The organism is Rhodococcus sp. 05-2255-1e, from assembly GCF_002259025.1.
Lineage (GTDB): Bacteria > Actinomycetota > Actinomycetes > Mycobacteriales > Mycobacteriaceae > Rhodococcoides > Rhodococcoides fascians.
This window is the reverse complement of record NZ_NOZE01000013.1, coordinates 1-57260: the sequence shown is the minus strand read 5'-3', so window position 1 is coordinate 57260 and position 57260 is coordinate 1. Positions and strand designations below refer to the sequence as shown.

Annotated in this window: 54 protein-coding genes (1 of these 54 running past the window's edge); 30 read left to right on the top strand and 24 right to left on the bottom strand. The window is 65.1% G+C overall.

From position 1 onward, the window contains the following. Nucleotides 1-306, bottom strand: partial view of a hypothetical protein gene (locus tag CH262_RS10405; RefSeq protein ID WP_094717559.1) — the 5' portion only. The gene continues 171 nt to the left of window position 1, outside the view; only the first 306 of its 477 coding nucleotides appear in the window; it begins with the start codon at nucleotides 304-306; the stop codon falls past the left edge of the window. 126 nt (nucleotides 307-432) lie between these two features. Between CH262_RS10405 and thyX the strand changes: the two genes are divergently transcribed. The 3 genes from thyX (at nucleotide 433) to CH262_RS10390 (ending at nucleotide 4079) form a co-directional block, all read left to right on the top strand. Beyond that, on the top strand, nucleotides 433-1212 hold the full coding sequence (gene thyX, locus CH262_RS10400) for an FAD-dependent thymidylate synthase (RefSeq protein ID WP_228139203.1): 780 nt from the start codon (nucleotides 433-435) through the stop codon (nucleotides 1210-1212). A 99-nt stretch (nucleotides 1213-1311) separates the two neighbouring features. Next, nucleotides 1312-2220 (top strand): 4-hydroxy-tetrahydrodipicolinate synthase, encoded by a 909-nt coding sequence (gene dapA / locus CH262_RS10395; protein WP_027496818.1) that lies wholly within the window; start codon nucleotides 1312-1314, stop codon nucleotides 2218-2220. 107 nt (nucleotides 2221-2327) lie between these two features. Further along, the gene (locus CH262_RS10390; protein ID WP_032391499.1) at nucleotides 2328-4079 is read left to right on the top strand and encodes a ribonuclease J; all 1752 of its coding nucleotides are present in this window, start codon (nucleotides 2328-2330) and stop codon (nucleotides 4077-4079) included. A 3-nt stretch (nucleotides 4080-4082) separates the two neighbouring features. Here the strand turns inward: CH262_RS10390 and CH262_RS10385 are convergent, their stop codons facing one another. Continuing rightward, nucleotides 4083-4862, bottom strand: coding sequence for a sulfite exporter TauE/SafE family protein (locus tag CH262_RS10385; protein ID WP_032366467.1), 780 nt, complete (start codon nucleotides 4860-4862; stop codon nucleotides 4083-4085). 79 nt (nucleotides 4863-4941) lie between these two features. Here CH262_RS10385 and CH262_RS10380 point away from each other — a divergent pair, with 79 nt between their 5' ends. Next, complete coding sequence (locus tag CH262_RS10380; protein WP_027496821.1) at nucleotides 4942-5565, top strand: TIGR03085 family metal-binding protein; 624 nt, start codon at nucleotides 4942-4944, stop codon at nucleotides 5563-5565. Between the two features lie 68 nt (nucleotides 5566-5633). Then, nucleotides 5634-8324, top strand: a complete 2691-nt coding sequence (locus tag CH262_RS10370) for a DNA translocase FtsK (protein WP_179274960.1) — start codon at nucleotides 5634-5636, stop codon at nucleotides 8322-8324. Nucleotides 8325-8410: 86 nt separating this feature from the next. On the opposite strand, the gene CH262_RS10365 is transcribed toward CH262_RS10370, so the two are convergent. Together CH262_RS10365 and CH262_RS10360 are read right to left on the bottom strand one after the other, a co-directional pair. Further along, nucleotides 8411-8695, bottom strand: coding sequence for a YciI family protein (locus CH262_RS10365; protein WP_027496823.1), 285 nt, complete (start codon nucleotides 8693-8695; stop codon nucleotides 8411-8413). A gap of 41 nt (nucleotides 8696-8736) precedes the next feature. Further along, on the bottom strand, nucleotides 8737-9324 hold the full coding sequence (locus tag CH262_RS10360; protein WP_237606192.1) for an amino-acid N-acetyltransferase: 588 nt from the start codon (nucleotides 9322-9324) through the stop codon (nucleotides 8737-8739). Nucleotides 9325-9434: 110 nt separating this feature from the next. On the opposite strand from CH262_RS10360, the gene pgsA reads away from it, so the two are divergent. The 5 genes from pgsA to CH262_RS27545 all read left to right on the top strand — a co-directional run bounded on the left by pgsA (nucleotide 9435) and on the right by CH262_RS27545 (nucleotide 12823). Beyond that, on the top strand, nucleotides 9435-10121 hold the full coding sequence (gene pgsA, locus CH262_RS10355) for a CDP-diacylglycerol--glycerol-3-phosphate 3-phosphatidyltransferase (protein WP_373453776.1): 687 nt from the start codon (nucleotides 9435-9437) through the stop codon (nucleotides 10119-10121). 219 nt (nucleotides 10122-10340) lie between these two features. Then, nucleotides 10341-10682, top strand: a complete 342-nt coding sequence (locus CH262_RS10350) for a helix-turn-helix domain-containing protein (RefSeq protein WP_094717557.1) — start codon at nucleotides 10341-10343, stop codon at nucleotides 10680-10682. A gap of 144 nt (nucleotides 10683-10826) precedes the next feature. Then, nucleotides 10827-11636, top strand: coding sequence for a PspA/IM30 family protein (locus CH262_RS10345; protein WP_027496827.1), 810 nt, complete (start codon nucleotides 10827-10829; stop codon nucleotides 11634-11636). Between the two features lie 45 nt (nucleotides 11637-11681). After that, nucleotides 11682-12551, top strand: coding sequence for a phage shock envelope stress response protein PspM (gene pspM, locus CH262_RS10340; protein WP_230591204.1), 870 nt, complete (start codon nucleotides 11682-11684; stop codon nucleotides 12549-12551). Nucleotides 12552-12649: 98 nt separating this feature from the next. Continuing rightward, nucleotides 12650-12823: a hypothetical protein gene (locus CH262_RS27545; protein WP_027496829.1), complete on the top strand. Its 174-nt coding sequence runs from the start codon at nucleotides 12650-12652 to the stop codon at nucleotides 12821-12823. 12 nt (nucleotides 12824-12835) lie between these two features. Here CH262_RS27545 and CH262_RS10335 read toward each other — a convergent pair whose 3' ends face one another. Next, nucleotides 12836-13732, bottom strand: coding sequence for a diacylglycerol kinase (locus CH262_RS10335; RefSeq protein ID WP_094717556.1), 897 nt, complete (start codon nucleotides 13730-13732; stop codon nucleotides 12836-12838). 238 nt (nucleotides 13733-13970) lie between these two features. Between CH262_RS10335 and CH262_RS10330 the strand changes: the two genes are divergently transcribed. The 5 genes from CH262_RS10330 to CH262_RS10310 all read left to right on the top strand — a co-directional run bounded on the left by CH262_RS10330 (nucleotide 13971) and on the right by CH262_RS10310 (nucleotide 17817). Further along, on the top strand, nucleotides 13971-14582 hold the full coding sequence (locus tag CH262_RS10330) for a TetR/AcrR family transcriptional regulator (RefSeq protein ID WP_094717725.1): 612 nt from the start codon (nucleotides 13971-13973) through the stop codon (nucleotides 14580-14582). Between the two features lie 65 nt (nucleotides 14583-14647). Next, nucleotides 14648-15820 carry a glycosyltransferase gene (locus CH262_RS10325; RefSeq protein WP_094717724.1) on the top strand — a complete coding sequence of 391 codons (1173 nt, stop codon included), beginning with the start codon at nucleotides 14648-14650 and terminating at the stop codon, nucleotides 15818-15820. A 10-nt stretch (nucleotides 15821-15830) separates the two neighbouring features. Further along, nucleotides 15831-16022: a DUF3046 domain-containing protein gene (locus CH262_RS10320; protein ID WP_027496833.1), complete on the top strand. Its 192-nt coding sequence runs from the start codon at nucleotides 15831-15833 to the stop codon at nucleotides 16020-16022. A gap of 193 nt (nucleotides 16023-16215) precedes the next feature. Beyond that, nucleotides 16216-17253, top strand: a complete 1038-nt coding sequence (gene recA, locus CH262_RS10315) for a recombinase RecA (RefSeq protein WP_027496834.1) — start codon at nucleotides 16216-16218, stop codon at nucleotides 17251-17253. 12 nt (nucleotides 17254-17265) lie between these two features. Next, complete coding sequence (locus CH262_RS10310) at nucleotides 17266-17817, top strand: regulatory protein RecX (RefSeq protein WP_094717555.1); 552 nt, start codon at nucleotides 17266-17268, stop codon at nucleotides 17815-17817. A gap of 96 nt (nucleotides 17818-17913) precedes the next feature. On the opposite strand, the gene CH262_RS10305 is transcribed toward CH262_RS10310, so the two are convergent. The 4 genes from CH262_RS10305 to CH262_RS10290 all read right to left on the bottom strand — a co-directional run bounded on the left by CH262_RS10305 (nucleotide 17914) and on the right by CH262_RS10290 (nucleotide 21171). Beyond that, entirely contained in the window at nucleotides 17914-18786 is an 873-nt protein-coding gene (locus CH262_RS10305; protein WP_027496836.1) for an amino acid ABC transporter permease, read from the bottom strand. Continuing rightward, complete coding sequence (locus CH262_RS10300; protein ID WP_027496837.1) at nucleotides 18786-19463, bottom strand: amino acid ABC transporter permease; 678 nt, start codon at nucleotides 19461-19463, stop codon at nucleotides 18786-18788. The genes CH262_RS10305 and CH262_RS10300 overlap by 1 nt, the downstream gene beginning before the upstream one ends. Before the next feature lie 96 nt (nucleotides 19464-19559). Next, the gene (locus CH262_RS10295; RefSeq protein WP_027496838.1) at nucleotides 19560-20390 is read right to left on the bottom strand and encodes a glutamate ABC transporter substrate-binding protein; all 831 of its coding nucleotides are present in this window, start codon (nucleotides 20388-20390) and stop codon (nucleotides 19560-19562) included. Between the two features lie 52 nt (nucleotides 20391-20442). Then, entirely contained in the window at nucleotides 20443-21171 is a 729-nt protein-coding gene (locus tag CH262_RS10290; RefSeq protein ID WP_174557262.1) for an amino acid ABC transporter ATP-binding protein, read from the bottom strand. Nucleotides 21172-21420: 249 nt separating this feature from the next. On the opposite strand from CH262_RS10290, the gene miaB reads away from it, so the two are divergent. Both miaB and CH262_RS10280 read left to right on the top strand, forming a co-directional pair. Further along, entirely contained in the window at nucleotides 21421-22971 is a 1551-nt protein-coding gene (gene miaB, locus CH262_RS10285; protein WP_080732084.1) for a tRNA (N6-isopentenyl adenosine(37)-C2)-methylthiotransferase MiaB, read from the top strand. Beyond that, nucleotides 22968-23555, top strand: coding sequence for an Rv2732c family membrane protein (locus CH262_RS10280; protein ID WP_027496841.1), 588 nt, complete (start codon nucleotides 22968-22970; stop codon nucleotides 23553-23555). The genes miaB and CH262_RS10280 overlap by 4 nt, the downstream gene beginning before the upstream one ends. 26 nt (nucleotides 23556-23581) lie before the next feature. Here the strand turns inward: CH262_RS10280 and CH262_RS10275 are convergent, their stop codons facing one another. Continuing rightward, the gene (locus tag CH262_RS10275; protein ID WP_256988754.1) at nucleotides 23582-25054 is read right to left on the bottom strand and encodes a DUF349 domain-containing protein; all 1473 of its coding nucleotides are present in this window, start codon (nucleotides 25052-25054) and stop codon (nucleotides 23582-23584) included. 152 nt (nucleotides 25055-25206) lie between these two features. Here CH262_RS10275 and CH262_RS10270 point away from each other — a divergent pair, with 152 nt between their 5' ends. The 5 genes from CH262_RS10270 (at nucleotide 25207) to CH262_RS10250 (ending at nucleotide 30472) form a co-directional block, all read left to right on the top strand. After that, nucleotides 25207-25929: a class III extradiol dioxygenase subunit B-like domain-containing protein gene (locus tag CH262_RS10270; RefSeq protein WP_032387280.1), complete on the top strand. Its 723-nt coding sequence runs from the start codon at nucleotides 25207-25209 to the stop codon at nucleotides 25927-25929. Then, entirely contained in the window at nucleotides 25922-26863 is a 942-nt protein-coding gene (gene miaA, locus CH262_RS10265) for a tRNA (adenosine(37)-N6)-dimethylallyltransferase MiaA (RefSeq protein WP_045841802.1), read from the top strand. The genes CH262_RS10270 and miaA overlap by 8 nt, the downstream gene beginning before the upstream one ends. Before the next feature lie 24 nt (nucleotides 26864-26887). Then, on the top strand, nucleotides 26888-27757 hold the full coding sequence (gene dapF, locus CH262_RS10260) for a diaminopimelate epimerase (protein ID WP_094717554.1): 870 nt from the start codon (nucleotides 26888-26890) through the stop codon (nucleotides 27755-27757). 184 nt (nucleotides 27758-27941) lie between these two features. Next, entirely contained in the window at nucleotides 27942-29363 is a 1422-nt protein-coding gene (gene hflX, locus CH262_RS10255) for a GTPase HflX (protein ID WP_256988777.1), read from the top strand. Between the two features lie 5 nt (nucleotides 29364-29368). After that, nucleotides 29369-30472 carry a hypothetical protein gene (locus CH262_RS10250; protein WP_094717552.1) on the top strand — a complete coding sequence of 368 codons (1104 nt, stop codon included), beginning with the start codon at nucleotides 29369-29371 and terminating at the stop codon, nucleotides 30470-30472. On the opposite strand, the gene CH262_RS10245 is transcribed toward CH262_RS10250, so the two are convergent. Genes CH262_RS10245 through CH262_RS10230 form a run of 4 tightly spaced genes read right to left on the bottom strand, consistent with a single transcriptional unit; the run spans nucleotide 30469 to nucleotide 34607 of the window. Next, nucleotides 30469-30726, bottom strand: coding sequence for an HPr family phosphocarrier protein (locus CH262_RS10245; RefSeq protein ID WP_027496848.1), 258 nt, complete (start codon nucleotides 30724-30726; stop codon nucleotides 30469-30471). The genes CH262_RS10250 and CH262_RS10245 overlap by 4 nt on opposite strands. 43 nt (nucleotides 30727-30769) lie before the next feature. Then, nucleotides 30770-32824 carry a PTS fructose transporter subunit IIABC gene (locus CH262_RS10240; RefSeq protein WP_094717551.1) on the bottom strand — a complete coding sequence of 685 codons (2055 nt, stop codon included), beginning with the start codon at nucleotides 32822-32824 and terminating at the stop codon, nucleotides 30770-30772. 8 nt (nucleotides 32825-32832) lie between these two features. Then, on the bottom strand, nucleotides 32833-33843 hold the full coding sequence (locus tag CH262_RS10235; protein WP_032383682.1) for a 1-phosphofructokinase family hexose kinase: 1011 nt from the start codon (nucleotides 33841-33843) through the stop codon (nucleotides 32833-32835). Continuing rightward, nucleotides 33840-34607, bottom strand: a complete 768-nt coding sequence (locus CH262_RS10230) for a DeoR/GlpR family DNA-binding transcription regulator (protein ID WP_094717550.1) — start codon at nucleotides 34605-34607, stop codon at nucleotides 33840-33842. Before CH262_RS10230 ends, CH262_RS10235 begins: the two co-directional genes overlap by 4 nt. Nucleotides 34608-34849: 242 nt before the next feature. On the opposite strand from CH262_RS10230, the gene ptsP reads away from it, so the two are divergent. From ptsP to CH262_RS10215, 3 genes are all read left to right on the top strand, one after another. Next, nucleotides 34850-36517, top strand: a complete 1668-nt coding sequence (gene ptsP, locus CH262_RS10225; RefSeq protein WP_094717722.1) for a phosphoenolpyruvate--protein phosphotransferase — start codon at nucleotides 34850-34852, stop codon at nucleotides 36515-36517. Between the two features lie 20 nt (nucleotides 36518-36537). Continuing rightward, nucleotides 36538-37809, top strand: a complete 1272-nt coding sequence (locus tag CH262_RS10220; RefSeq protein ID WP_032400221.1) for a uracil-xanthine permease family protein — start codon at nucleotides 36538-36540, stop codon at nucleotides 37807-37809. Between the two features lie 153 nt (nucleotides 37810-37962). Then, the gene (locus tag CH262_RS10215) at nucleotides 37963-39105 is read left to right on the top strand and encodes an acyl-CoA dehydrogenase family protein (protein WP_094717721.1); all 1143 of its coding nucleotides are present in this window, start codon (nucleotides 37963-37965) and stop codon (nucleotides 39103-39105) included. Nucleotides 39106-39184: 79 nt separating this feature from the next. Here CH262_RS10215 and lexA read toward each other — a convergent pair whose 3' ends face one another. After that, nucleotides 39185-39868 carry a transcriptional repressor LexA gene (gene lexA, locus CH262_RS10210; protein WP_027496855.1) on the bottom strand — a complete coding sequence of 228 codons (684 nt, stop codon included), beginning with the start codon at nucleotides 39866-39868 and terminating at the stop codon, nucleotides 39185-39187. Nucleotides 39869-40267: 399 nt separating this feature from the next. Here lexA and CH262_RS10205 point away from each other — a divergent pair, with 399 nt between their 5' ends. Together CH262_RS10205 and nrdR are read left to right on the top strand one after the other, a co-directional pair. Further along, nucleotides 40268-40657: a hypothetical protein gene (locus CH262_RS10205; RefSeq protein ID WP_032383680.1), complete on the top strand. Its 390-nt coding sequence runs from the start codon at nucleotides 40268-40270 to the stop codon at nucleotides 40655-40657. 99 nt (nucleotides 40658-40756) lie between these two features. Then, entirely contained in the window at nucleotides 40757-41221 is a 465-nt protein-coding gene (gene nrdR / locus CH262_RS10200; RefSeq protein ID WP_094717549.1) for a transcriptional regulator NrdR, read from the top strand. Nucleotides 41222-41233: 12 nt separating this feature from the next. Here the strand turns inward: nrdR and hrpA are convergent, their stop codons facing one another. Next, the gene (gene hrpA, locus CH262_RS10195) at nucleotides 41234-45130 is read right to left on the bottom strand and encodes an ATP-dependent RNA helicase HrpA (protein WP_094717548.1); all 3897 of its coding nucleotides are present in this window, start codon (nucleotides 45128-45130) and stop codon (nucleotides 41234-41236) included. A gap of 97 nt (nucleotides 45131-45227) precedes the next feature. On the opposite strand from hrpA, the gene CH262_RS10190 reads away from it, so the two are divergent. Further along, entirely contained in the window at nucleotides 45228-46487 is a 1260-nt protein-coding gene (locus CH262_RS10190) for an aminotransferase family protein (protein ID WP_094717547.1), read from the top strand. On the opposite strand, the gene CH262_RS10185 is transcribed toward CH262_RS10190, so the two are convergent. Beyond that, nucleotides 46471-46701, bottom strand: a complete 231-nt coding sequence (locus CH262_RS10185; protein WP_027496860.1) for a hypothetical protein — start codon at nucleotides 46699-46701, stop codon at nucleotides 46471-46473. The two genes, CH262_RS10190 and CH262_RS10185, sit on opposite strands and share 17 nt — an antisense overlap. Nucleotides 46702-46738: 37 nt before the next feature. On the opposite strand from CH262_RS10185, the gene CH262_RS10180 reads away from it, so the two are divergent. Next, a complete protein-coding gene (locus tag CH262_RS10180) occupies nucleotides 46739-47413 on the top strand; it encodes a hypothetical protein (RefSeq protein ID WP_094717546.1) in 675 nt (224 codons plus the stop codon). On the opposite strand, the gene CH262_RS10175 is transcribed toward CH262_RS10180, so the two are convergent. The 7 genes from CH262_RS10175 to sthA form a co-directional block, all read right to left on the bottom strand. Continuing rightward, entirely contained in the window at nucleotides 47403-48077 is a 675-nt protein-coding gene (locus CH262_RS10175) for a PhzF family phenazine biosynthesis protein (RefSeq protein ID WP_094717545.1), read from the bottom strand. The two genes, CH262_RS10180 and CH262_RS10175, sit on opposite strands and share 11 nt — an antisense overlap. 96 nt (nucleotides 48078-48173) lie before the next feature. After that, nucleotides 48174-48713: a carboxymuconolactone decarboxylase family protein gene (locus CH262_RS10170; protein WP_027496863.1), complete on the bottom strand. Its 540-nt coding sequence runs from the start codon at nucleotides 48711-48713 to the stop codon at nucleotides 48174-48176. A 1-nt stretch (nucleotide 48714) separates the two neighbouring features. Continuing rightward, entirely contained in the window at nucleotides 48715-49302 is a 588-nt protein-coding gene (locus CH262_RS10165; RefSeq protein ID WP_032366622.1) for a peroxiredoxin, read from the bottom strand. Between the two features lie 456 nt (nucleotides 49303-49758). Next, nucleotides 49759-52275, bottom strand: coding sequence for a DEAD/DEAH box helicase (locus CH262_RS10160; RefSeq protein WP_094717544.1), 2517 nt, complete (start codon nucleotides 52273-52275; stop codon nucleotides 49759-49761). A gap of 65 nt (nucleotides 52276-52340) precedes the next feature. After that, complete coding sequence (locus CH262_RS10155; RefSeq protein WP_027496867.1) at nucleotides 52341-53381, bottom strand: alpha/beta fold hydrolase; 1041 nt, start codon at nucleotides 53379-53381, stop codon at nucleotides 52341-52343. A gap of 225 nt (nucleotides 53382-53606) precedes the next feature. Beyond that, complete coding sequence (locus CH262_RS10150) at nucleotides 53607-54551, bottom strand: proteasome assembly chaperone family protein (protein WP_027496868.1); 945 nt, start codon at nucleotides 54549-54551, stop codon at nucleotides 53607-53609. A gap of 181 nt (nucleotides 54552-54732) precedes the next feature. Next, nucleotides 54733-56148 (bottom strand): Si-specific NAD(P)(+) transhydrogenase, encoded by a 1416-nt coding sequence (gene sthA / locus CH262_RS10145; protein WP_094717543.1) that lies wholly within the window; start codon nucleotides 56146-56148, stop codon nucleotides 54733-54735. A gap of 164 nt (nucleotides 56149-56312) precedes the next feature. Between sthA and CH262_RS10140 the strand changes: the two genes are divergently transcribed. After that, nucleotides 56313-57260 (top strand): S-(hydroxymethyl)mycothiol dehydrogenase (locus tag CH262_RS10140; RefSeq protein WP_094717720.1); only part of this gene is annotated, 948 nt, incomplete at its 3' end.

The window sequence follows — 57260 nt, the reverse complement described above, 5'->3', positions numbered from 1 at the left end:
GTCCATGGTCGGATACTCCTCGGCAACAGGCTCTTTGGGCTCGCCGTCGTGGTCCGATGTCGAATCGTTGCGTCGAACGTCTGCGTGTGCCTGCCCACCGTCCAGGCGGACGACCACGGTTCGATCGTCCAGTTCGTTCGACACCTCGGCCGCGAAGTCAGACAGGGCGGTCAGCAGCATCAACCGCGCCGACGCTTCCGCGGTCTTGCCGAGGGCCTCGGCTGTCTGCCTGGTGTGTTCATCGCCCAACGCCGCCGCGGCCATCAAATCGGTGCGCAGCGTGTCGGTGTATTGGCTCAGTTCCATGACGCCAGTGTGACGTCACAAGAGGCGTCAGTCAAGGCGTCAGGTGATGTCAGGTCGACGTCATGACGGCATCAGCGGTGGCGTCGTGCGCGGCAGGGTGCGGTCGTCGCCGTTTAGGGTTGGGCGGTGTCGTCAGAAATCAGAGGTCGAGCTGCGCCTCGAACAGTCGCGCTGAACGTGCAGTTGGTGGCCCGAACCGAGTTCGTCCCACCCGCCGACATCCCGTGGGAGACCGACGCGGACGGTGGCCAGGCGTTGGTGGAATTCGCAGGCAGAGCGTGTTACCAGAGTTGGTCGAAACCGAACCCTCGCACTGCGACCAATGCGTCGTATCTGCGCCATCTGCTCGACGTCGGACACCTGTCGGTGCTCGAGCACGCGAGCGTGAGCTTCTACATCACCGGTATCTCCCGGTCGTGCACACACGAGTTGATTCGGCATCGACATTTCTCTTACTCGCAGTTGTCGCAGCGCTTCGTGCCCGAACACGATGCCAACGTGGTGCTTCCGCCGGCAGTGGAGGGCGATCCCGAGCTCGAGGCCCTGTTCGCGTCGGCGACAGAGGCGAGTCGGGCCGCGTACAGCGAGTTGCTCGCTGCCCTCGACGGCAAACTGGAGTCGGTCACCAATGCTGCCTTGCGGGGCAAGCAGGCGCGGCAGGCCGCGAGATCGGTTCTGCCGAACGCGACCGAGACACGCGTGGTGGTGAGTGGTAACTATCGCGCCTGGCGGCATTTCGTGTCGATGCGGGCCTCGGAGCACGCGGACGTCGAAATTCGCCGCGTCGCCGTCGAATGTCTGCGTAAGCTCGTGGACGTGGCACCCGACGTGTTCGGCGACTTCGAGATCACGACCCAGCCGGACGGAACGGAAGTCGCACGCAGCCCCTTCGTCACCGAGGTCTAGGAATCGCGTTCGAGGCTCGAACGGACCGGCGCGGACCACCGGTGTCAGCGGGGAGTCCCGCTGCGTAGGAGTGGGTAAAGCACCGGGTAATCTGCTGCCATGACCTACGGTGACGCCGCTCCTTCCGTTGCGCCTGTGTTCGGTACGGTGCTCACCGCAATGGTGACCCCGTTCACGGCCGACGGGAAGTTGGATATCGACGCAGGCGTTCGGCTCGCGCATCATCTCGTCGAACAGGGAAACGACGGGCTGGTGCTGGCCGGGACGACGGGTGAGTCGCCCACCACCACCGAGAACGAGAAGCTCGAGCTGTTGCGCGCCGTGATCGCGGCTGTCGGACATCGGGCTCGAATCATCGCCGGGGCCGGGAGCAACGACACCGCACACAGCGTCGAACTGGCCCGTGATGCCGCTCGCGCCGGTGCGCACGGACTGCTCGTGGTCACCCCGTACTACTCCAGGCCACCGCAGGCGGGCCTCTACGCCCACTTCACTGCGGTCGCCAACGCCACCGATCTGCCAGTGATGCTCTACGACATTCCGCCTCGATCGGTCGTCCCCATCGAGACCGAAACGCTGCGTCGGCTCGCCGAGCACCCCCGCATTCTTGCCGTCAAAGATGCGAAGGGCGATCTCAACGCCGGTGCCGAGCTGATCGCGTCGACCGGTCTGCAGTTCTACTCGGGAGACGACCCGCTGAACCTGCCCTGGCTCTCGGTCGGCGCCACCGGGTTCGTCAGCGTCATCGGGCACCTCGTTCCGGCCCGTCTGCGCGAACTCCACACCGCATTCATGATGGGCGACATCGCCCGCGCCCAAGCGATCAACGTCAGCCTCATCCCGGTCATCCGGTCGGTGGCACGCCTCGGCGGCGTCAGCGCATCGAAGGCAGGCCTGCGCCTCATCGGACTCGATGTCGGCGAACCACGACTTCCCCAGGTGCCACCGAGCATCGATCACATCGAATTGCTCGCAGCCGAGCTGCGGGCGGCAGGAGTTCTTGTATGACACGACCTAACAGATCGCGCGGACGCGCAACCCGAAACGCCGGACCGCCGTCCGAGCGTCCCGTTCCCAAGCAGGGCCAACCTTCGGGTGCCCGCCAGGGCAAGCCGATGGTGCAGAATTCCGCTCGGACGCAGCGTCCCGACAAGCGTCGTGAGTTCGACCCGACCGAGCGTCTCGGCACACCGCCGAAGGCTCCGTTCAAGGGCCTACGAGTGGTCGCGCTCGGCGGAATCGGCGAAATCGGTCGCAACATGACCGTCTTCGAGCATCAGGGCAAGATGCTGATCATCGACTGTGGCGTCCTGTTCCCCGAGGACCAGCAGCCGGGCGTCGACCTGATCCTGCCCGACTTCAGGCACATCGAGAACCGCATGGCCGACGTCGAGGCGGTGGTACTGACGCACGGTCACGAGGACCACATCGGCGCAGTCCCGTTCTTGCTTCGACTGCGTCCCGACCTGCCCGTCGTCGGATCGAAGTTCACCCTCGCGCTGGTCGCGGCCAAGTGTCGTGAGCACCGGCTGCGGCCGAATCTCGTCGAGGTGATCGAGGGTCAACACACACAGCACGGGCCGTTCGACTGCGAGTACTTCGCGGTGAATCACTCCATTCCCGACGCCCTCGCGATCGCCATCAGAACCGACGCCGGTCTGGTGCTGCATACCGGAGACATCAAGCTCGATCAGCTGCCGCTCGACGGTCGTCTGACCGACCTGGCCGGTTTCTCACGGCTCGGTGACGAGGGCGTGGACCTCTTCCTGGTCGACTCCACCAATGCGGAGGTGCCCGGATTCGTCACGCCGGAACGGGAGATCGGCGGAGTGCTCGACACCGTCATCGGCAAGGCGAAGCAGCGCGTCATCGTCGCGTCGTTCGCCAGTCACGTGCACCGCATCCAGCAGGTCATCGACGTGGCCGAGCGGTACAACCGCCGAGTGGCATTCGTCGGTCGTTCCATGGTGCGCAACATGCAGATCGCCCAGGATCTCGGCTACCTGCGGGTGCCCGACGGCCTCGAGGTGAATGTCGATACCGCCGCGACGCTCCCGGACGACCGGTTGGTGCTCATCTCCACCGGTTCGCAGGGCGAGCCGTTGTCGGCGCTGTCCAGGATGGCTCGCGGCGAGCACCGTCAGATCAACGTCAAGGCCAACGATCTCGTGGTGCTGGCGTCGTCGCTGATCCCGGGCAACGAGAACTCCGTGTTCGCAGTGGTCAACGGCCTCGCCAAGCGTGGCGCGACCGTCGTGACGCAGCAGAACGCGAAGGTGCACGTCTCGGGTCACGCATCGGCAGGCGAATTGCTGTACCTCTACAACGCAGTGCGGCCGACCAACGCCATGCCGGTACACGGCGAGTGGCGTCACCTGCGGGCCAATGCCGCTCTGGCAAAGGCGACCGGTGTATCCGAGGACCGGATCGTGCTCGCCGAGGACGGCGTCGTTGTCGACATGGTCGACGGGCTCGCCGAGATCGTCGGGCAGGTCCCGGTCGGTCACGTCTACGTCGACGGCCTGTCGGTTGGCGATGTCGGAGATTCGACGCTGTCGGATCGTCTGGTGCTCGGCGAGGGCGGCTTCATCGCGATCAGCGTTGCCGTCGATTCGGCCACCGGCCGTGCAGTGACCGCACCCGAGGTGTCCGGTCGCGGATTCTCCGACGACCCGGCGGCCCTGAAAGAGGCCGGCCAGCTGGTGGAGGCCGAGCTGCAGCGGCTGGCCTCGGACGGAGTGTCCGATACCCACCGGATCGCTCAGGCCGTCCGCCGCGTCGTGGGCCGGTGGGTAGCGGACAAGTATCGGCGTAAGCCGATGATCGTTCCGACGATCATCGCGGTCAAGCCGCAACCGCATTCCTAGAGTTCAGACGAGCAGTCGCCACAGGCCGATGAGGCCGAGGACGACGATGGCACCGCGCAGGGCCGCCGGCGACAGCCGGCGGCCGTAGCGTGCTCCCACCGCTCCGCCGATGAGGGAGCCGACCGCGATCAGACCGGCGGCCTGCCAGCTGATGTCGTCGAATCGAAAAATCGTGAAAGCAACTGCTGCAACGACATTCACCACCAGCGAGAGCAAGTTCTTGGCAGCGTTCATGCGCTGCATGGATTCGGGGAGCAGTGCGCCCATCACTCCGATGAGCAGGATTCCTTGTGCTGCAGTGAAATAGCCCCCGTAGATGCCGACCAGCAGAGTGCCGACGGTGACCAGCGCCATGCGGCCGCGGCCGATGTGGCCGGCCGCCTTGCCGGCCGCCTCGGACCGACGTTTGGCCCAGGCCTGGATCTTCGGTTGTGCGACAACGAGAATCAATGCACCGATGAGCAACACCGGAACGACAGAGGCGAATACTTTTTCGGGCAGATGCAACAGCAGCCACGCGCCACCGAGTGCGCCGAAGAAAGAGGCGGGAAGCTGCCAACGCAGTCGGTGCCATTGCCCGCGAAGTTCCCGGCGATACCCCCAGGTACCCGATACGCTTCCCGCCACCAGTCCGATGGCGTTGGACATCGTGGCGACCACCGGGGGATAGCCGAACGCGACCAGGGTGGGGAACGTGATCAACGTGCCCGAACCGACGACGGCGTTGATTGCACCGGCCCCGAGGCCGGCGAGCAGGATGACGAGAATTTCCGATACCGGCACTGTTGGGAGGTTACCCAGACGAAGGAGTCGGTCTCCCGGCAGGATGCCGCTCCTTCGGTGTAGCCGTAGCCTGAAGTACGTGAGCCTTGCCCAGGATGAACGTTCCCAGCTTGTCAGAACCCTTCTCGACGTCGGTCCCGATGCGCCGACACTGTGCGGTGAGTGGACTGCTGCCGATCTGGCCGCGCACCTCGTCGTTCGCGAACGGCGGCTCGATGCGTCGCCGGGTATCTTTCTCGGTCCGTTGTCCGGATACACGGAGCGGGTCCAGCGTTCCGTTGCGAATCGACCGTTCGCGTCGGTGGTCGAGGACGTTCGGACCGGGCCGCCGATGTGGTCGCCGTTCGCCCTGCTGGATCCGCTGATCAACCTCGGTGAGATGTTCGTGCATCACGAGGATCTGCGCCGCGCGGAAGGGAACTGGACCCGACGGGTTCTGCCCAGCGCGGTCGAGTCCCGACTGTGGCCCCAGGTGCGGTTGATCGGACGAGCAGGGCACCGCTCGGCACCGGTTCCGGTGCATGTCCGCACCCCGGACGGCCGACAGGCCACCTTCAAGGGTGGCTCGGGCCCGGGTGTGACGGTGGTGGGGGAACCCTCCGAACTCCTTCTCTATGCGTTCGGTCGGGACCAGGTAGAGGTCGTGTACGAAGGTTCTGCCAACGATGTCGCCGCCGTGAAGGCGCTCGATCTGAGTTTCTGACGCACATCCGTCGTTGTTACTGGTGTTGCGGATGGTTTCGACGGGGCTGTTGCGACTAGCCTGGGGGCATGGCAGGAAAGACCAGCACCTCCACCGCCAGGGCCGGATCCAGCGGATCCGGCTCCTCGCGCGCGTCCGGTACCTCTCGTAAGTCCGGTACCGGCCGCACGGCTCGAACCGTCACGACACCGAAGAAGCCCACCGCACCGCGCAACCCGGCGACCACGCGGGCAAGCGCATCGTCCCGCGGTAAGGCACCCGCGAGAGGTGCGGCGTCGCGGCGGCCCCCCACGAAGAAGAAGTCCCGCGGTGCGCTCGACGCGATCGGTCGCGGAATCGCGTCCACATGGTCGATGGCGGCACGAGGTGTCGGTGCCACCACACGCACCGTCAGCAAGGCCGCGGACATCGAGCACGGTCACCGACGTGACGGCATCGCCCTCGGGCTCATCGCCGTCAGCGTCGTCGTCGCCGCAAGCGTGTGGTTCAGTGCCGGCGGCCCGGTCGGTGAGTGGATCGAGGTAGGGATCCGTGCCGTCATCGGCGACGCCGGCTACGTCGCACCCGTGCTGGGGGTCGTGATCGCCGTCGTGCTGATGCGTTCCGAGCCTCGCCCCGAGGTCAGACCACGCCTGGTTCTGGGCTCGATACTGCTGGGCTTGCCCGTTCTCGGGCTCTGGCACATGGCGGCGGGGTCACCGACCGACGCCACCGGTCGGTCCGAAGGAGCGGGCTTCGTCGGCTACGTTGCGGGCGGACCCATCGCCGACGGCCTGACGGTGTGGCTCGCCGTACCATTGCTGCTGCTCGCCGGCCTGTTCGGCGTGCTGCTGCTCACCGGCACCACGGTACGAGACGTACCGGACCGGATGCGGGCACTGTTCGGTACCGACAGTCGAGGCGACGAATACGACGAGTACGACCCGGCCGATTTCGGTTCGGAATTCGGCGACGAGGGCTACGGCGACTACGACTCGAACTTCGACGCCAACGGATACCCGGTGCACGGCACCACCGACCCGTACGACAACTACCCGACCGAGGAGTACATCCCGGTCGTCAAGCCATCACGCGCTCGCAAGACCCCGGCACCGGCACCGGAGGCCCCCACCGAGGTCATGACGCCTGCCGCGGCCGCGCCGGTCCCGGTGCCCGAGCCTGCCGCGCCCCCACGGCCGAAGCCCAAGCCGATCGTCAAGGCCGCCGAACCCAAGCCGGCTGCCGACGACGACAAGATCGTCGTCGATCGCGTCGTCGACGGCGACTACACGCTGCCGTCGTTGTCGCTGCTCATCGACGGCGATCCGCCCAAGACGCGCAGCCAGGCGAACGACGCAATGATCGAGGCCATCTCCGAGGTACTCGAGCAGTTCAAGATCGACGCTGCGGTCACCGGATTCACCCGCGGACCGACGGTCACCCGCTACGAGGTGGAGCTCGGACCGGGCGTCAAGGTCGAGAAGATCACAGCGCTGGCTCGCAACATCGCCTACGCGGTCGCGACCGACAACGTGCGATTGCTCGCCCCGATCCCCGGCAAGTCCGCCGTCGGTATCGAGGTGCCGAACTCGGATCGCGAGATGGTCCGCCTGGCCGATGTGCTGACCGCCCCGTCGACACGCAAGGATCACCACCCTCTGGTGATCGGCCTCGGCAAGGACATCGAAGGCGATTTCGTCAGTGCCAACCTGGCGAAGATGCCGCACCTGCTGGTGGCGGGATCCACCGGTTCGGGTAAATCGAGCTTCGTGAACTCGATGCTCGTGTCGCTGCTGGCACGTGCGACACCCGACGAGGTCCGGATGATCCTGATCGACCCGAAGATGGTCGAGTTGACGCCGTACGAGGGCATCCCGCATCTCATCACGCCGATCATCACGCAGCCGAAGAAAGCTGCCGCGGCCCTGGCCTGGCTCGTCGAGGAGATGGAGCAGCGCTACCAGGACATGCAGATCAACAAGGTCCGGCACATCGACGACTTCAACAAGAAGGTGCGGTCCGGCGAAATCACCGCACCGTTGGGCAGCGAACGCGTTTACCGGCCGTACCCCTACATCCTGGCCATCGTCGACGAGCTTGCCGACCTGATGATGACTGCTCCTCGCGACGTCGAGGAAGCGATCGTGCGCATCACCCAGAAGGCGCGCGCCGCAGGTATCCACCTGGTACTCGCCACGCAGCGTCCGTCCGTCGACGTCGTCACCGGTCTGATCAAGACCAACGTGCCCTCACGTCTGGCATTCGCCACGTCGTCGTTGACCGACTCGCGAGTCATCCTCGATCAGCCCGGAGCCGAAAAACTGATCGGCATGGGCGACGCCCTGTTCCTGCCGATGGGTGCGGGCAAGCCGACGCGTCTGCAGGGTGCGTTCATCACGGACGAGGAAATCTCGGCCGTCGTCGACTTCGCCAAGAATCAGGCCGAGCCCGAGTACAACGACACCGTCACCGCCGCGAAGGTCTCGGACAAGAAGGACGTCGACCCCGACATCGGTGACGACCTCGACGTGCTGCTGCAAGCCGTCGAACTCGTCGTCACCAGCCAGTTCGGTTCCACGTCGATGCTGCAACGCAAGCTACGGGTCGGATTCGCCAAGGCAGGACGACTGATGGACCTCATGGAGAACCGCGGCGTCGTGGGTCCGAGCGAGGGCTCGAAAGCCCGCGAAGTACTCGTCAAGCCCGACGAACTCGACGGACTGCTGTGGTCCATCAAGGGCGGGGACCCGGACGAGCAGCCGGCGTCCGAGGAGTTCTGACGGGCCCTGCACCTGCGTGAATGGACCATTGCAGCCGTCTGGGCGGTGCAATGGTCCATTCACGCAGAACGGGTGGGCGAGCAGACTCAGGCTGTGAACGCGCCCATCACCGGTGTCCATTCGTGGAAGTCTGCCGACTCGATGAGGTTCTCGACCGCGAAGGGATCCTGGGCGAACAGTGATTCCACGGATGCGGCGTCCGGGCCGTCCACGAGCAGCAGAGCGCCGCTGTCGTCGGCGAACGGGCCACTGGAGACGAGCGTCTTCTTCTCCAACAAGTCGGCCAGCCACGCCCGGTGTGCGGCGCGATGGGTGTCGCGGCCCTCGGTGGTCGTGGGGGAGTACGTGTAAGTGACGGCGATCAGGGGCATGGAGCTCACTTCCGGATTCGAGGGGTGTCCGGAGAATTCTGTCAGAGCGAAAGCAGCATGCGCGTGTTGCCCAATGTGTTCGGCTTGACGTAGCTCAGGTCGAGAAACTCTGCGACGCCGGTGTCGTAGGACCGGCACATCTCCGCGTACACCTCGGCGGTGACGGGCGTTCCCTCGATTTCGGAGAAGCCGTGCCGGGCGAAGAAATCCACTTCGAAGGTCAGCACGAACACCTTCTGCAGCGCCAGCTCGCGTGCCACCTCGATGAGTTTGGCGACAATCAGGTGGCCGGCTCCGTGCCCCTTGGCTGCGGGGTCGACTGCCACCGTGCGTACCTCACCCAGGTCTGCCCAGAGCACGTGCAGAGCTCCGCATCCGATGACGTCGCCTGCGCGCTCGGCAATCCAGAACTCCTGCACTGCCTCGTACAGCGTCACCAGGTTCTTCTCGAGCAGGATTCGGCCCGCGTAGATGTCGATCAGCCGCTTGATCTCGGGAATGTCGGAGGTTCGGGCTCGACGCACGACCAGGGTGGCGTCGCCGATGGACGTGCCGTCCACGGTGTCGGAATACTCGTCGGATTCGGGATCGGCAGTGTCGCGACTCGCCCGATTCGGCCCAGAAGTCATGTGGTGAACAGTAGTCACCGATGCAACCGATAAACTTTCCGTGTGTCGTTCAGCGAGCAGTGTCCCCGTCTCGACGGGTCGGTGCTGCCCGAACGCCGACACACCATCGAATGTTCGGTCCGCGGCCGAGAAGCGGCTTCGTGACCGGCCCGACAGCGCCGGGCCACGGTGTTCCATCCGGCGGTGCCTCGCGCAGTGCGGGGCTGCCGCACGGCAACGCTGCTCCGGGCGGATCGGACGCCGTCCCGCTGCTCAACATCGCCAACGTGCTGACCGTGCTGCGCATCGCTCTGGTTCCGGTCTTTCTTGCGGCACTGTTCGTCGGAGACGGTCACGACACCTCGTGGCGGTTGGCGGCGACGGCGATCTTCGCCGCAGCGGCCATCACCGACCGGATCGACGGCCAACTCGCCCGCAAGTACGGACTCGTCACCGATTTCGGGAAGATGGCCGACCCCATCGCCGACAAGGCGCTGATCGGCGCTGCCCTTGTCGGGCTGTCGATGTTGGGCGATCTGTCCTGGTGGGTGACGGCGATCATCGGGGTACGCGAAATAGGCATCACCGCGGTCCGTTTCGCCGTCATTCGTCACGGAGTCATTCCGGCCGGTCGTGGCGGCAAGGTCAAGACACTGGTCCAGACATTCGCGATCGGCGTGTATCTGTGTCCGCTGCCCAGCGCAGTCGATCCAGTGGCGGTGGCGCTGATGGCTCTGGCGGTTCTGCTGACTGTGTACACCGGCCTGGACTACGTGGTTCAGGCGATTCGGTTGCGCCGGGGTGTGTCCTCGGTGTGAGTGCATTCGACGGGCGTCCACGTGGCGATGCGGGAAGTTACAGTTCCGACAGCCGTGTCGGAGCCCCTTCGGCGCGTGTCGGAGGCGACGGACATATAGGGTCGGGAACCAATCGGGCCGGCTGGGACGTTGACCCTACGACGGCTCCGAACGAACGATACGAACGTGGTCGTCTCGACGGCACAGTCGTCGGCAACAGCACCAACGAGGAGGAGCGAGATGGCGCTGCTATTGCGTGAAGCACTCGGCGACAGTTTGCGGCGTACTCGCGTCGCACAGAGCCGCACCCTGCGTGAAGTCTCGAACACCGCGCGCGTGAGCCTCGGCTACCTCTCCGAGGTGGAGCGTGGTCGTAAGGAAGCGTCGAGCGAACTGCTCGCAGCGATCTGCGATGCTCTCGCCGTTCCTCTCTCCGACGTGATGAGCGACGTGAGTATCACGCTGTCGGATGCATCCACCGTTGCTGCCCGTGCCGAGGAATCGGCTGTGGCCACCCGCATCGACGGAGATACACGAGTCGTGATTCCGGCACCTGCTGCCAGAGCTCTCGCCGCCGCCTAAGATCGAACGAGTAGCCGAAGTCGGCTGCCGGCCCCACCGAATCACCCGAACATCACTGCACTGACAGGTTCATTTCGGTCACTGCGACAGCAGCCGACCCGTACGCGGCCACCGCGGCGCAACAGATGGAGGCAGGACCACCCCATGGCTAATCCTTTCGTCAAGGCCTGGAAATACATGATGGCGCTCTTCAATTCCAAGATCGACGAGAAGGCCGACCCCAAGGTTCAGATTCAGCAGGCGATCGAAGACGCCCAGCGGCAGCACCAGGCGCTGTCGCAGCAGGCGGCGTCCGTCATCGGCAATCAGCGTCAGCTCGAGATGAAGCTCAGCAGGCAGCTGGACGAGGTCGAGAAGCTCAACGCCAACGCTCGTCAGGCCGTGACGCTGGCCGATCAGGCCGCCACTGCAGGTGACGTCGAGAAGGCCACGCAGTACACCAACGCGGCCGAGGCGTTCGCGGCTCAGCTCGTGACTGCCGAGCAGAGCGTCGAGGACCTCAAGGTTCTGCACGACCAGTCTCTGCAGGCTGCTACACAGGCCAAGAAAGCCGTCGAGCAGAACGCGATGGCCCTGCAATCGAAGGTCGCCGAGCGCACCAAACTGCTCAGCCAGCTCGAGCAGGCGAAGATGCAGGAGAAGGTCAGCGAATCGCTGCGCTCGATGGACAGCACGTTGTCGGCACCGGGAAACACCCCGAGTCTCGATGCGGTGCGCGACAAGATCGAGCGTCGTTACGCAGACGCGCTCGGTTCCGCCGAGCTCGCTCAGAACTCCGTGTCCGGACGCATGCTCGAGGTTCAGCAGGCATCTGTGCAGATGGCCGGTCACAGCCGGCTCGAGCAGATCCGTGCCTCCATGGCCGGTGACTCCCTGCCCACGGGTAATTCCGCCGCCAAGCCGTCGATCGCCAAGGCCCCGGACGCAACGCCCGAGCCGCCGGCACAGGCGTGATCGACCGAACGCGAAGTTCGTTCGAGTAGACAGTAGTTCCGACGCATGAGCAACAAGAATCACGAACCCGGCCGGTCGCGTAAGCGGCCGGCCGTTTCGCTGGACAGGGAGACGGTGACAGCCGCCGTTGCCGAATCCGGAGCGGTGGTCCGGTCTCTGGCCGAGACAGCGCGGGCCGCAGGAACCTCACTGCTCGATGCCGCCGGCCGTCGTAAGGATCCACGTGCCAAGCACCTGAAGAAGATTCGACGGGCTCGCCGGCGAAGTATCAGGTTCGGGGCCGCGTCGACGACCACTGCGGTGAGTACTGCGGGGATCGCAGCCTTGTCGGCTCCGGAATGGACTCTGTTCGTCGGTGGTGGTTCTGCCGCGCTCTTGGCCGTTCCTGCTGTGTACGCCTTCGGTCGTTTGCGGCGACTGCGAGGTCAACCGGTTCCGGTGGGACTGCCCGGCAGGCGTTCGTTACCGCAGCGTGGATCTGCCGCCTTCGAGCCGATGTCACGATTGGCGGGCGCAGAGCAGAGTCTGTTCGAGCTGCTCGGAATTCTGGCGCGATCGGGCACCATCGCCGCCGAGGACGTCGAAGAGATGATCGGCGTTGCCTCGGATGCGGTGAGGGGCTTGGAAGGTGTTGCCGTCGATATTGCGGCCCTCGAACGTGCGGGAGCGGCAAGCGCATCGACACGCACGCATCTACGGCCCGGAATCGAGGCTGCAGCAAGCGATCTCGCTGCCGGAGTGGACCAGTACGAGGATCTCGTCGCCGCTGCAGCCCGGATGACCGGACCGGCCGGGTCCACGTCGAAGAACGTGGTGGAATCTCATCGCCGAGAATTGTTGTCTGCCACCGATCGACTGCAAGGGTGGGCCGACGCGCTCACCGAACTCGACGAAATCCGGTCACGACACCGGTGAGAAGATCAGGGTTCACCCCGATGTGTTCGCCGTGATCGGCTGCCAGTATCGACATAACGCGATACGACCCGGTGCGCGTCACACGGTAGGAGCCGTTCATGTTCTGGAAGATTCTCGGATTCATCGTTCTCGTCTGGATCGCACTTGCCTTGCTGGGCAGCATCATCAAGGGCTTGTTCTGGTTGGTCGTGGCCGGGGCCATCGTCTTCGGGCTGGTGTGGCTGTACAAGGCCATCTCCTCCGGTCACGACCGTTCGTCGCTGAAATACTGACTGCCGACCGCGTTACGTGCGCAGTGGGGAATCCGCTCCGACGAACACTCGCAACGCACGCGGCACGCATTCGATCGTGACGGGTAATTCTGCGATGCGTTCGCCGTCTGCGTACGCCACCATGTCGTCGCAGCGCACGGTCACGTTCCGGGCGCTGTAGACCTCGACCTCCGGAAGGTCGACGTGGGCACCCCGATACAACGTCGGCGACAGCGCAAGCAGTCGCGTTCGACTCACATCCCGGACGACAGTGATGGCGAACAGCCCGTCGTCCACTCGTGCGGTCGGGCAGATGGCCATGCCGCCGCCGTAGCTGCTGCCATTTCCGACGGCGACGAGAACGGCATCCAGGTGCAGCTCGGCGTCATCCAATTCTATTGTGTACGAAAGTGTTCGGAGAGCAGCCAACTGCAATATCATGGCCGCGTTGTACCGCACCGGGCCGGCAAGCCACTGCAGGCGGCCGGCGCGCTCGGTGACCAGTGAATCGAAGCCACTCGACAGGACCGTACCGAACCAGCGCGTCCCGACCCTACCGAGATCTATCGACCTCACGACTCCGTCGACCACGAGATCCGCTGCGCGGGTGGGATCGTCGAGGGGGACCCCGAGCGTCCGGGCCAAATCGTTGCCTGTGCCCGCAGGAATCAGTCCGAGCGGAGTGTCGGTTCCCGCGATCACCTGTAACGCGAGATTGACGACCCCGTCGCCACCCACGGCAACGACGGCATCCGTCCCGCACCCGACGGCTCGCTTCAACAACTCCAGCGCATCACCCGCCGTTCGGCCCTCGACGGTCGAGACGACGAGTTCACGCTCGCGCAGACGCGTCACGGCGCGCCGTGACGCGTGGACTGCTCGACCACCGCCGGCCGTGGGATTGGTCAGAACGGTCACCGATCGCGTCATGCAAGCTCGAATTCGTCGGTCACTCGATCAGCTTGCCAGGGTCGAGGTTTCCTGCGCAGGTCGGCGGCGTTATCGGCACCCGGCAATGGCACCGAAGAATACGGACGGACGGGCCGACGGTCACTGTGCAACATGGTGTCGCTGTTACTGTGAGGTATAGTAACGACACGAAATGTTTCCGAGTGAAGTACTTTACTTCCGACCGTTGTGCGAAGGGTGATCTGTGATCGAGCAGCAGGTGTCGACTCCCGCCTCGGTCGAGTCCTCCCCGGAGGCAACACCCGAGAAGTCGGTGGAGGACACCGTTCTCGACGCCGCACGCTCGTGCATCCTCGAACGAGGAGTCAAGCGTACGACCCTCGCCGAGATCGCACGACGCGCCAAAGTCAGCAGGCCCACGGTGTACCGGCGGTGGGCCGATACCCGAGCAGTGGTGTCGAGCCTGCTCACCCGTGAGATCGCTGCCCTGATTCCCGACTTCGACGCCACCGCGTCCGGACGCGAGCAGATCGTCGTTGCTGTGGTTCAGGCGGGAGATCGAATAAGGCAGCATCCGCTGTTCGTCAAGATTCTGCGGTCGGACTCGGACGTGCTCGCGACCTACATTCTGCACCGCCTCGGTACCAGCCAATCGTTGATCATCGATGCGGTGGCGCGTCTTGTCGAAGCGGGACAACGTGATTCGTCGATCCGCGACGGGGATCCGAATACCCTGGCGACGCTCGTCCTGCTCATGGTCCAGTCCGCCGTCCAGTCCGCCGAGATGGTGTCCGAACGGGTTCCGGGTGGCGAGGTGGTACGCCAGATGGCGGACGCCGTCGACGCCTACCTTCGTCCCGACGAAGCCTGACCGTCGGCACCGCTGCCCGGCACGATCGGTGATCGTCCAGCGCGGCGATGTGGCACGCTGAGCGCGTGCGAATAGCAGTGGTGGCCGGCCCGGACCCAGGACATGCGTTTCCCGCTATCGCCTTGTCGCTGTTGTTCGAGCGGGCGGGTGACGATCCGGTCCTGTTCACCGGAAGCCGGTGGGTCGGCGACGCCAGAGCGGCCGGTATTCGCACGCTCCCACTGGGTGGCCTGCTGCCGCGACCGGAGGACGACGATCTCGATGCCGGGCAGCGCATTCATTCGCGCGCAGCCTTTGTCGCGACAGAACTGTTGCCGGACCTCGAGCGCGAGAACGTCGATCTGGTGGTCTCCGATATTCTCACTGCCGGAGGCGGAATGGCTGCCGAGCGATTGGGAATTCCCTGGGTCGAGCTCTCGCCCCACCCGCTCTATTCGCCATCGAAGGGGTTGCCGCCCATCGGAAGTGGGCTCGCGCCCGGACGCGGTGTTCGGGGTCGTCTTCGCGATACGGTGATGCGCGCGTTGACGGCGCGCTCTATCGCCCGCGGGCAGCAACAGCGCGCCGACGCCCGAGTGAGCATCGGACTACCCGCACGCGATCCCGGGCCGGCTGCTCGGCTCATCGCCACCATTCCCGCACTGGAAGTGCCGCGGCCCGACTGGCCGAGGGATGCCCATGTGGTGGGCCCACTGCTGTGGGAGCCCACCGACGAATTGCTCGACGTCCCCGCCGGCGATACGCCGCTGGTGATGGTGGCCCCGTCGACGGCGTTCACCGGGGCCGAGGGAATGTTGGAGATGGCTCTGAAGGGATTGGACGGCACAGGCGTCCGGGTAGTGGCCTCGGTGCTCGACGGGGGCCCCGACGACGTGCCGGAATGGGCGAATGCCGGACTCGGTCGCCAGGACGAATTGCTGCGCCGCGCCGATGTCGTGGTGTGCGGAGGTGGTCACGGCATGTTGGCCAAGGCGCTCATCCACGGAGTTCCAGTGGTCACCGTGCCGGGCGGCGGCGATCAATGGGAGCTGGCGAACCGGGCCGCTCGGCAGGGGAGTGCCGTACTGGTGCGTCCCGCCACCGCGGGTGCAATTGCCGACGCCGTGTCCGCCGTGCTGTCCGACCCTCGTCATGCGGCGGCAGCGACCTCGGCGGCTGCAGGCGCGCATCACGTCGAGGATCCTGTCTCGGTCTGCCGCGAGGTGCTCGCCGGTAGCGACGCCGAGGGCGGGCGTTAGGCTGATCGATGTGCGTCTGACCGAATTTCGTGAACTGCTCACCGAGGAGTTCGGCTCCGTTCGAGGCAATTCCCTGCTCGCCGATCATGTGCTGTCCGGTATCGGACGGACGGGCGCGCAGGCCATCGAAGACGGTGTCGACCCGCGGGAAGTATGGCGGTCGATCTGTTACGAGTTCGATGTGCCCAAGGAACGTTGGTAGCTCCACCGCATCGGCTCGAGTCGCTCGGCGTGTCGAAAGCCGTGGTAGTTGACTCGAACACGTGTTCGCCTATGCTGATGTCAACGGTTGCTGGCCGGTCTCGAAGAACTTCTTGTCGGTACCCCGTTCTAGCGTTACCGCCAACAAGCTGATCGACAGACACAGCTGAACGAAACGACACAGGGAGCTCACGATGGCTGCATACGACCGCGACAAAGCGCTCGATCTCGCACTCGCGCAGATCGACAAGAATTTCGGTAAGGGCTCGGTGATGCGCCTCGGCGACGAGGTCCGTCAGCCCATCGCCGTCATCCCCACGGGATCGATCGCGCTCGACGTGGCACTCGGCATCGGAGGTCTGCCCCGCGGCCGAGTCATCGAGGTCTACGGTCCGGAGTCCTCGGGTAAGACCACCGTCGCCTTGCACGCGGTGGCCAGCGCTCAGCGTGCCGGCGGAATAGCCGCGTTCATCGATGCCGAGCACGCGCTCGATCCCGACTACGCGAAGAAGCTCGGTGTCGACACCGACGCACTGTTGGTCTCGCAGCCCGACACCGGTGAGCAGGCCCTGGAAATCGCCGACATGTTGATTCGCTCCGGTGCCCTCGACATCCTCGTCGTCGACTCGGTGGCCGCACTGGTACCGCGCGCCGAGATCGAAGGCGAGATGGGTGACAGTCACGTGGGTCTGCAGGCCCGTCTGATGAGCCAGGCGCTGCGCAAGATCACCGGTGCCATGAGCAACTCCGGTACCACCGTGATCTTCATCAACCAGTTGCGCGAAAAGATCGGCGTCATGTTCGGTTCCCCCGAAACCACCACCGGTGGTAAGGCATTGAAGTTCTATGCCTCGGTACGTCTGGACATCCGTCGGATCGAGACGCTGAAGGACGGAACCGAGGCCATCGGTAACCGCACCCGTGTCAAGGTCGTCAAGAACAAGGTCGCGCCGCCTTTCAAGCAGGCCGAATTCGACATCATCTACGGCAAGGGCATCAGCCGTGAAGGCTCGTTGATCGACATGGGTGTCGAGCACGGGTTCATCCGCAAGTCGGGCTCGTGGTTCACCTACGAAGGCGATCAGCTCGGACAGGGCAAGGAGAACGCCCGTAAGTTCATGCTCGAGAATCCCGATGTGCGTGACGAAATCGAGAAGAAGATCATGGAGAAGCTGCAGATCGGTGCGGACGTCACCGCAGAGGAGCCCGCAGCTGCTCCGGTCGACTTCTAACCTGGGTTCGCTGTGCAGCAGCGAGACAACGGCGGCGGCACCGAAGCGCAGGCGAAAGACGTCTGCCTTCGGCTGCTGACCGACCGGGCCCGCAGCAGACACGAACTCGAAGCCAGCTTGGCCAAGAAGGGTTTCACCCACGAGGTCTCCACCGCAGTGCTCGACCGACTCGAGAAGGCGAAACTCGTCGACGACGAGTCGTTTGCGGAGCAGTGGGTTCAATCTCGGCACAAGTACTCCGGCAAGGGCAAACGCGCTCTGAGCATGGAGCTGCGGAACAAAGGCGTCAGCAACGAGTTGGCCGTGAACGCCCTGGATCTGATCGATGCCGAAGACGAGCGTCAGCGTGCTGCGGAGTTGGTGCGCAAACGATTCCGAACGCTGCATCTGCCGGATCCGAACGGGCCCGACGCACGAGTCGAACGCGACAAAGTGGTGCGCAAGTTGGTCGGGATGCTGGCCCGCCGCGGCTACTCGCAGGGAATGGCATTCGCCGTGGTCAAGGAACAACTCGATCGCGTGGGAGCCGACACCGAAGACTTCGACGGCCCAGATTCGATGTGATCGTCCACATCGAGTCCAGGTAGTCGAGAAACAGTATGGCCCGCAACACCATCGGTGTTGCGGGCCATACTGCTGTGCAGCCGAACGGTGCGGAGCTCAGGCCGCTTGACCGCCGTCGAGCGCAGGCACGACCGCGGCGGTGCCGCCCTTACGCTTTCGCGATCGCAGACGCCGCTCGACCACGGTCGCCAGTTTCGTCAACGCCGAGTTGATGATGATCATGATGACGGCGACGATGATCAGCGACGGGAGGTAGTTGCTGTAGAACGCGCCGACCTGCTGACCGGAACGGACTACTTCGACGTACCCGATGATGTATCCCAGCGCCGAGTCCTTCAGTGCCACCACCATCTGCGAGATGATGGCGGGCAGCATCGCGGTCACGGCCTGGGGGAGCAGTACCAGGGTCATGACCTGGCTCTTGCGCATGCCCAGCGCCGAGGCGGCTTCGCGCTGACCCTTCGGCAGTGAATTGACTCCGGCACGTACGATCTCGGCGATCACCGATCCGTTGTACAGAGTGAGGCCGGTGACCACCGCGGCCAACGCCAGGTACTTGACCTTGAAGACCTCGTAATCGGCGTACACCGCGTACAGGAAGATCATCAGGATCAGCACGGGAACTGCACGGAACAATTCGACGATCGCACCGCTGACGATCCGTACAGCGCGGTGATCCGAGAGGCGGCCGATGCCGAGGACGGCACCGAGAATCAGGGCGAACACGATCGACAATGCCGCCGCGACCAGAGTTCCCTGAATACCGGGCAACAGATACGTGGTCCACGTTGTCGATTCGAGGAACGGGTCCCACTTCTCGGCAGTGAGCTGCCCCTTCGAGTCGAGGGCGCGGTAGATCAGAAATGCGATTCCGAGCGAGATCACCGCGACGACGACAGTCAGAATGCGGTATCGCAGTACCGCTTTGGGTCCGGGAACGTCGTACAGAACTGCTACTGCATCACTCATCATGACACCGCCAATCGCTTGCTGATGTAGCCGAACAGCAACCCGGTCGGGAGCGTCAAGATCATGAAGCCGAGCGCGAAGATTCCGCCGACGACGAAGATCGCGGCCTCGTTCTCGATCATGTTCTTCATCAGGAACGACGCCTCGGCGACGCCGATGACCGATGCGATGGTCGTGTTCTTCGTCAACGCGATCACGACGCTTCCCAGCGGGCCGACCACCGCGCGGAACGCCTGAGGAAGAACGACGATCGAGATGTTCTGCGTGAACGTCATTCCCAGCGAGCGGCCCGCTTCGGCCTGCCCCACCGGGACGGTGTTGATGCCCGATCGCAGTGACTCGGCCACGAACGACGCGGTGTAGATGCTCAGCCCGAGGATTGCCAATCGAAAGTTGTTGTCGTCGAGTGACGTCGGTGAGGACTCCGACGCCAGAGAAACGCCCATTGTCTGATACAGCCCGAACGAGGTGAACAGAATGATCAGGGTCAGGGGGGTGTTACGAAAGATGGTGACGTACGTCGCCGCAATTCCGCGCGCAATCGGAATGGGTGATACGCGCATCGCGGCGATGATCGTTCCGATGACCAACGCACCGACGAGGGATGCCAACGTCAGGTAGATGGTCGAGAGGAACGCGTCGATCAGTTGATCGCCGTACTTGCTCAATAGGTTCACGGTGCTTGTTGATCCTCACGGCTCGGCGAGATCGAGCCGTCGTGTCCCGCCCGCGACGAGCGGGACACGACGGCGTGGTCGATCAGTAGCAGTCGATCAGTAGCGGTCGACGGTGGGCGGGCTCGGCAGCGGGTAGCCCGACGCGCCGACGGTGTCGTTGAACGCCTGCTCCCAGGCACCGCTGGTCACCATCTCTTCGATGGCGTCGTTGATCTTGTTGCGTCCGTCGGTGTCGTCCTTGTTCAGGCCGATGCCGTAGTTCTCCGTGGTGAAGGGCTCACCGACCACCTTGAACTGACCGGGGGACTGAGCGGCGTAACCGGCAAGGATGATGTCGTCGGTGGTGACGGCGTCCACGGTGCCGTTGCGCAGTGCTTCGACGCAGGCGGAGTAGGTGTCGAACGGCTGAAGCTGGACTCCCGGGTACTCGTCGGCGATGTTCTGTGCCGGGGTGGAACCGGTGACCGAGCACAGCTTCTTGCCCTCGAGTGAATCGGGACCGGTGATGTCGGTGTTGTCCTGCTTCACCAGGAGCGACTGACCTGCCACGAAGTACGGTCCGGCGAAGCCGACCTTCTCCTTGCGGGTGTCGGTGATGGAGTAGGTGGCGACGATGTAGTCGACCTCACCGTTCTGGATCAGCGTCTCGCGCTGCGCGGACGGGGATTCCTTGAATTCGATGTTCGCCTCGTCGACACCGAGCTTGCCTGCGACGTACTTGGCCACCTCGACGTCGAAGCCGCTGAACGAGCCGTCCGGATTGCGGAGGCCGAGGCCCGGCTGATCGAACTTGATGCCGACGATGAGGCTGCCGTTCTCGGCGCTGCTCGAGATGGTGCGCGCTTCTTCGCCGCCGCCACAGGCGGTGGCGACGATGGACAGAGCGGCGATGGCGACACCGAGGCGAAGCGGTCGGGTGATTCTCACAGTGAATGTCCTTCGGATAGGTCGTACGTACGGGGACGAGCGGTGAATCTGATCAGTGACCGAGGATCTTGCCGAGGAAGTCCTTGGCGCGTTCGGACTTCGGGGACTTGAAGAAGGTTTCGGGATCGGTGTCCTCGACGACGGCACCGTCGGCCATGAAGATGACTCGGTCGCCTGCCTTGCGGGCGAAGCCCATCTCGTGGGTGACGACGAGCATTGTCATGCCCTCCTTGGCCAGCGAGGTCATGACGTCGAGTACCTCGTTGACCATCTCCGGATCCAGGGCCGAGGTGGGCTCGTCGAAGAGCATCACTTTGGGGTTCATGGCGAGTGAGCGGGCGATGGCCACGCGCTGTTGCTGACCACCCGACAGCTGAGCCGGGTACTTGTCTGCCTGGTTGGCGATGCCGACGCGTTCGAGCAGAGCCAGTGCGCTCTTCTCGGCCTCGTCCTTCTTGAGCTTTCTCACCTTCATCGGTGCCAGCATGACGTTCTGCAGAATGGTCTTGTGTGCGAAGAGGTTGAACGACTGGAACACCATGCCGACATCCGCACGCAGTGCAGCGAGGGCCTTGCCCTCGGCGGGGAGTAGATCCCCGTCGACCTCGATGGCACCGGAATCGATCGGCTCCAACCGGTTGATCGTCCGGCACAGCGTCGACTTGCCGGATCCGGACGGACCCACGACGATGACGACCTGGCCGGCCGGCACTTCGAGATTGATGTCCTTGAGTACGTGCAGATCACCGAAGTGCTTGTCGACGGATTTGAGCGAGATCATCGAAGGGGCGCCCGGCGGTGGTGTCGCTGCCGGGGCGTCGGTGGCGTGCGTCATAGGTGGAAACCCTATGCGTAGTTTCCTCGCCGACCGGCGTTTTCGCCCGCAGTCTTCGATTATGTAATGGAAACTTTACTGTCGGCACGCATAGCGCCTGCACAGTCCGCGGAGGGCCCCGTGACCCCGGCGTGTCCGCCCGTGCGATGGACGTACCCTGAAGAGGTGCAAACGAGTGTTTTTTCGACCGTGGACGTGACCGATCGCGGGAGCGTCGACCCCGAGACGGCCAGTGCCCCATCGGCGGCAGGCGCCCGCAGCTACGAGGTGCGCACACACGGCTGCCAGATGAACGTTCATGATTCCGAACGCCTGTCCGGGCTGCTCGAAGAGGCCGGTTACGTGCCCGCCGACGCCGGTACCGACGCAGATCTCGTCGTGTTCAACACGTGCGCTGTACGCGAGAACGCGGACAACAAGCTGTACGGAAACCTCGGCATGCTCCGGCCCGCGAAGACGCGGAACCCCAACATGCAGATTGCCGTCGGCGGTTGCCTGGCTCAGAAGGACCGCAACACCGTCGTGGACAAGGCTCCGTGGGTGGACGTGGTCTTCGGTACGCACAACATCGGGTCGCTGCCGGTACTGCTCGAGCGCGCCCGGCACAACGAGCAGGCTCAGGTCGAGATACTCGAGTCTCTCGACGCCTTCCCGTCCACCCTGCCGGCCAAGCGGGAGTCCGCGTACGCCGGCTGGGTATCGATTTCGGTGGGCTGCAACAACACCTGCACGTTCTGCATCGTTCCGGCGCTGCGCGGCAAGGAGATCGACCGCAGGCCGGGCGACATCCTTGCCGAGGTACAGGCTTTGGTGGACCAGGGCGTGCTCGAGGTGACGCTGCTGGGGCAGAACGTCAACGCCTACGGTGCCTCGTTCGCCGACCCCGATCTGCCTCGCGACCGCGGGGCGTTCGCCGCGCTGCTGACCGCGTGCGGATCCATCGAAGGACTCGAGCGAGTGCGGTTCACGTCTCCGCATCCGGCCGAGTTCACCGACGACGTCATCGAGGCGATGGCATCGACCCCGAACATCTGTCCCACGCTGCACATGCCGCTGCAGTCCGGCTCGGACCGAATCCTCAAGGCGATGCGCAGGTCCTATCGACAGACGAAGTTCATGGGCATCATCGACAAGGTTCGCGCGGCCATGCCGCACGCGGCCATCACCACCGACATCATCGTCGGTTTCCCCGGCGAGACCGAAGAAGATTTCGAGCAGACCCTCGAGGTGGTGCGGCGTGCGAAGTTCGCCAACGCGTACACCTTCCAGTACTCCAAGCGCCCGGGCACCCCGGCGGCCGACATGCCCGATCAGGTACCGAAAGAGGTTGTACAGGAACGGTATCTGCGGTTGATCGCGTTGCAGGAAGAGATCGTCCTGGCCGCGAATCAGGCCCTGATCGGCACCGAGGTCGAACTGCTCGTCGCCACCGGTGAGGGGCGCAAGAACAACGCAACTCATCGGATGAGCGGACGCGCCAGGGACGGCCGACTGGTGCACTTCGCCGTCGACGCCGAGCGGGCGGGCGACATTCGCCCGGGCGACGTCGTCACGACGACCCTGACCGCCGCGGCCCCGTACCACCTGATCGCCGACGCCGGAGTGCTGACGCACCGACGGACCGCGGCAGGCGACGCCCACGAACGCGGCATCATGCCGAAGACGGCCCCGATCGGGGTCGGTCTCGGACTTCCCTCGATCGGTGCCCCGGCACCGCTTCCGGTTCAGACAGGATGCACCGTATGACAGACACAGATGGACCCGATCGCGTCGTACCTTCGCGAACCGCCGAGGAACTCGGACGAACCGAGCGGGCGGTGATGACCGAGCTGGATCCGGGAGCGCGTGCCATGGTCGTGGCCGGGCTGGTGCTGGTCCTGTTGGTCACGTTCGCGTTGCCGCACACCGGATCGGCCACCGGCTTCGACGTGCTGACGGGCAGCGACGCAGCAGCCGCGGAATCGATTGCCCTGCCGTCGCGCGTTTTCGTCGTGCTGGTGCTGACGTTCGGTGTGGTGATGTCGGTGCTGGCGCTGGTCACCCGCGTCTGGGCGCTGGCCTGGGCCGCCCTCGCCGGGTGTGCGGTGTCGTCTGTGTACGGGATGCTCTCGATCTGGACGCGGCAGACCGTGCCGGACAACCTGCAGGGCGGCGGACCGGGCATCGGTCTCGTCATTGCGTGGATCGCGGTGATGGTGCTGACGTTCCATTGGCTCAAAGCCGTATGGAACAAGACCAACTCTCAGCTCGCCGCTCAGGAACAGCGCCGTATCGCGGCAGCGTCGGGCGAGCAGAAGCTACGCCTGTGGGACGGCCACTCGAACCCCTGAGTTCGTGTGGCCGCCCGCACTGCAGGTCACAACTCGTCGACGGCACTTTCCGCGGCATCGGCCCATTCACGCCACTGCTGGGCCTGCGCACGCGCCCGCTCGGCGTCCTTGGTCTTGCCTGCCGCCGTCGCCTTGGCCGCTTGATCCTCGAACTGGGCCACTCGCTCACGGAACTGAGCCGCGCGGGCAACCGCCTCGGGGTCGGACCGACGCCACTGAGACTCCACGGCGTCGTGGACGGACTTCTCGATCGCGCGGAGCTTGCCTTCGAGTTCCTGCATCTTCTCGCGCGGAACCTTGCCGATGGCGTCCCACTTGTCCTGCAGATCACGCAGCGCCGCACGAGCAGCGTCCAGGTCCTTGCTCGGATCGATATGTGTCTTTGCCAACAACGCTTCCTTGGCCTCGGCGTTGGCCTCGAATTCCGCGTCCCGCTCCGACGCCGCGGCGTTGCGTGCCGCGAAGAATACGTCCTGGGCGGCCTTGAAGTTCTTCCACAATGCGTCGTCGGCGTCCCGCGGAGCCCGGCCCGACGCTTTCCACTCCACCAACAGGTCTCGGAATGCTGCTGCAGTGGGACCCCAATCGGTGGACGAGGACAACGCTTTTGCGCGCTCGACCAGCTCCTCCTTGCGGGTCTTGGCTGCTCCTCGCTCCCGATCGAGATCGGCGAAATGCGCTCCACGACGCCGGTTGAAGTTCTCCCTGGCCTTCGAGTACCGCTTCCACAGCGCATCGTCGATCTTTCGATCCACCCCGCGGATCGTCTTCCATTCGTCCAGAATTTCGCGCAGCCGATCCCCGGCATGCTTCCACTGCGTCGATTCACTGCCGATCTGCTCGGCCTCGGCGGCGAGGGCTTCCTTGCGGGCAGTGTGCTCGGCGCGTTCGAGCTCTTTCTCCTGCTTGGCGACCGCCGCTGCGTCGGAGTGCTCGACGACGGCGTGGAGTCGGCGAGCCAGCAGATCGAGGTCGCCGATCACCGCAGCCGTCGGCAGGCTCTCCAGCAGCGCCGAGGCCGCAGCCTTGGTTTTCTTGGCATCACCGGTACCCGACGTCAGCCGGGCTTCGAGCAGTCCGACCTCGGTGGCCAGATCGTCGTAGCGCCGCCCGAAATGCGCGAGGCCTTCCGCTGCGTCGCCCGCTTGCCAGGAGCCGACCTGACGCTCGCCGTCCGAGGTGCTCACCCACGCGGTGCCGTCGTCGTCGACCCGGCCGTACTTGCTCGGATCGCTCGCCGGCGCGACCACGGTGGGCACATGCGCGGCCGTCGGGTGTGGCTTGGCTGCCGAGGAGCCACCGGGGCGGGGTGCGCCGGGACGAGGAGAAGCAGAACTCGGTCCGCCGGGCTTCGGCCCGCCGCCGGGCTTGGGGCCGCCACCTGGCTTGGGTCCTCCGGTCGAAGGTGTAATGGTCGCGTCACCACCGGAATGATCGGCGGGTGCAACCGACGACGGGGCGTCGGGGGTGGTGGGGGTACCGGCGTTCGGGTCGGTCATTGTTCCTCATCTCTGCCGCGCGTCACGGCTGCCTACGATCGCGATCTGGACACCATTGAACTCGGTGACGACCGATCGGACCATTGAAACAGCTCAGACGGTTCGAGGTGGACTCGTCCGGCCAAGTCGCGTCACCGACTAGCGTGATACGTGTGTTCTGTGCCGCGGCCCTGGTGCCCTCTCCGCCGTTACTGGTCCCCGAACTGATGGGCCGGGCAGCAGCCGAGGCAACCGAGCTTCGGGCCGCTGCTGTGTCTGCTGTCGAGCAGCTGTCCGCGGTGGCCGACCGGTGGCTCGCGGTCGGCGTCGACGACGGCGAGGGGCGGTACGACGAGACGACGGTCGGCACCCTGCGTGGGTACGGCGTCGATGTGGAGGTGCGGCTGTCCGGTTCGCCGGCACGGTCCGGGCCGGACCCCGAGTTGCCGCTGGCGGTTCTCCTCGCCGGCTGGCTGCGCGGTGCGGCGGCGGCCGACAGGGCAATCGAGGTCCGCACGGTACCCGCGGACGCGAGCGCACGGTGGTGCTCGCACACCGGGATGGAACTGCGCCGCGAACTCGACGCGTCCGACGACAGGTGGGGAGTGTTGGTGCTGGCAGACGGCGCGAACACCCTCACCCCGAAGGCACCGGGGTCGTTCGATTCGCGCGCCGCGGACGTGCAGCGTCGCATCGACGATGCTCTTGCCACCGCCGACGTCGACGCCCTCGCGGAGCTCGACGAGGGCCTCTGCGCAGCCGTCGGTGTTCGGGGCCGACCGGCCATGCAGATGCTCGCCGCACTCGTGGGAACCGACGACGTCTCGACGACCGAGCTGTATCGGGGCGCACCGTTCGGTGTCGGATACTTCGTCGGGCTCTGGTTCCGTGGCTGACGAAACCGGGGCGACCGCCGAGGATTCGGCCACGACACCGGTGGCAGTGATCGGACCGACCGCTGCGGGCAAATCGGACCTGGCGCTGGACCTGGCCGAGGAGCTGGGCGGGGAGATCGTCAACATCGACGCGATGCAGCAATACCGGGGGATGGACATCGGTACCGCGAAAGTGACCGTGCCGGAGCGCCGCGGCATCGTGCACCATCAGCTCGATGTGCTCGAGGTCACCGATATCGCGACGGTGGCGCGTTACCAATCGGCTGCCGTCGCCGACGTCGAGAACATTCGATCCCGTGGCCGTCGGCCGATCATCGTGGGCGGTTCGATGATGTACGTCCAATCACTGCTCGACGAATGGGCCTTTCCCGCCACGGACCCGGTCGTCCGGGCCAAGTGGGAGGCGGTGCTCGAACGCGACGGAGTCGACGCGATCCACCGCGCTCTGACGGAGGTCGATCCGGACGCTGCCGCGTCGATCCTGCCCACGGACGGACGGCGGATGGTGCGGGCCTTGGAAGTGGTCGAATTGACCGGTCGGCCCTTCGCAGCCTCGGCCCCGGTCATCGGTGAACCGCGCTGGGGCACGGTGGTGCTCGGCGTCGACCGTGAGACCGCAGAGTTGGACGAGAGGATCGATCTGCGTACTCGGCGCATGTTCGATTCCGGGTTGCTCGACGAGGTCGAAGCGTTGCTGGATCTCGGCCTGCGCGACGGAGTGACGGCGTCACGGGCGATCGGATACGCCCAGGCGCTCGATGTGCTGGCCGGGGAGTACGACGTCGACCATGCGCGTGAGCGGACGTTCATCGGCACCAGGCGCTATGTGCGTCGCCAGCGGTCGTGGTTCCGCCGCGACGAACGAGTGCGGTGGCTCGACGGCGCATCGCCCACCCTGCGGTCGGATGCGCTGTCCGCGATCGAACTCGGCTAGGTCGGTCCCCGTAGACTCGCCGATATGGAATTCGCCAAGGGCCACGGAACGCAGAACGATTTCGTCGTGCTGCCGGATCCCGGTGCCGAGCTCGAACTCACCAGGTCGGCGGTCGCGGTGCTGTGTGATCGACGGCAGGGGATCGGCGCCGACGGGATACTGCGTGTCGCGCGCGCCGGGGTGCTGCGGGACGCGGGTGTGCTCGATCGAATCCCGGCCGGTGTCGAGGCCGACGACTGGTTCATGGACTACCGCAACGGTGACGGCACCATCGCCGAGATGTGCGGAAACGGGGTCCGAGTCTTCGCGCACTACCTGCGAGTCCACGATCTCGAGCAGCGCGATCAATTCGTGGTCGGCTCTCGCGCAGGCGCACGTGCGGTGACGGTGCACTCGTACGACGAGACCGATGCCGACGTGACCGTGGCCATGGGCGACGTCACCCTGCTGGGTTCGAGCGCGACGACCCTTGCCGGTGCAGCGTACGAGGGGATCGGTGTCGATGTCGGGAACCCGCATCTGGCCTGCGTCGATCCCGCGCTGAACCGCACCGCGTTGCGGGCGCTGGACTTCACCGCTCCGCCGACTCTCGATTCCGAGTTCTTTCCCCACGGTGCGAACGTCGAGATTCTGACCCGGCTCGACGACGGCGCAGTCGAGATGCGCGTCTTCGAACGCGGCGTCGGAGAGACACGCTCGTGTGGCACCGGAACCGTCGCTGCCGCCGCTGCCGCGCTCAGTTACGAGGGGCTCGAGACCGGAGACGTGAGTGTCGGTGTGCTCGGCGGTCGGGTCCGAGTGGCCATCGACCACGTCGGTGCAACCCTGCGCGGACCGTCGGTCCTGCTCGCCCGGGGAGAGGTCGACGACCATTGGTTCGCCGGTCAGTCCTGACCGTCGCGCCGGCTCCGAGCGAAACCCGCGTGCACACGCTGGGCTTTTCGTGGATCATGGGAGCTGTATGACGAACTCACATGAAACATCACCTGCGGGCGAACCGGTCGACCATGATGCCGACGGTTCACCCGATACCGCATCTGCATGGACCCGCGAGGAGTCCGACGCATGGTCGAGGCGGATGGCGCGCTCACCCCTCGACGACGACTCCCCGTCCTCGGGCGATATGCAACTCGAGGAGCGGACTGCGCTGCGACGAGTCGCCGGACTGTCGACCGAGCTCGCCGACGTCACCGAGGTCGAGTACCGGCAGTTGCGCCTCGAACGCGTCGTACTGGTCGGAGTATGGACCACTGGTACTGCGGCACAGGCCGAATCCAGCATGACCGAACTGGCCGCGCTCGCCGAGACTGCAGGCTCCGAGGTACTCGAGGCGCTGATGCAGCGTCGGGACAAACCCGACGCGGCTACCTACATCGGCTCGGGCAAAGCCAAGGAACTGCGCGACATCGTGCTCGCGACCGGGGCCGATACCGTGATCTGCGACGGCGAACTGACGCCCGCCCAGCTCAATGCGCTGGAAAAGGTTGTCAAGGTCAAGGTCATCGATCGAACCGCACTGATCCTCGACATCTTCGCGCAGCACGCGACGTCACGAGAAGGCAAGGCACAGGTCGCCTTCGCCCAGATGGAATACATGTTGCCCAGGCTCCGCGGCTGGGGTGAATCCATGTCGCGTCAGGCCGGTGGACGCGCCGGTAGCAACGGCGGCGTGGGTCTTCGTGGACCGGGTGAGACGAAGATCGAGACCGATCGCCGACGCATCCGTGAGCGCATGGCCAAGCTCCGCCGTGAGATCAAAGGCATGAAGCAGGCTCGCGACACCAAACGCGAGCAGCGGCTCAGTGGCACGGTGCCGTCGATCGCGATCGTCGGTTACACCAATGCGGGCAAGTCGAGTCTGTTGAACGCGCTGACCGGTTCCGGTGTGCTGGTTCAGAATGCGCTGTTCGCAACCCTCGATCCGACGACCCGGAAGTCGACGCTCGAAGACGGCCGCGCGATCGTGCTGACCGATACCGTCGGATTCGTCCGGCATTTGCCGACCCAGCTGGTCGAGGCCTTCCGCTCCACGCTGGAGGAAGTGACCGACGCCGACCTGTTGCTGCATGTGGTCGACGGTTCCGATCCGCTTCCGATCGATCAGATCAAAGCAGTACGCGAAGTGATCACCGAGGTGGTCCGCGAGCAGGACGCGAAGATGCCACCGGAGTTGTTGGTGGTCAACAAGATCGACGCCGCAGATCCGGTCCAGCTGACGCAGTTGCGTGGCGTGCTCGACGGCGCGCGATTCGTCTCGGCCAAGACCGGTGAAGGCATCGATGCGCTGCGGGATCACCTCGGCGACATACTGTCCGAGCCCGATGTGTTGGTCGACGTTCTCGTCCCGTACACCCGCGGCGACCTGGTCGCCAGGATCCACACCGATGGCCGAATAGTGTCGTCGACGCACGAGGCGGACGGCACGCGCGTCGAAGCTCGTGTGCCGCAATCACTTGCGGCCGCCCTCGTCGAGTTCACCGCGACCGTACCCAGCGCCTGAGTTCGGTGAATCCGCGCGCAGTGGTGCGTGGTGGTGCCGCGGCCGTGGTCGGCACGGCGATCGTGCTGACCTGTGCTTCGACCGCCCTGGCCGCGCCGGTTGACGTTGTAACCTACTGTCTACCAACCGATCCCGGACTCGAAGAGCTGTCCGGTGCGACGGTGCTCGACGGCACCGTGTACGGGATCGGCGACAGCGGTGCCGACGATCGGGTCGCGGTGCTCGACGCGAACTGTGTGGTGCAGCGCTGGATCGACGTTCCCGTCGACCCGTACGACGTGGAGGACATGGCGTCGTACGACGGCTCACTGTGGTTGGCCGACATCGGCGACAATCAGTTGCGCCGCGACACTGTGGCACTGACGCGAATGGACCCGGAAACAGGCGCGGGCGAGCTGTATCGACTGGCCTACCCCGACGGCGCACACGACGCCGAGACACTGCTCATCGAACCCGGCGGTCGGCCGGTGATCGTCACCAAGGAACTCTCGGGTGTCAGCGGGGTATACGTACCGACCGGAGACGAATCCGTCACCGATCTGAGCAGTCCGGGCCCGACGCCGCTGCGCAAGGTCGGCGAGCTGGCTTTCACGGCCACCGAGACGGCCGGTGGGCCGCCGTTCGTGGTCGGCTCGATCCTGGCGACAGGGGGAGCGGTGAGTGCAGACGGATCGACCGCCGTGGTGCGCACGTACACCGATGCGTATGTGTTCCGTCCGCCCGACGGGGACGTCGCGTCGGCGCTGGTCGACCCCACCTCACCCCGAGCCGTCGTCGCGCTACCGGCTCAGCCGCAGGGCGAGGCGGTGGCGTTTCTGGACGACGGTTCCCTTCTGCTCGCGTCGGAAGCCGGGTTCGGACCGACCGACGGAACGCTGCCGCCCATTCTGCAGATTCCGAACGTGACGTCGGTGGAGCTGTCGACACCCGCATCCGTCTCAGCTGCGCCGGCGTCGCCGACCCGCGATCCTGCTGCTCCTGCGGCTCCTGCACAGACGACGACAGCGACGGACTCGGAATGGGAATTCCGAGCTGCCGTCGCTGCCGGGGTGGTGCTGATCGCCGGAGCGGTGGGATTCACCGTCCGGCGATCGATGCGCTCCGGTTAGGCGTCCAGGTCTGCTTCGACGAGTGCTGCAACCTTGTCGAGTGCTGCTTGGTCGTCGCTGGTGACGGTGACTTCGGTGCCCTTGGTGGCGCCGAGGGTCATGATCATCAGGGCCGAACCGGCGTCCACCGGCTCGGAGTCCGCTGTTGCCAGCGTGACGTCGACTCCGGCTTCGGCGACGGCATCGGCGATCAGTGCTGCGGGGCGGGCGTGCAGGCCGATCGAGGATCCGACTGCGACTGTGGTGCTGGGCATGTGCTGCTCCTTGCGTAGTGGGTTCGTTGGATCGTATCGAGCGTCAGACGGTGGCGAGTGCCGGGTCGAGTTCGGCGTCGGTCGGTGCGTTCTTGCCCTTGATGAACTGCTTGGCGGAGACCACCAGGAACGCGGAGACGATGGTGCCCACGGCCAGCGACACGATGAACCACAAGATGTTTCCGATGGCGAAGAACACGAAGATGCCGCCGTGGGGCGCACTGAGGGTGACGTTGAAGGCCATGATCATGGCCCCGGTGACTGCGCCACCGGCCATCATCGACGGGATGACGCGGAACGGATCGGCCGCGGCGAACGGAATTGCCCCCTCGGAGATGAATGCTGCTCCGAGGAACCAGGCAGCTTTACCGTTCTCGCGCTCGGCCTCGGTGAACAGACGCGAACGAACGGTCGAGGCCAGTGCCATGGCCAGGGGCGGCACCATGCCTGCGGCCATGACCGCTGCCATGATGCGCAGTGAGGCGGTGTCGGTGACCGACAGGCCTGCAGTGGCGAATGCGTAGGCCGCCTTGTTGACCGGTCCACCGAGGTCGAAGCACATCATCAGGCCGAGAATGATGCCGAGGATGATCACCGAGGAACCGCTGAGTCCGTTGAGCCAGTCGGTCAGTCCGCTGGTAATGGCGGCGAGCGGCTTGCCGAGCAGCAGGAACATGATGGCACCGACGATGAGTGTTGCGAACAGCGGAATGATGACAACCGGCATCAGGCCGCGCAGAACTGCGGGGATCTTCCACTTGCTGATCCACAGTGCGACGAAGCCGGCGATGAGGCCACCGACGAGACCGCCGATGAAGCCTGCGCCCACCAGCACAGCCACTGCGCCGGCGGTGAAACCTGGTGCCAGACCTGGTCTGTCGGCAATGGCATAGGAAATGTAACCGGCCAGCGCGGGCACCAGGAAGCTGAAGGACAGCGCGCCGATCTGGAACAGCACGGCACCGAGGTAGGCGGCGATTCCGCCCTCGGGCAGCGAAGTGATGGAGTTGTTGACGACGATGTCCTCGGCGACATCCTTGATTTCGTACCCACCGAGAAAGAATCCGAGGGCGATCAGCAGACCACCGGCGGCGACGAACGGAATCATGTAGCTGACGCCGGTCAGCAGGATCTGACGCAGTCGAGTGCCCCAGCCGAGTTCACCGGCAGAGTCGGTGGAGCCGGCAGCGACGGCGGTGCCGCCGACGCGAGCAGCATCCGGGTTGAGAGCTGCGCGGAGCGCTTCGGTGACCATGACGTCGGGCTCGTTGATGGCGCGCTTGACGCCGGAAGAGATGACGGGCTTACCGGCGAATCGCTCACGGCCCTTGACGCCCACGTCGGTGGCGAAGATGACGGCCTCGGCACCGGCGATGAGTGCGGGGTCGAGGGGCGTGCTGCCGCTCGAGCCCTGAGTCTCCACGTGCACCGTGACACCCGCGCGCTCGCCTGCGGCGACGAGTGAATCGGCAGCCATGTAGGTGTGCGCAATTCCGGTGGGGCAGGCGGTGATTGCCACGATGTGCTTGGGCGAGGCGGATGGTGCCGTCTCGGGGGTGGCTGCAGGCGCACTGTGCTTCGCGGTGTCGACCGGCGCAGCTGCAGCGGTTGCGGCAACCGGCTTGGCGGCCGGGTTGATGACTCCGTCGACCAGCGAGACGATCTCGGCGGGCGAGGACGCGTTGCGCAGTGAGGTGACGAATTCGGGCTTGACCAGTGCCCGAGCCAGGCTCGAGAGCAGCTTCATGTGCGCCGAACCGGCTCCGGCCGGTGCAGCGATGAGGAAGACGAGGTCGGCGGGGCCGTCGGGGGCGCCGAAGTCGACCTTGGGGTTCAGGCGGGCGAAGCCGAGCGAGGCGCTCGTGACCGCCTCGGAACGGCAGTGCGGAATTGCGATGCCGCCGGGCAGGCCGGTGGCCGACTGAGCTTCGCGAGCAAGGGCTGCGTCGCGCAGGGCGTCGGTGTCGGTTGCGCGACCCGCGTGGGCCAGCACGCCTGCGAGGCGTTCGATGACGGCAGCTTTGGATTCGCCCAGATCGGCGTCGAGGAGGATCAGATCCTCGGCGATGATCGGCTGATCTTCGGTGGGGGTGGACATGGGGGCTCCTAGAGACGGTTCGAAGAAGGGGAGAGCGTGGACGGGGTGACGGACGTGGAGATGTCGAGCGCGCGAACCGTCACCGAAGTCGGATGGGTCTGCTCGGGCAGGGGAAGCGTGGTGCCTGGAAGTGCGGTGGCTGCCGTTCCGTAGGCGACGGCGCGGCGAAGTTTGTCTGCGTCGGAACAGTTCTCGACGTCGGCCAGAATGTAGCCGGCCAGCGAGGAGTCTCCTGCGCCGACGGTGCTGACGGCAGTGATCGGAGGTGGGCTGGCGTACCAGGCACCGCCCTGGGTGACCAGGACTGCTCCGGCGCTGCCGAGCGTCGCCAGTACGGCACCTACTCCTCGGCCGAGAAGAATGGTTGCGGCGGCGACGGCGGCCGATGGATCACCCTGTGCCGCAGCGCTTTCCAACTCCTCGGAATCGTACCCGGTGAGCTGGGCGAGTTCCTCCGAATTGGGCTTGATCAGGTCGGGTGCCGATTCCGGAAACCGATCCGCGAGAGCGAGCAGCGGCTCGTCGGAGGTGTCCACCGCAACTTTGGCCGTGGTAGCGCGAAGGGCGACAACCAGTTCCGCGTACCACTCGACGGGCAGGCCGGGAGGAAGCGAACCCGACAGCACCACCCACTCGGCATCGACAGCGAGAGTGAGAATCCGGTCTCGCAGCTCGGCGCGTGTCTGCTCCGACACCGTTGCACCGGGCTCGTTGATCTTGGTGGTCGTGCCACCGATTTCGCTGACGGTGATGTTGGTGCGCGCCGGTCCGGACGTCGGAACTGCCGAGTATCGAACGCCTTTGGCGGACATCGCGTCGAGTAATGGATCGCCGACGTTGGCCGGCAGGACGGCCAGCGCCTCTACTCCCGATCCGCCGATGACGCGAGCGACGTTGACGCCCTTGCCACCCGGGTCGACGGCCGAGGACGACGCCCGGTGCACTCCGCCGCGGGTCAGTGGCGTCTCGAGCGTGACCGTGCGGTCCATGCTCGGATTGGCCGTGAGCGTGACCATCATGCGATCACCACCTCGATTCCTTTGTTGCTGAGTTGATTACGGTCTTCGTTCGAGATGTCGCTGTCGGTGACGATGACGTCGATGGTGTCGACTCGGGCGAAACTCACCAGGTGCTCGCGCCCGATCTTCGACGAATCTGCCAGCACGACAACATGGTTGGCGGCGTCGACCATGGCGCGCTTGACCGCGGCTTCGTCGCTGTCGGGGGTGGACAGTCCGTGTCCGACGCTGATGGCGTTGGTTCCGATGAACGCAACGTCCACCCGTAGCCATTCGAGGGCGCGCAGTGCCTCGTCGCCCACAGCGGCCTGTGTCGTTCCTCGAACACGCCCGCCGAGCAATCGAAGACTGATGCTCGGCATGGTTGCGGCCCGGGCTGCGATCGGTACGGAGTTGGTGACCATGGTGAGTTCGCGATCGTGCGGTAGCAGTCCCGCCAGGCGGCCGGTGGTGGTGCCTGCATCGAAGACGGCGCTGCCGCCGACGGGTGGGAGGAACGACAACGCTGCAGCTGCGATCGCGTCCTTCTGGTCTGCGTGGGTGAATTCCCGCTCCGAAACGCCCGGCTCGAGTGTGGTCAGCGCCGAGGCGGGTACCGCTCCACCGTGCACGCGGCGTACCACTCCCAGTCGATCGAGGGTGGCCAGATCGCGTCGCACGGTCTCGGTGGTGACGCCGTAGTTGGCGGCCAGGTCGTTGACGGAGACGCGTCCTTGCGTGCTGATCAGCTCAGCGATGGCGTGCTGTCTTTCTTCTGCGTACACCTGCGTCTCCTTCCCGGTTGATGTTGCTTTATGTTGTTTTACGCCCGTGTGTGTTGACATGTCAAGGGTTTGGAGTAATCTCGGTCACAACATCATCGGGAAGCCAGGTGCGGCACACTCATCTGACATCCGGGACGACAGACGTACACGCAGGATCCGAGGAGGACCACATGACGGGATCGGTCAGCACCGCATCGACCGGACACACCGATGCAGCACCTGCTGCAGATGGGACGTCGTCGATCGGAGCGGAGTCCACGACACTGCGCGGCACACCCGTCGTGCCCGGAGTCGGCTACGGACCCGTCATCCGTCCCGGGGCACGTCCGGCCATCCCGGCCGACACCGGTGAGGTGGCCGAGGCCGATCGGGAGTCCGAGAAGGCTGTGTTCGATGCAGCGGCGAACGCCGTCGCCACTCGATTGCGCGGACGTGCAGAGTTGGCGACCGGGGCAGCGTCGGAGGTGCTGTCGGCGAATGCGGCCATGGCATCGGACCGTGGTTGGCTCGGGGCCGCACGATCCTCGATCGCCAAGGGCAGCACCGCCGTCACCGCCACTGCTGCCGCGACCGAGAAGTTCGCCGCCATGTTCACCCAGCTCGGCGGATTGATGGCCGAACGAGTGACCGATCTGCGCGACATTCGCGATCGCGTCATCGCCGAAATTCTCGGTGTGCCCGAGCCGGGTGTTCCCGTGCCGGCCGAACCGTCGGTACTGTTCGCCGACGACCTGGCACCCGCCGACACCGCGGGCCTCGACCCCACCCTCATCGTCGGCCTCGCCACCTCACTGGGCGGCCCGACCAGTCACACCGCGATCATCGCGCGGCAGCTGGGGATTCCCTGCATCGTGGCCGTCGCAGGTCTCGACGACATCGCCGCCGGCACGCATGCATCCGTGGACGGAACCAGCGGACGCATCGAACTGGAACCGGATGCCGACACCGCCCGCGCGGCAGTCGTCTCGGCCAGGGACGAATTGGACCGAGTGTCTCGGTGGACCGGGCCGGGGGCGACGTCCGACGGACATTCCGTCGATATCCTCGCCAACGTCCAGGACGGAGCCGGTGCCCGCGCAGCGCGCTCCAGCGCAGCCGACGGGGTGGGGTTGTTCCGCACCGAACTGTGCTTTCTGGACCGCGATTCCGAACCGACCGTCGACGAGCAAGCCGAGATCTACGGCCAGGTCCTCGACGCCTTCGCCGGCAAGAAAGTCGTCGTCCGCACCCTGGACGCCGGCTCGGACAAGCCCCTTCGCTTCGCCAACCACCCCGACGAGGCCAATCCGGCGCTCGGCATCCGCGGTATCCGTATCGCCGAAGCCGACCGCGGCATTCTGTACCGCCAGCTCGACGGCATCGCCGCGGCAGCGAAGGCGACCGATTCGTCCCCGTGGGTGATGGCACCGATGATCGCCACCGCGCAGGAGGCACAGGACTTCGCCGCGGATGTGCGCGAACGCGGACTGACCCCGGGCGTCATGATCGAGATTCCCGCTGCCGCTCTGCTCGCCGAGCACATCCTCGAGCACGTGGACTTCCTGTCCATCGGCACCAACGATCTGGCTCAGTACACGATGGCCGCCGACAGGATGTCGGCGCAGCTGGCCGGTCTGACCGATCCGTGGCAACCGGCCGTGCTCGCGCTGGTGGCGCACACGGCGGCGGCCGGCGCGAAGGTGGGCAAGCCCGTCGGTGTCTGCGGCGAAGCTGCCGCCGACCCCCTGCTGGCCTGTGTGCTGGTAGGAATGGGCATCACGTCGTTGTCCGCGGCCTCCGCCGCCGTCGCCCACGTCGGGTCCAAGTTGGCGACCGTGACCCTCGATCAGTGCAAGGCTGCTGCTGCCGCTGCACTGAAGACCGACAGCACCGCCGCAGCCCGTGAGGCAGTGAGCGCGATCCTCGGGTGACGCAATAGTCTCTTCCCATCATGAGAACTATGGGTTGGACGCTGCACGGAAACGGACGAACCGTCGACGCGGGGGCGGTGGTCGCACCGGACGAACGGTTGTCGTGGCCACGCACCGTCGGCATCGGGATGCAGCACGTCGTCGCGATGTTCGGGGCCACACTGTTGGTTCCGACCATCACCGGGTTCCCGGTCTCGACGACGCTGCTGTTCTCGGGCATCGGTACCGCGCTGTTCCTGATCATCACGCGCGGGCGGGTACCGAGCTACCTCGGGTCATCGTTCGCCTTCCTGGCCCCGCTCGGTGCGACCGCAGCCGACGGACCCGCCGCGCAGCTCGGTGCCGTTCTGTGTGTCGGCGTCGTGCTGGCTGCGATCGGCTTCGTCGTCAAATTCGCCGGAGCGCGGGTACTCGACGCAGCGATGCCGCCCGTCGTCACCGGTGCGGTGGTCGTATTGATCGGGCTCAATCTGGCCCCTGCCGCGACGACCTCGTTCGAGGCGCAACCGCTCGTCGCGGCCGTCACCCTGGTGGCGATTCTCCTCGCGACGGCCGTCGGTCCCGGTCTGGTGGGTCGGCTCGGAATCCTGCTCGGTGTCGTCGTGGGCTGGGTATTCGCTGCCGTCACCGGCGGTATCGCGCAACCACGACTCGATGCTCTGAGCGCCGCGAGCTGGATCGGGTTACCCGAGTTCCGTGGCCCGTCCTTCCAGCTGTCGGTGATTCTGGTGGCGCTGCCGGTGGTGATCGTCCTCGTCGCCGAGAACGTCGGACACGTCAAAGCCGTCGCGGCGATGACCGGAAAGAACCTCGACGACGTCGCCGGTGACGCTCTGATCGCCGATGGGTTGGCGACCACCCTCGCCGGTGCGGCCGGTGGATCGGGAACCACCACGTATGCGGAGAACATCGGCGTCATGGCCGCCACCCGCGTGTACTCGACCGCGGCGTACTGGGTTGCCGCGATCACCGCGATCGTGTTGGCGTTCTCGCCCAAGTTCGGTGCGCTGATCTTCACCGTCCCGGACGGTGTCATCGGTGGAGCGACACTCGTGCTCTACGGACTCATCGGACTGCTCGGCGTTCGAATCTGGACCGATGCCAAGGTGGATTTCACCGATCCGGTGAACCTCACCGTCGTCGCCGCAGCACTCGTCGCCGGAATCGGCGACCTGACGCTCTCCGTCGGATCGGTCGAACTCGGTGGTATCGCGTGGGGATCGCTGGGCATCCTCGTGGGATACCCGATCGTCTCGGCGTTGGCCCGAGGGAGAACGACTCGACGACGCTAGCAGGGGCGGTCACGGATCGCGCACGTTTTGGTCATCGACCCCCGGTGCACCGCGAACGTACTGTTGAACCGTGACGTCAGTCGCACCGACGACCGCGCTGTGACACCCCTTTCTCGCGGTCGACGACGGTGCGCACCGAACAAGGAGACCCGCGTGGAACGCACACTTTTCGAGCCCGAGCACGAGCTGTTCCGGGAGTCGTACCGGAAGTTTCTCGAACAGCACGTAGCCCCCAATCACGCGAAGTGGGAAGAGCAGAACATCGTCGACCGCGGCGTCTGGGTAGAGGCCGGCAAGCAGGGCTTCCTCGGGACTGCCGCACCGGAGGAGTTCGGCGGCGGCGGCGTCAAGGACTTCCGCTACAACGCCATCGTCACCGAGGAAACCACCCGCGGCGGCTACAGCGGCATCGGCTTCACTCTGCACAACGACGTCGTCGCGCCGTACTTCATCGAGTTGGCCAACGACGAGCAGAAGCAGCGCTGGCTTCCCGGATTCTGCTCCGGTGAGCTGATCACCGCGATCGCCATGACCGAGCCGGGTACCGGCAGCGACCTGCAGGGCATCAAGACCAAGGCCGTTCGGGACGGCGACGACTGGGTGCTCAACGGCTCGAAGACGTTCATCACCAACGGCATCAACGCCGATCTGGTGATCGTCGTGGCGTGCACCGACCCCGAGAAAGGTGCCCAGGGCTTCAGCCTGTTGGTCGTAGAGCGCGACATGCCCGGATTCGAGCGTGGCCGCAACCTCGACAAGATCGGCATGAAGGCCCAGGACACCGCGGAACTCAGCTTCACCGACGTTCGGGTTCCCGCAGCCAACCTGCTCGGCGAAGAAGGCATGGGCTTCATCTACCTGATGCAGAACTTGCCTCAGGAGCGGCTCTCGATTGCCGTCGTCGCCGCTGCAGCCATGGAATCGGCACTGGAGATGACCATTCAGTACTGCCGTGACCGCAAGGCATTCGGTAAATCGATCGGAAAGTTCCAGAACACGCGATTCGTGTTGGCGGAACTCGCTACCGAAACCACCGCCACCCGCATCATGGTCGACAAATTCATCGAACTGCTCAACGACGGCAAGTTGACCGTGCAGGAAGCTGCCATGGCCAAGTGGTGGACCACCGAGAACCAGGTCAAGCTCATCGACCGGTGCCTTCAGCTGCACGGTGGGTACGGCTACATGAAGGAGTACCCGATTGCCAAGGCGTACATGGATTCTCGGGTACAGACCATCTACGGCGGCACCACGGAGATCATGAAGGAGATCATCGGTCGCGGACTGAATCTCTGATTCTTTCCATCGTTCAGGACCGACGAGAAGGGCCGCAGCATCTGTGCTGCGGCCCTTCTTCGTTGTGTCCGAACAGAGTTCAGAGCTTGCGCATCACGGTGACGACCTTGCCGAGAATGGCGGCATTGTTGCCCGGGATCGGCTCGAACAGTGGGTTGTGCGGCATGAGCCACACCTCACCCTTGGAACGCTTGAACGTCTTGACCGTGGCCTCACCCTCGATCATCGCCGCGACGATGTCGCCGTTGTCGGCCACGGACTGTTGACGCACCACCACCCAGTCACCGTCGCAGATCGCCGCGTCGATCATGGACTCGCCGACGACCTTGAGCAAGAACAGCGATCCCTGACCGACCAACTCGCGGGGGAGTGGGAACACGTCCTCGACGGCTTCCTCCGCCAGAATCGGTCCACCCGCGGCGATCCGTCCGAGAACCGGCACGAACGTCGGCGTCGGCAACCGATCCTGCTCGTCGGACGCTGCCGAACCGTCCACCGCCGCCGCGGCCTGGTCGGCCTGCACCTCGTCCAGTCCGCGGACGTCCACAGCGCGAGGGCGGTTGGCGTCGCGCCGCAGGAACCCCTTGCGTTCGAGGGTGCGAAGCTGATGTGCGACGGACGACGTCGACGTCAGGCCCACGGCATCGCCGATCTCTCGAATGCTGGGTGGGTATCCGCGCTCGGTGACCGAGGCCCGGATGACCTCCAACACCTTCCGTTGGCGCTCGGTGAGCCCTGCACTGATGTCGGTGCCCACCTCCATGGCCTTCGGGGTCGGCTCGGCAGCCGGCTTTCCGGCTGCAGCCTTGCCGACCGTCGAGGATCCGGCTCGCGTGGAACCAGCTTTCGTGGAACCCGTCGTACTGGAACCGGTGATGGACCTCGTCGAGGTCTCGTCCTTCATGCTGTCGGCCTCCTGCTGATGCGGCTGGATTCGGTCTACGCGGTATCGATCCACGCGGACTGGAGTTGATGATGTCGACTCGTGTGGCGTGTGGTTTCTGACACGAATCTAGCGTGTATCAGCTGTTGAATCAAACATCTGTTCGACTCGTGTCGCGTTTTCTACAGACTTTGTCGGAGGCGCGTGATAGAACTTCGAACAAGCGTCCATCGAACGCCTGATCGAACAATCGATCCAACGAGCGAAGACGAGGTTCCGATGACCATCACCACCGATCGTCCCACCACTGCCGGTATGCGTTCGCGATCCGGTGTCGTCGAGCGTCGTCGGCGCTCGCGGCCCGTGCTGCAGAACCACGCGCGTCGGACGCAGAACGGCCCGTGCTTGCCTGTCGTGGACGAGTCCTGGACCGACGTCACCGATCGCGAGATGGCGGATCGAGACTTCGACGACACCTCGGCCCATTTCGCGAGCCAGACCGTGCGCCCACGCTCTCTCGTTCTGTGGATGTTGGCTGTGGTCGTCGTGGCCGGCGGTCTGATCGGCATCGCGAATCTGAGCGCGACCACACCCGACGCGTCCACTCAGCCCGCCGGCGCGGTCATGGTTCACGACGGAGCGCTCGTCGAGTACGCACCCAGCAGATGACCACCGGCACCATGGTGCCCAGCGTGGCTGAGTATCCTCGAAGACTGCCCCGACGCGCACGTTCGTCGTCGGAGTATCGGCTACGACGGAGGCTCCCTCATGCATTGCCCGTTCTGCAGACACCCCGACTCACGCGTGGTGGATTCGCGTGAAATGGACGAGGGTCAGGCAATACGGCGACGCCGGTCCTGCCCCGAGTGCGGTCGACGCTTCACCACCGTGGAGGCCGCCATGCTCGCCGTCGTGAAACGCAGTGGTGTGACCGAGCCGTTCAGTCGGGAGAAGGTCGTCAAAGGAGTTCGTCGCGCCTGCCAGGGCAGAGACGTCGACAACGACGCGCTGAACCTGCTGGCTCAGCAAGTCGAAGACAATATTCGCGCGGCCGGTTCGGCCGAGATTCCCAGCAACGAAGTGGGCCTGGCCATTCTCGGACCGCTACGCGATCTCGACGAAGTGGCCTACCTGCGTTTCGCATCGGTCTACCGCTCGTTCAGTTCGGCAGAGGACTTCGAGAAGGAAATTCACGAACTCCGCAAACATCGAGAGTCCGCCGACGTCGAGTGACCCGCGCGCCGATCAGCGAGACTGATCGGCGATCGCCTTCTCGATGCGCTTCTCCGATACCGGATACGCGGTACGAATTCCCTGCGCGAACAACCCCACCCGCAGCTCCTCGATCATCCAGAACAGCTCCTGCACACCCGAGCTGTTCTTCCTGCTCTCCGGAAGCGAATCCAACAGCCGCCCGTACGAGCCGTACACCCGGTCGAGAACGTCCATCGCCGCAGCGTCGCGGCCCGCGCTGCTCGGCAGAGTGGACAGCCGCTTCGTCGCCGCAGCGAGATAGCGTGGCAGATCTGCCAACCGTCGAGAACCGAATTCGGTGACGAAACCGCGAAAGATCAAGCCGTCGAGCTGTTCTCGGACATCGTCGGCCGGCTCACCCGATGCGCTCTGCAACTGGGCCGACAGAGCCAACGCGGCCGTCAGGACCGGTCGAACCAGTGCGAGAACAGCAGCAGTACGCCGCGGAACCTCCGCGTCCACCAGTGCCCTGAGCTTGTCGAACTCGGCCGGGTCGCGAACCGGGCCGCCGTGCGCGTCCATCGCTTCTTCCACAGCGAGCGCACGGCATTCCTCGAGCAGCGCATCGACGCCGCCGTACGGGTTCTGGCCGAGCGCAAGACGTTCGGTGGTCGGCAGCCCGGCCAACAGCGCCTTCGTTCCCTTCGGTGCCGTGGCGAGCAGCAGAGTGCGGGTGCCCGCGCGCATGGCTGCTCGTTGCTGGGCGGGGGTACTGAGCACTCGCACCGCCACGCCCGAACCCTCGGGTACCAACGCCGGGTACCCGGTGACCTTCTGCCCGCCCACGTCTCGGGTGACCGTGGGTTCCAAGCGGCCCAACGTGCCCGAGGTCCACGCCAGCGTCGGGGCGCGCTCCGCGTCGCCGACCGCACGTGCGACCTGTCGGCCGACCTCACCGGCCAGACCGGCGCGCAGCGCAGTCAGATCCTTGTTGCTGCCGAGCACGGTCCCGGACGGGTCGACCGCGGCGAACGTCATTCGCAGGTGATCGGGTAGCGCCGCAGTGTCGAAGTCCTTCGCGGTGATGTGGCACTGTGCGGCCCGTGAGAGTTCTCGGGCCAGAGCCGTCACGAGTGTTTCGGCCCGCGGTTTCATCACTGCCAACGCTGCCGCAGCGAAGTCCGGAGCCGGAACCACGTTGCGTCGCAATGCCTTCGGTAGCGTCTTGATCAAGGCGGTGACGAGCTCGGCGCGCATCCCGGGCACCAGCCAGTCGAAGCCGACCGGCTGTACCTGAGCGAGCAGTGCGATGGGAATCCGCGCGGTGACGCCATCAGCGGCCGTGCCGGGCTCGAATTGATACGTCAGTGGGAATTGAATGTCACCCTGTCGCCACGCGTCCGGATACGCACCCGTCAGTACCGACGCGGCGTCCGAGTTGACGACGGTGTCTGTAGTGAAGTCGAGCAGGGACGGATCTTGCCGGCGGGCCTTCTTCCACCAGGTGTCGAAGTGTCGCGCGGACACGGCTTCCGGGGCGACGCGGGCGTCGTAGAAATCGAACAGTGCGTCGTCGTCGACGACGATGTCCCGTCGCCGAGCACGATGTTCGAGCTCGCCGACGTCGTCGAGCAGAGCCCTGTTCTTGTGAAAGAACCCGTGCTGGGTCTTCCATTCGCCCTGAACCAGGGCATGCCTGATGAAGAGCTCGCGAGACGCCTCGGGATCGATGCGGTGATAGTTGACCGGGCGCTGCGTCACCAACGGGATGCCGTACAACGTCACCCGTTCGTAGGCCAGCGCCGATTCCCGTTTGATCGACCAGTGTGGTTCGGAATACGTGCGCTTCACCAGGTGCGGTGCCAACCGTTCGGCCCATTCCGGTTCGATGCGGGCGGCCATCCGGCCCCACAGTCGTCCGGTCTCGACCAGTTCTGCAGCCATGACCCAGCGCGGTGGCTTCTTGAACAGACCTGACCCGGGGAAGATCGCGAAATGTGCTCCGCGGGCACCCAGAAATTCACGCTTGTCGCCCTCTCTGAGGCCGACGTGCGAGAGCAGGCCGGACAGCAGGGACTGATGCAGTGCGTTCTCGCTCGACTCTGCGTCGGGCACTGTCCATCCGAGGCCGCGGGTGATCTGGCGGAGTTGTCCGTGCAGGTCCTGCCATTCGCGGATCCGCAGGTAGTGCAGGAACTCGGTGCGGCACATGCGTCGGAACTGGTTGGAAGACAGCTCGTCTCGCTGCTGCCGCAGATACTTCCACAGCTGCACGTACGCCAGGAAGTCCGAATTCTCGACGGCGAAACGGGCATGCTTCTCGTCTGCAGCCTGTTGGTGCTCGGCGGGACGCTCCCGCACGTCCTGAATCGACAACGCCGCCACCACCACCAGCGCATCACGAAGCGATCCGTTGCCGTTGGCCTCGACCAACATTCGGGCCATTCGAGGATCGACAGGAAGGGCGGACAGTTCGCGGCCGATCGGGGTGAGCTCGGCAGTGCCGTCCTTGGTGGCCGGCTTGAGTGCTCCGAGTTCTTCCAGCAAGCCGATACCGTCGCGGATGCTGCGTGGATCCGGCGGCTCGACGAAGGGAAACGCGTCGATCTTGCCCAATCCGAGCGCGGTCATCTGCAGAATGACCGAGGCCAGATTGGTGCGCAGAATTTCCGGCTCGGTGAACTGCGGACGAGACTCGAAGTCTTCCTCCGAGTACAACCGGATACAGATCCCGTCGGCGACGCGTCCGCAGCGACCCGCCCGCTGGCGTGCAGAGGCCTGTGAAATCGGTTCGATGGGCAGCCGCTGCACTTTGGTGCGCAACGAGTATCGCGAGATGCGCGCGGTGCCCGGGTCCACGACGTAGCGGATGCCGGGGACCGTCAGCGACGTTTCCGCGACGTTCGTCGACAGCACGACCCGGCGTCCCGAGTGCGGTGAGAACACCCGATGCTGTTCGGCGGCAGAGAGTCTGGCGTACAGAGGCACGATCTCGGTGTTGCGGAGATTGCGATCGGCCAGCGCGTCCGCGGTATCGCGAATTTCGCGTTCACCGGACAGGAACACCAAGATGTCGCCGTCACCCTCGGACATCAGCTCGTCGACGGCCTGGCAGGTGGCATCGACGGGATCGAGGTCGATCGTCGTTTCTCCCGCGTCGACCGTCAGAGGTCGATACCGCATCTCGACCGGGAACGTACGGCCGGATACCTCGATGATCGGTGCTGCGACCCCGTCGCGTGCGAAGTGTTGCGCGAATCGCTCCGGATCGATGGTCGCCGACGTGATGACGATCTTGAGATCGGGTCGCCGGGGGAGCAGTTGCGCGAGGTATCCCAGGATGAAGTCGATGTTCAGGCTGCGCTCGTGCGCCTCGTCGATGATGAGGGTGTCGTACTGGCGGAGCAGTCGGTCGCGTTGGATCTCGGCCAGCAGAATGCCGTCGGTCATCAGCTTGACGAGGGTCGAATCGGAGGACTGGTCGGTGAATCGAACCTTGTAGCCGATCGATTCGCCCAGTGGTTGACCCACCTCCTCGGCGATGCGCTCGGCAACGGTGCGCGCCGCCAACCTTCGGGGCTGCGTGTGACCGATCGAGCCGCGGATTCCGCGCCCCAGTTCGAGGCAGATCTTGGGAATCTGGGTGGTTTTGCCGGACCCGGTTTCACCGGCGACGATGACGACCTGGTGGGCAGCGATCGCTGCGGCGATATCGTCCTTGCGCGCGCTGACGGGCAACGCCTGCGGATAGTCGAGGGTGGGCACTGCTGCTCGACGTGTGGAGATGACGGCTTCCGCGCGAGCTACGTCGCGTTCGAGCGCGGCGACGGCGTCCTCGGTGCGGGCCTTGTCGAGACGTCGTCGGAGCCGGTTCTCGTCGCGGATGGTGAGCTGTGCAACACGTGCGGCGAGTGCTCGTCGATCACCGGACGAATTCGAGGTAGACATACTCGTACCAGGATATCCGTTACGCGGTACTCACCCGAACTCCGTCCGGGAACGAACCGATGCACTCGCCGAATTCGACGTGACTACTGTGTAGCGCATGTCTTCCGACCTGGATCCAGCCGCCTCCACACACACCTCCGCGCTGTGGCACGGCTTCGCCGACATGGGCAACGTCACCGCCAATGGGCCGTTCGTCGTCTCGCGAGGCGAGGGTGCGTACATCTTCGACAACGAGGGCAACCGATACCTGGATGCCACCGCCGGTCTGTGGTTCACCAACGTCGGTCACGGTCGCCGCGAGATCGCCGACGCCGTTGCCGCGCAGCTGAGCTCGATCGCGCACTACTCCAACTTCGGCGACTTCGTGCCCGAGACCACGTTGGCACTGGCCGATCGTCTCGCCGCCATCGCACCGGTGCCGGGCAGCAAGATCTTCTTCACCTCGGGCGGATCGGACTCCATCGACACCGCGGCGAAGCTTGCGCGCCGCTACTGGGTCGAAATGGGACAGCCGTCCAAGAAGATCATCGTCGGACGGCAGAAGGCCTACCACGGCATGCACGTCGCCGGCACCGCGCTGGCCGGCATTCCGGTCAACAAGGAGAACTACGGCGAGCTGATGCCCGACGCCAGAACAGTGGCATGGGACGACGCGAAATCGCTTCTCGCGCTGATCGAAGAGGTCGGAGCCGAGAACGTCGCCGCCTTCTTCTGCGAACCGGTGATCGGAGCGGGTGGAATCTACTTGCCTCCCGAGGGCTACCTACGTGAGGTACGGCAGATCTGCCGCGACAACGACGTGCTGTTCGTCGCCGACGAAGTGGTGACCGGATTCGGCCGGATCGGCGGTAGTTGGTTCGCCTCCACCCGCTTCGAGCTCGAACCCGATCTGATGACGACCGCCAAGGGGTTGACGTCGGGCTACGTCCCGATGGGCGCAGTGTTCATCGCTCCGAAGATCGCCGAACCGTTCTTCGCAGGCGGAGTCTGGTGGCGTCACGGCTACACCTACGGTGGCCACGCAGGTGCAGCCGCCGCAGCGATGGCCAATCTCGACATCATCGAGCGCGAGGACCTGCTGAGTCAGTCCAAGCGCATCGAAGCCGCACTGCACACCCACCTCGCGCCCCTGGCCGATCACGATCGAGTCGCGGAAGTCCGCAGCGGCATCGGCGCTGTCGCTGCCGTTCAGCTCGCCGACCCGGCGGAGGCATTACCGTTCGTGAAAACGTTGAGAGCTCACGGTGTTTCGGGCCGCGCGGCCGGACAGGGTGCAATGCAGATCTCGCCGGCGTTCGTCATGACCGACGCCGAGATCGAGGATATGGCCTCTCGCATCCTCAGTGCGCTCGGCTGAACCGGAGTCTGCTCAACAGCTGCTTCCCCCGCGAGAGCGGGGGAGCAGGTTCGGGTTCCGGCTCAGCGGAGATTGCGGCGAACCGCCGGTGCAGCTGATCGCGCACTTCGTCGGGCGCATACGCGCGCCGCTTGCGCTCGGACCGCACCACCAACGCCCCGGTGGCCGCAACCCCGGCCATCCCGGCGAGACCGAGAGCTTTCCAGACGTTCATGCGGCAACCGTACCGCCACGAGATCTAGGGCTGGTCCATGAATCCGTCGCGAATCAGCCTCGATACCGCTGTGGATGCCACCAGAACCGGCGACATCTGGATCTTCCGCGGCCACTCGTCGGCGGACCGCGCAATCCAGGCTTTGACGAACAGCCCGGTCAACCACGTCGGTATGGCCGTCGTCCTGGACGACCTCCCGCCGCTGATGTGGCACGCAGAGCTCGGAAAGTCGTTGCAGGACATGTGGACCGGAAATTTCCAGCGTGGAGTGCAGCTGCACGACCTGCGCTCTGCCGTTACCCACTGGGCCCAGCGGTACCAACAGCGTTGTTGGCTGCGGCAATTGGACGGATACGCCGGTCGTTCCCCTGGCTCCACTCCGGCCGTGACGAAGGAGCAGGAAGACGCGCTGCTTCGCACCATCGCGCGGATGGACGGAACGGCTTTTCCGACCACCGCGGCGCTCGCCGGTCGGTGGTTCCGTGGACGCGTGCCGGCGCTCCGAAAGAACGCGCAGGAGAGCGCTGCGCTCGAAACCGCGTACTGCGCCGAAGTTGTTGCGATGACCTACGACTCGATGGGTCTGTTGACGGGAAACAAGAAAGCCAACTGGTTCGATCCAGGAAAGTTCTGGAGCGGCGACCGTCTGCCACTGGCGGAAGGGGTGCGTCTGGGTGAGGAAATCGAAGTGGACGTGCCCGTCACACCGTGATCGAGTCGTCGTCGACGCTTCGGCCCCCGAGCTCTACCCACCCGTCCTCGTCGACGGTGGTCCACAGCTCAGACCCCGCACCCTGGACGATGTTCAGGCCCCGACCGAGCTCGGCAGTGAGCCGGACGGCGGCAGCACCTGTTGCCTCGTCCTCGGCGATTCCCATCATCGGCGCGAACATGCGCGAGCGCAGTTCGGCGCGCTGCTCGTCGGTCCAGGCCCAGATGTAGTGGTGGCCACTGTCGTAGGTGTTCGGATCTGCCGCTGCCACCTCGGCTGTGTCGTGGACCTGATGAAACGTGAACTGCGGAGCCCACTCGGCGCGTGCACGCACCCAGGTGAGCTCGCCGTCGTAGCGGATGTCGAGCGTGGCAGCGGGGACGGTGAGCGTCTGCACCGAGTGTCCGTTGTTGCGAAGCCACCAGGACAATCCGACCGTCGGATGTCCGGCGAACGGGAGCTGCGTCGCCGGGGTGTAGATCGTCGCCGACGCGGTTCCGGGTGACGAGCGATCGACGAACACCGTCTCGCTGAAACCCAACCGGGTGGCAATATCCTGCCTGTCGCTCTCGCCGACAGCGCGCGCGTCGACAATCCCCAGTGGATTGCCGAACCTGCCGTCGGCATCGGTGAACGCTCGGACGACGGACACCTCGATAGCCATGCGGGGACGTTACCAATGCGTCGTCGAGGCGTCACGATCGACGACGAACGGGGACCCGCCGCAGCGGATCCCCGTGTCGACCTGTTCAGCGGAACCTCAGACGGAGGCACCGTCGAGTACGCGGCCGGCCTCGACGGCCTGCGCGACACCCGCGACGATCGATGCGGCGCGAATCGCCTCGAAGATCTTCTCGCGGTCGACGCCCTCGGCGCGCAGAGTCTTCTCGTGCGCCTCGAGGCAGTGGTTGCATCCGTTGACGGCCGAGACCGCGAGCGACCACAGCTCGAAATCGGCTTTCTCGACGCCAGGGTTGCCGATGATGTTCATACGCAAGCCGGCGCGTAGATCGTCGTACTTTCCGTCCAGGTAGCCCTTGGTGCGGTAGAAGACGTTGTTCATACCCATGATCGACGCGGCACCCAGAGCGGCGTTGTACGCCTCGGCCGACAACGAGTCGGCGGCGTCCTCGGCGATCTCCTTCAACGTGGTCGCGGACTTCGACGCGGCGGCCACCGAAAGCAATGTGCCCCAGAGCTGTTGCTCGCTGAGCACGGTGGACCGCACGATCGAACCGAGGTTGAGCTTGAGGTCCTTCGCGTATTCGGGGACGGCGTTCTTCAAATTGTCGATCGACATGTCAGACGCTCGCCGTCAGTAGTTCGCCGGCGTCGATGGTGGGATCGCCCTTCTTCCAGTTGCAGGCGCACAGCTCATCCGACTGCAGTGCGTCCAGTACTCGAAGAACCTCGTCCACATTTCGACCGACCGATCCGGCGGTGACCGAGACGAACTGGATCTCGTTGTTCGGGTCCACGATGAAAGTGGCCCGGTCGGCGACGCCGTCGGCATTGAGAACACCGGTGGCAGCGGCCAATTCGCGCTTGAGATCCGAGAGCATCGGGAAGGGGAGCGTCTTGAGCTCGTCGTGCTGCGCGCGCCACTGGAAGTGCACGAATTCGTTGTCGACGGAGGCACCGAGGACCTGCGCGTCACGATCTTCGAACTCGTCGTTGAGCTTGCCGAATGCTGCGATCTCGGTGGGGCACACGAACGTGAAATCCTTGGGCCAGAAGAAGACGATGCGCCACTTTCCGGCGTGGTCGTCGCTGGTGACGGTGGTGAAGTAGTCGTCGGGCTGCTGCGCGTTCACCTTGGACAGGTCGCCGCCGATGACGGCGGTGAGATTGTATGCGGGGAACTGGTCGCCGATTGTCAACAGTGCCATGTGGTCTCCTCGTGTCGAAATGATCGCGTCGGTTCCGTCGGGAAGCGGTTCGGCTCGGTGGCGATTGTGCAGCCGCACGAGCTCGACCGACCTGGACGAGTGTGCCAAAAATGGGCCGAAAGGTAAACGTGATGAGTGGCACTGGACCGACAGGCGTGCCCGATCGACGCTGTCGGCCGACGCCGTCACTTCCGCGCCCCGCGCACTACCGCCAATTCGTAACGGCAGCAACGCAATTGGTCTCGGCACCGTATCGGGACGGCGAAAACTCGGTACCTGCCCAACCAACCATGTACGCAGGTATTTCGTCCCCGTTCGTACCGCCCGGTCGTGTACTCGGTGGACGCACCCCGACCTTTGCCGCGCAACGCAATTCGATTCCAGAGTGCGTGGAACGGGTCGGCCATAGCCGACTTCGCCACGCTCGCAGGCCTTCTCGCGCACGAGGCGCACGCATCAGCCGGGCGTGACGACGATCTCGTCGAACACGATTTCTCCGGCCGCGTCGGATTCGGCGAGGTCGATGACGGCATCGAGCGACCAGCCGTGGTCGCCGTCCGGATCTTCGAGTACCTGGCGGACCGTGGTGGATTCCGCACCGACGTTCAGGGTGAACAGCGCCGGCCCGCGAGCCGAGGGCCCGGTGCCGATGAACCCGTACTCGGCGAAGAACGGCTCCAATTCCTCCTCCCAGTCCGGCCCGTCGTCCAGGTCGTCGAGCGCGTTCCACTGACGACGCGCCGCCAGATCGACCCTTCGAAAGATCGCGTTACGGGCCAGGATTCGGAAAGCCCGTGGATTCGCCGAGATCGGACGCGGTGCATCGGACCCGTACGCCTCGACCAGGGCTTCCGGTTCGGCACCGGGATCGGTCAGGTTCTCCCACTCGTCGAGCAGGCTGGAATCGACTTGCCGAACCAGCTCGCCCAGCCACTCGGTGATGTCCTGCACTTCCTCGGTCCGCGATTCCGGCGGAACCGTCTGGCGCAGAGTTCGGTACGCGTCGGCAAGATAGCGAAGTACCAGGCCCTCCGAGCGCATGAGGCCGTAGTGACTGATCAGCTCCGCGAAGGTCATCGCGCGCTCGACCATGTCACGGACGACGGACTTGGGCGACAGGCCCACCTCGGAGAGCCACGGGTGAGACCCGCGGTAGATCTCGAAGGCCGGAACGAGCAGCTCGGCAAGGGGTTTCGGCCAGGTGACCTCTTCGAGGAGTTCCATCCGCTCGTCGTACTCGATGCCGTCGGCCTTCATCTGGGCCACCGCTTCGCCGCGTGCGGCATGTTGCTGCGCCATCAACACCTGCCGAGGATCGTCGAGCGTCGACTCGATGATCGACACCACGTCGAGCGCGTGGGTGGGGGAGTCGACGTCGAGCAACTCGAACGAGGCCACCGCGAACGTCGACAACGGCTGATTGAGCGCGAAGTCCGGCTGCAGGTCCACCGTCAGCCTGGCATGGCGCCCGTCCGCGTCCGGCTCGGCCAACTGTTCGACGATTCCGGCCTCCACCAGGCCGCGGTACAGCGACAGCGCACGCAGGATGTGCTTGCGCTGAGCCGGCCGGGTCTCGTGGTTGTCCTCGAGCAGATGACGCATCGCGTGGAAGCAATTGCCCGGCCGCGCAATGACATTGAGCAACATCGCATTGCTGACCGAGAACCGGGACGTCAACGGCTCCGGGCTCGCCGCGATGATGCGCTCGAACGTCGGCTCGCCCCACGAGACGAAGCCGTCGGGTGCCTTCTTGCGCTGTACCCGCTTGAGCTTCTTCGGGTCGTCACCGGCTTTGGCCACGAGCCGCGCATTCTCGATGTCGTGCTCGGGTGCCTCGACCACGACGGTGCCGAGGGTGTCGTACCCCGCGCGGCCCGCGCGTCCCGCGATTTGATGGAACTCACGCGCCCGAAGCTTGCGTGTTCTGATGCCGTCGTATTTGGTGAGTCCGGTGAACAGCACGGTCCGGATGGGAACGTTGATGCCCACGCCCAACGTGTCGGTACCGCAGATCACCTTCAACAGACCGTCCTGCGCCAGTTTCTCCACCAGCCTGCGGTACTTGGGAAGCATGCCGGCGTGATGCACCCCGATACCGTGACGAACCAGTCTGGACAGCGTCGACCCGAAGCCGGTGGTGAAGCGGAAATTGCCGATGGCCTCGGCTATCGCGGCCTTCTCTTGCTTGGACGCGACATTGATGCTCGTCAGGGCCTGAGCGCGTTCGAGTGCCGCTGCCTGGGTGAAGTGCACGACGTACACCGGTGCCAGGTGCGTCTGCACCAGCTCCTCGATCGTTTCGCCGATCGGGGTGGTGACATACGAGAACATCAACGGGACAGGCCGCTCGGTACCGGAGACGACGGTGGTCGTGCGGCCGGTACGTCGGGTCAGATCGTCGCGGAAGAACGAGACGTCGCCCAACGTCGCCGACATGAGCAAGAACTGGGCGTTCGGCAGTTCGATCAGAGGTACCTGCCAGGCCCACCCCCGGTCCGGCTCGGAGTAGTAGTGGAACTCGTCCATGATCACTTGGCCGATGTCGGAGTCGGCGCCCTGCCGCAGTGCCAGGTTCGCGACGATCTCGGCAGTGGCGCAGATGATCGGCGCACCGGAATTGACCGACGCGTCGCCGGTCATCATGCCGACGTTCTGCGCTCCGAAGATCTCGCACAGGGCAAAGAACTTCTCGCTGACGAGCGCCTTGATCGGCGCGGTGTAGAAACTGCGAATGCCTGCGGCCATGGCCGCGAAGTGGGCACCGATGGCGACCATGGACTTTCCGGAACCGGTCGGCGTGGCCAGGATGACGTTGGATCCCGACACCAGCTCGATCAGCGCCTCTTCCTGCGTGGGATACAGCGTCAGGCCCCGGTCCGAAGCCCAGGTGGTGAACGTATCGAACAGGACGTCCGGGTCCACGCCGTCGGAGGTGGCGGCGGAAACGTCGGGTATCAGTTCGGTGAGGAGCACCTCTACAGGCTATGTGTCGGTGACGGCGGTTCCCGAATCGACACCGAACGCCTGCGACGGGAGCGTCAGGTCGCGCTTCGCTCGTCGGACCCCATGGCCCCGAGCACGGCCATCCTGGTGCTCGAGCTGCCGCTGATCATGTCCTCGCCGACGCCGGTGATGAGCAGGTTGCGCCAGCGCACCTCGTCGAAACTGAGCGAGGGAGTCGAGTCGATGAAGTCCTCGAGGACCTGAAGGAAGCGCATCGGATCGTCGCGAAACGGGAAGTGTCCGGAATTGTCGAACACTTCCAGCTTCGAACCGGGCATGGCGGAATGAGCCAGCCGGGCGTGCGCCACCGGGATCACCGAGTCCTGTTCACCCCACACCAGCAGCACCGGCAGGTTCTCGGTGAGATAGCAGCGGTCCAGCATCGTGACCACCTGGCCACGCCAGTCCACCACGGCACGCAACGTCCGTAGGTAGGCCTCGTATGTCGTCGGTGCAGGCAGTTCGCTCAGCACTCGGATCAGATCGGGGGTGTCGTGCAGCATCGACCCCGGTCGCAGTGGGGAGCTGTGCAGTTTGCTCAACAGGCCGCCGGCCAGCTTGACCGCCGGTATCGCGCCCGGCAAGCGCAGCAGCTTCACCGCCTCGGACAGGAACGGCATCGACGCCAGTCGCAGAAGGGGGTGCACGTCCTTGGTCACTCCGCCCGAGGACACCAACGCGAGGCGATCGACCATGTGCGGGAACTGATAGGCGAACTGCATCGCCACCCCGCCGCCGAGCGAATGGCCCACCACGGTGACGTGCTCGATGCCCAGGACGGACAATAGGTCGCGCATACCGTTGGCGTACGCGGCAACCGAATAGTCGGCCCGAGGTTTGTCGGAGCGGCCGTGGCCGAGGAGATCGGGTGCGATCACCGTGTAGCTCTTGGCGAGGTGCGGGATGACCTCGTTCCACGTCTCGGAATTGTCACCGATCCCGTGGATCAGCAGCAGCACAGGGCCCTCACCGGCCATGCGAAAGGCCCGCCGATATCCGTGAATGGTCCGAAAGATCAGCCGCGGTTCCTCGTCGGGAACCGGCCGGAGCTTACGACTGCGCGGAGTAGTGGACATTCGCGCCTCCTGATTCCCTGGTGCGCCGACGCACGGCGCAGTACGGCGTCGCTGCTGACGAGAGCGCAGCAACACAGACGACGGTTGTGTGTTGCTACGACTCTCGCACGAGATCGCGCTCGGGGCAGAGCATCGGGCGTATTGCGGGTTACAGGTATGTTGCGATCCGCCGGGGCTGTCGCATATGACTGGATACCACTGCTTTCGCTGTGACCAGCTCCACAACTACCGGGGAGCTTGTCCGTCTCCGTCGTCGAGGCCGGCCTGCTCGGCCAGGAACCGCTCGAACTCGGCACCCAGCTCGTCGCCGCTGGGGAGCGGCTCGTCACTGGCCAACAGCGTGGACTGTTGTTCCTGCGCGGCGACATACGTGTCGTACTGGCGCTCGAGCGCCTGTACGACCGACTGCACTTCCTCGTTTCCGGTGATGTGCTCGTTGACCTGCTCCCGGACGCGAGCCGCGGCCTCGCCCAACGCTGCCAAAGGCAGATCGAGCTCGGCAGCTTCACCGACGTTCTCGAGCAGCGTTTCCGCAGCCCCCGGGTAGTCCGTCTGCGCGAGATAATGCGGGACGTGTACCGAGAACCCCATCGACTCGTGGCCGTGCTGTGCCATCCGTAGTTCGAGCAAGGACGACGCACTACCGGGCACCTGCAGCTCGCCCGCCCAGCTGTTGCCTTCCTTGACCAACGCCCTGTCGCTCGCGTGCGCGGTGACGCCCAGCGGGCGGGTGTGCGGAATGGCCATCGGAATGGAGCCGAGACCGATCGTGCGCCGCACTCCGAGCTGCTCGGCAAGCAGTCGCACTGCCGTCGTGAACTTCTCCCATCGCAGATCGGGCTCCATGCCTGCCAGAAGAAGGAAGGGGGTCCCCACGTTGTCCTTGACGGCATACAGGTTGAGCTCGGGAGCGTCGTAATCCGAGAAGTGATCGGACTTGAACGTCATGGTCGGCCGACGGGACCGGTAATCGATCAACTCGTCGACATCGAAGGAGGCCACCAGCTCGGTTTCGAGACTCTCCCGCAGATGGGTCGTCGCCAGCTTCACGGCATGGCCGGCGTCGGAGAAACCTTCCAGCCCGTGCACCAGCACGGGCCCGACTCCGTCGTTGGAGAAAATCTGAGGTGCCGGAAATTCCAGCTCGTACATCTTCGACTGTTCGGTCATGGCCGGGCCCCTTTCGGATCGACTCGTCGATGCCTCGACGCGAGCATCGGGTCAGAATACGCGGACCGTCTGCTCGAGCCGCATACACGCCGACGTCGATCGTGGTGAATCACTACCCGACAGAACAACCGCGGAACCGTCGTTCATTCCCGGTCGGCGATTCGGTCCCCGCGTCGACGCATCAGCGGTCGAAATTTGCCAGGGCTCGGATCTTGTTGGTGACGTCCAGTGCGGCGACCTTGTACGCCTCGGACAACGTCGGGTAGTTGAAGACCGCATCGACCAGGTAGTCGACGGTGCCGCCGCACCCCATGACGGCCTGACCGATGTGCACCAGATCCGTGGCTCCCGAACCGAAGATGTGCACGCCGAGAATCGAACGGTCCTCGGTGGAGACGAGCAACTTGAGCATCCCGTACGAGTCCCCGGCGATCTGGCCGCGGGCGAGTTCGCGGTATCGCGACACACCGACCTCGTAAGGAATGGATCCTTTCGTCAGATCGACCTCGGTCGCGCCGACGTACGAGACCTCGGGGATGGAGTAGATGCCGATCGGTTGGACGTCGGTGAGCTGCGCGCTCGGTTCCCCGAACGCGTGATACGCCGCCAACCTGCCCTGATCCATCGACGTCGCCGCCAACGCCGGAAACCCGATGACGTCGCCGACGGCATAGATGTGGTCCACCTTGGTCTGGAAATGCTCGTCGACGAAGATGCGCCCACGGGCGTCGGCTTCGAGGCCCGCGTTCTCGAGTTCGAGGGCCGTGGTCAGCCCCTGGCGACCCGCCGAGTACATCACCGTCTCCGCCGGGATGCGTTTGCCGCTGGCAAGGGTCGTCACCGTGCCGTTCGGCCCGACGTCCACCGCGGTGACTGCTTCACCGAAGCGGAACGTCACCGCGAGATCGCGGAGGTGGAACTGCAGGGATTCGACGATCTCGCGATCGCAGAAGTCGAGCATCGAATCGCGTTTCTCGACGACGGTCACCTTGGTGCCCAGGGCGGCGAACATCGAGGCGTACTCGATGCCGATCACGCCGGCACCCACGACGACCATCGACGCCGGGATGAACTCCAAGTTCAGAATGCCGTCGGAGTCCAACACCCGGTAGTCGTCGAATGCGACGTCGGCGGGTCGCGCGGGGGCGGTGCCGGTGGCGATCACCACGTTGGCGGCCGAGACCGTGATGCGCTCGCCCCGGGCCTCGTCCTCGACGACGATGGTGTGTGCATCCAGAAACTTGCCGACCCCGGTGATCAGCTCGATGCGGTTACGGAGCAGTTGCGAGCGCACCACCTCGATTTCCTTACCGATCACATGCTGGGTTCGGGCCAGCAGGTCGGCGGGAGTGATGTCGGCCTTGACGCGGTAGCTCGCGCCGTACAGCTCTCGCTGATTCATCCCCGTCAGATAGAGGACGGCCTCTCGGAGTGTCTTGGACGGAATGGTTCCGGTGTTGACGCACACGCCGCCGAGCATGTGGCCCTTCTCCACGATCGCCACTCGCTTTCCGAGCTTCGCGGCCGCGATCGCGGCCTTCTGGCCGCCGGGGCCCGAGCCGATGACCACCAGGTCGTATTCCATGGGTGCAGACATCGTTCATAGGTACCGCTCGCACGAGAAGACTGTGTGCCCGCTCGGTCACGAGCGTGTGAATTCCGCGGCTCGTCCCACCGAACGAATGCAGATGTCGCCACGTGACGATGCGTTGTGCGAGGCTGAACCGAGCACGCAACACACGATTTTCAGTGGAGGAATACATGCCGCAGCAGGTCCGCGCCGTCGTCGCCAAGAGCAAAGGCGAGCCCGTCTCGATCGAGACGATCACCATTCCCGATCCCGGCCCGAACGATGTCGTGGTCACCATCGCCGCGTGCGGGGTGTGTCATACCGATCTGCATTACCGCGAGGGGGGCATCAACGACGAGTTCCCGTTCCTGCTCGGCCACGAAGCCGCAGGCACCGTCGAAGCGATCGGCGATGCGGTCACTCATGTCGAGGTCGGTGATTTCGTGGTGTTGAACTGGCGTGCGGTGTGCGGGGAGTGCCGAGCCTGCAAGAAAGGCACCCCCTGGTACTGCTTCGACACCCACAATGCATCGAAGAAGATGACTCTCGCCGACGGCACCGAACTCTCTCCCGCGTTGGGGATCGGGGCGTTCGCCGACAAGACCCTCGTCCACGAAGGACAGTGCACCAAAGTCGACCCCGACTCCGATCCGGCGGTCGTCGGTCTGCTCGGCTGCGGGGTGATGGCCGGACTCGGTGCGGCGATGAACACCGGGAACGTCTCCCGCGGGGATTCCGTCGCCGTGATCGGGTGCGGCGGTGTCGGTGATGCTGCGATCGCCGGCGCCCGGTTGGCGGGGGCGTCGACGATCATCGCCGTCGACCGCGACAAGAAAAAACTCGACTGGGCCCTCGAACTCGGGGCCACCCACACTGTCGACGCCTCCCAGGTCGATGCCGTCGAGGCCATCCAAGAGCTCACCGGTGGGTTCGGGGCGGATGTGGTCATCGATGCCGTCGGCCGCCCGGAAACCTGGAAGCAGGCGTTCTACGCCCGCGATCTCGCCGGGACGGTGGTGTTGGTGGGGGTGCCGACGCCGGAGATGACCGTCGAGATGCCGTTGATCGATTTCTTCTCCCGGGGTGGGTCGTTGAAGTCGTCGTGGTACGGCGATTGCCTACCGGAGCGGGATTTTCCG

What these genes read in the sequence shown, in the direction of transcription:
- CH262_RS10305 (WP_027496836.1), bottom strand. Translation starts at nt 18,786, where the DNA reads ATGAGTGATGCAGTAGCAGTTCTGTACGACGTTCCCGGACCCAAAGCG.
- CH262_RS10170 (WP_027496863.1), bottom strand. Translation starts at nt 48,713, where the DNA reads ATGTCGATCGACAATTTGAAGAACGCCGTCCCCGAATACGCGAAGGAC.
- CH262_RS10180 (WP_094717546.1), top strand. Translation starts at nt 46,739, where the DNA reads ATGAATCCGTCGCGAATCAGCCTCGATACCGCTGTGGATGCCACCAGA.
- pspM (WP_230591204.1), top strand. Translation starts at nt 11,682, where the DNA reads ATGAGCAACAAGAATCACGAACCCGGCCGGTCGCGTAAGCGGCCGGCC.
- dapA (WP_027496818.1), top strand. Translation starts at nt 1,312, where the DNA reads ATGACCTACGGTGACGCCGCTCCTTCCGTTGCGCCTGTGTTCGGTACG.
- CH262_RS10150 (WP_027496868.1), bottom strand. Translation starts at nt 54,551, where the DNA reads ATGACCGAACAGTCGAAGATGTACGAGCTGGAATTTCCGGCACCTCAG.
- hflX (WP_256988777.1), top strand. Translation starts at nt 27,942, where the DNA reads ATGGCGCGCTCACCCCTCGACGACGACTCCCCGTCCTCGGGCGATATG.
- CH262_RS10275 (WP_256988754.1), bottom strand. Translation starts at nt 25,054, where the DNA reads ATGACCGACCCGAACGCCGGTACCCCCACCACCCCCGACGCCCCGTCG.
- CH262_RS10345 (WP_027496827.1), top strand. Translation starts at nt 10,827, where the DNA reads ATGGCTAATCCTTTCGTCAAGGCCTGGAAATACATGATGGCGCTCTTC.
- hrpA (WP_094717548.1), bottom strand. Translation starts at nt 45,130, where the DNA reads ATGTCTACCTCGAATTCGTCCGGTGATCGACGAGCACTCGCCGCACGT.
- CH262_RS10175 (WP_094717545.1), bottom strand. Translation starts at nt 48,077, where the DNA reads ATGGCTATCGAGGTGTCCGTCGTCCGAGCGTTCACCGATGCCGACGGC.
- pgsA (WP_373453776.1), top strand. Translation starts at nt 9,435, where the DNA reads ATGTTCGGTCCGCGGCCGAGAAGCGGCTTCGTGACCGGCCCGACAGCG.
- CH262_RS27545 (WP_027496829.1), top strand. Translation starts at nt 12,650, where the DNA reads ATGTTCTGGAAGATTCTCGGATTCATCGTTCTCGTCTGGATCGCACTT.
- CH262_RS10370 (WP_179274960.1), top strand. Translation starts at nt 5,634, where the DNA reads ATGGCAGGAAAGACCAGCACCTCCACCGCCAGGGCCGGATCCAGCGGA.
- CH262_RS10360 (WP_237606192.1), bottom strand. Translation starts at nt 9,324, where the DNA reads ATGACTTCTGGGCCGAATCGGGCGAGTCGCGACACTGCCGATCCCGAA.
- CH262_RS10205 (WP_032383680.1), top strand. Translation starts at nt 40,268, where the DNA reads ATGACCATCACCACCGATCGTCCCACCACTGCCGGTATGCGTTCGCGA.
- CH262_RS10280 (WP_027496841.1), top strand. Translation starts at nt 22,968, where the DNA reads ATGACAGACACAGATGGACCCGATCGCGTCGTACCTTCGCGAACCGCC.
- CH262_RS10335 (WP_094717556.1), bottom strand. Translation starts at nt 13,732, where the DNA reads ATGACGCGATCGGTGACCGTTCTGACCAATCCCACGGCCGGCGGTGGT.
- CH262_RS10390 (WP_032391499.1), top strand. Translation starts at nt 2,328, where the DNA reads ATGGTGCAGAATTCCGCTCGGACGCAGCGTCCCGACAAGCGTCGTGAG.
- CH262_RS10220 (WP_032400221.1), top strand. Translation starts at nt 36,538, where the DNA reads ATGAGAACTATGGGTTGGACGCTGCACGGAAACGGACGAACCGTCGAC.
- nrdR (WP_094717549.1), top strand. Translation starts at nt 40,757, where the DNA reads ATGCATTGCCCGTTCTGCAGACACCCCGACTCACGCGTGGTGGATTCG.
- CH262_RS10245 (WP_027496848.1), bottom strand. Translation starts at nt 30,726, where the DNA reads ATGCCCAGCACCACAGTCGCAGTCGGATCCTCGATCGGCCTGCACGCC.
- CH262_RS10165 (WP_032366622.1), bottom strand. Translation starts at nt 49,302, where the DNA reads ATGGCACTGTTGACAATCGGCGACCAGTTCCCCGCATACAATCTCACC.
- sthA (WP_094717543.1), bottom strand. Translation starts at nt 56,148, where the DNA reads ATGTCTGCACCCATGGAATACGACCTGGTGGTCATCGGCTCGGGCCCC.
- CH262_RS10350 (WP_094717557.1), top strand. Translation starts at nt 10,341, where the DNA reads ATGGCGCTGCTATTGCGTGAAGCACTCGGCGACAGTTTGCGGCGTACT.
- CH262_RS10240 (WP_094717551.1), bottom strand. Translation starts at nt 32,824, where the DNA reads ATGTCCACCCCCACCGAAGATCAGCCGATCATCGCCGAGGATCTGATC.
- lexA (WP_027496855.1), bottom strand. Translation starts at nt 39,868, where the DNA reads ATGGAGGTGGGCACCGACATCAGTGCAGGGCTCACCGAGCGCCAACGG.
- CH262_RS10155 (WP_027496867.1), bottom strand. Translation starts at nt 53,381, where the DNA reads ATGTCCACTACTCCGCGCAGTCGTAAGCTCCGGCCGGTTCCCGACGAG.
- CH262_RS10185 (WP_027496860.1), bottom strand. Translation starts at nt 46,701, where the DNA reads ATGAACGTCTGGAAAGCTCTCGGTCTCGCCGGGATGGCCGGGGTTGCG.
- CH262_RS10365 (WP_027496823.1), bottom strand. Translation starts at nt 8,695, where the DNA reads ATGCCCCTGATCGCCGTCACTTACACGTACTCCCCCACGACCACCGAG.
- CH262_RS10290 (WP_174557262.1), bottom strand. Translation starts at nt 21,171, where the DNA reads ATGATCTCGCTCAAATCCGTCGACAAGCACTTCGGTGATCTGCACGTA.
- CH262_RS10235 (WP_032383682.1), bottom strand. Translation starts at nt 33,843, where the DNA reads ATGATGGTCACGCTCACGGCCAATCCGAGCATGGACCGCACGGTCACG.
- recA (WP_027496834.1), top strand. Translation starts at nt 16,216, where the DNA reads ATGGCTGCATACGACCGCGACAAAGCGCTCGATCTCGCACTCGCGCAG.
- CH262_RS10190 (WP_094717547.1), top strand. Translation starts at nt 45,228, where the DNA reads ATGTCTTCCGACCTGGATCCAGCCGCCTCCACACACACCTCCGCGCTG.
- dapF (WP_094717554.1), top strand. Translation starts at nt 26,888, where the DNA reads ATGGAATTCGCCAAGGGCCACGGAACGCAGAACGATTTCGTCGTGCTG.